Origin of the sequence: Burkholderia sp. L27(2015), assembly GCF_009765705.1 — a bacterium.
GTDB lineage: Bacteria > Pseudomonadota > Gammaproteobacteria > Burkholderiales > Burkholderiaceae > LMUX01.
In genome coordinates, this window is the sequence record NZ_LMUX01000008.1 from 84,399 (window position 1) to 141,232 (window position 56,834).

The window sequence follows — 56,834 nt, forward strand, 5'->3', positions numbered from 1 at the left end:
GCAGTCTTCGCCAACGGGCAATACGCCAGCGTCGCCCGCGGCCAATGCGTCAAGGCTGGTCTGCTCGGCCAACGGGCCCGCCAGGCGCGCACCCAGCGCGCCGCTGCCGGCCGCCAGAAGCACGCCGTCATTCGAGTTGGGCCACTGCCGGCTGTAATGCCGCCAGGCGTAAATGGCATCTTCGAAATTGCCGACGATCGCGAAGCCCATGGCACTCAAGCGCGCAGGCACCCAGTCGATCACGAAAAATGCTTGCTGCGCAAAACGCGAAAACGGCATGCTGTGCTCGGTCAATGGGTCCGACCAGGCACGCGACAAATATTCTGCAATTCGATACAGCACCGCGCCTGCCGGCCCGATCGGCACAAGAAACCAGAAGAACACGCCGAACACGTGACGATGCGATGCCACGACCGCGTGAATCAATGTGTGCCGCACGATTTCGCTAACGGGCATATCGACCGTATCGATGCCAGTCCACTGCTGAAGTATTTCGCGCGCGCGCGGAACATCGTCATTATTCAGCGCGAGATGGATATCGGTGAAGTAATGGCTGAACTGGCGAAAACCGAGCGTGAAATACACGACCGCCACGTTCCAGGCGAAGGCGAAGATGAAGTTGATCTTGTGCAGCAGGTAATAAACGATGGCGACCGCCAACGTCCACGGCAACACCACTCCCAACCAGGCCAGCACGCCATGCTTGCGCTTGCCGGCGTCGAAGCCGTGCCCGGCGCCAAGCGCATGATATTGCAGCAAAGTAGCGACTGGATTGCGCGGCGACAAAGCGCGCATTTGCTCAAGGAAGAGTGCCAGTAATACGGAGAAGAAAGTCATGCGTACGGTCAGTGGGGACAGGTTTTTTCGCTAAGATAGCACACGCCCGAGGGGATAGCCGTATCGCTTGGCTATCGTTTGGGTATGGATCGAGTATCGCTTGGACGCGCGGTGTGCAGCGCTGCCGCGCGATTACGCGACAAGGAAGCGATAAAGATTACGCAGCATGCCTGCTGTCGCGCCCCAAATAAAATGCACCCCTTCACCCTGCTCGCGCGGATAAGGCATCGCGAAAAAATGCCGCTCGCCGCCTTCCCACACGAGCGAGCGGATCTGATGATTGACCGGATCCATCAAATACTTGAGCGGCACTTCGAAAATTTCGGCCACTTCCGCTTCTGCGGGAAACACGCTGAAGGGAGGATGGACCAGCGCGACCACCGGTGAAACACGGAAACCGGTGCCCGTCAGGTATTCGGGCAAAGTCCCGAGCACTTCGACATGCCGCGAATCGAGCCCCACCTCTTCGTGCGCTTCGCGCAATGCGGCCGCTATGGCATCGGCGTCGTCGGGATCGCACCGGCCACCCGGAAAGCTGATTTGACCGGCGTGGTTGCTCAGGTGCGCGGTACGCCGGGTGAACATCACCGTCAGACCCTGTGAGCGGGTCACCAGCGGCACGAGCACGGCCGCGTGGACCAAGTCGGCCAGTTTGCTCCGCGTGTCCTTGAGCAGCTCCGGTTGCCAGTCGCGCGGCGCCCGGAAACCCTGGCGCAACCCCTCGACACTCAGGCGCTCGGGCGCCACCGGCGGCAACAAGGGCGTATCCGTGTAAATGGGCAGGCGTTCGGGGTCGAAAGGCAAGCGGCGGGGCGAGCTAATACGATCGGTCATCGGGCGAAATCAAGGGTGGGCACAAGCTTGGGCTAGCGACGAACTGGCTGGCCAGAGATTCAAGCGTACCAAAGAAAAAGGCACCCCGTAGGGTGCCTTTCTCCCAACCAGCGCTTACGCTGCGGTCGAGCGGTCCTTGAAGACCAGCTTTTCCTTGATACGCGCCGATTTGCCCGAGCGTTCGCGCAGGTAGTACAGCTTTGCGCGACGCACGTCGCCACGACGCTTCACGACGATGCTGGCAAGCAACGGCGAGTACGTCTGGAACGTACGCTCAACGCCTTCACCCGAAGAAATCTTGCGCACGATGAACGACGAGTTCAAACCACGATTGCGTTTGGCAATGACAACGCCTTCGTAAGCCTGGACCCGCTTGCGCGTGCCTTCGACTACGTTCACGTTGACGATTACCGTATCGCCGGGCGAAAACGTGGGTATCGTTTTGCCTGCGAGCACGCGCTCGATTTCTTCCTGTTCGAGTTTACCGATCAGATTCATTACCTACTCCTTAAACCATCTTGTCGAAGTTCGATACCCATGTAGGGTCCCGACAGAGGATGGGGTTATACAGGTACCGCGCCCTGAGCACTGGACTACCTGAGGCATTGCATCACCTCATTGCATTACCTGGGCGCTGCACCACTTTAATCCCGCAGCCTACTACGCTGCCGGATGCCTGACACCGACCTGTTTCTTGAGCCATGCCTCGTCGGCCGGACTCAACAAACCTTGACTACGTGCCGCCACGATCAGATCCGGACGTTTTTTCAACGTATTTTCCAGCATCTGGTGGCGGCGCCATTGTTCTATTTCAGCATGATGGCCGCCCATCAGCACTTCGGGCACGCGCATCCCTTCGTATTCTTCGGGCCGCGTGTAGTGCGGGCAATCGAGCAGCCCGTTCACAAAACTATCCTGCACGGCCGATTGCGCATCGTTGAGCACACCGGGGAGTTGGCGGATCACAGCATCCATCAACGCCATTGCCGGTAATTCACCGCCCGACAAGACAAAATCGCCCAGGCTGATTTCTTCGTCGACGCAGCGATCGAGCAAGCGTTGATCGATCGCTTCATAGCGGCCGCACAACAACACCAGACCCGGCTCCTGCGCCAGTTGCATCACTTTCGCATGCGTGAGCCGCGTACCCTGCGGCGACATCATCACGACCCGCGGCTCAGGCAAGCCCGCGTGCTGCTGCTTAGTCTTGGCCGCCTGCAGCGCCTCTTGCAGCGGACGCACCAACATCACCATGCCCGGACCGCCGCCATAAGGGCGATCGTCTATCGTACGATAGTTGTCGCTGGTGAAATCGCGAGGATTCCAGGTGCGCAACTGATACTGTTCCTGCTTCGCGGCACGGCTGGTAATACCCCAGTCCGTCAATGCACCGAACATCTCGGGAAAGAGCGTCACCACATCGAAGTGCATCGCGCCTCCCGCTTATGACTTGTCTACGTCGCCGGCAATGCTGTCGGTACTCGCTACCACCTCGGGTGGCGTTTGCCGGCTCGCGTGCTCACCTGACTTTTTACCCGACTTTTTTCTCGCCTTCTTGCGTGGCTCGCCGGTTGGCGCCTTGTCGGCAGCCTCGCCCGTATCGAGATCCCAAGCGGGGTCCCAGTCGGCGACAACCTGGCGGGCAGCCAGATCGACGAGATGGACGTACGCGTCGACAAACGGAATCATGCGCTCGCCCTTCGCCGCTTCGCCCTGCCGGTTCACCGTTGCAAACTCGACGCGCAATACCGTATGCGCGCCGTTGTCGATCAGATCTGCAATCTTGCCTAAGGGCTGCCCGGCCGGATTGACCACGTCCAGGCCTTGCAGATCGACCCAATAATATTCGCCGCTCGTGAGCGCCGGAAACGACGACCGCGGCACTCTGACACGTTGGCCGCGCATGGCTTGCGCGATATCGCGCCCGTCTATGCCTTCCAACTGCGCGACTACCGTACCGCTGTGCAGCCGCGACTGCAAAATTCGATAGGCGCGGGTTTCAGCTTGCGCCCCGTGCCCATTGACCAGCCACCAGACTTTGGCAGCCAGTAGCGCATCGCCGCCCTGACCGGGTTGCGCATGCGCAAACACTCTAACCCAGCCCTTCACGCCATACGCTTCGCCGATCGAGCCGATTTCGACCAGATCGTCGGGCGCCGCGAGCGGCACCTGCACGCTGGCCGACTCTACTGCCGCAGGCGGATTGACCGTTTTGCGACGAAATGCGCCAAACGTAGTGTCGGAGCTCGCTGTCGGACCACTCACTGCGGGGCCACTCACTGCGAGACCGCCAGTTGCCAGAGCACTTGCTGCCGAGGGAGCCTGTGCTACGGGTGCATCCGGCGAATCGAGCCGATCTTTAGACGGCATGGCTTATCTCTGCGTGGGACATTCAATCAGCCGGCATGCCCGATCGGGCCGCCGCGCTGACGCGACTCACGCTGATAACGTGGTTCGACTGGAAACAGCTTAAGCTGCTGCCGGGGTCGCTTGCGATTGCTTGACCAGACGCTCGACCGTCGGCGACAACTGCGCGCCCACGCCTTGCCAGTAGGTCAGGCGATCTTGAGCGATACGCAGGGCTTCGCCCTTTTGAGCAACCGGGTTGTAAAAGCCGATACGCTCGATGAAACGGCCGTCACGACGATTACGCGAATCGGTTGCAACGATGTTGTAGAACGGGCGCTTTTTCGCGCCGCCACGTGCCAGACGGATGATGACCATGCTTTTTCCTTACGAAACTCAATTTGACGAAACTGGGCGCAGCGAAATCGGAAGTGCCGGGGCACGGCTTTTTCTCGCAACGAACCCGGACGATCCCGACTGCAAACCAGCCGACTGCAAACCTGATCAGGCAGAAACCAAGCAAAATGCGCGAGCAAGATGCACGGTCGAACTGCGCGGGCGAACAGCAAAATTCGGTGCTAGCGCAACAGAGCACGCGATTATAGCGTGATTCCTCTACCTGAACAAATACTTACCGCCCGCTAGTCGTGCACGACCGAGCTCAAGCCACGTAAAATGATCGTCAGGCGCGATACTCCGGGTGCCGCCGGAGATCGACGCTACGTTCGGCACAACCCTTTTCTAAAGCGATTTATGTCCTCTGGTTCGGCTTCACAGCTCCCTTCAAAGGTCCCTTCCCAGCACCAGCACGGCCATTTCCGGTCGAAAACCCTGACAGCCTTGCTCGCCTGCGTGGGCGGCTCGCTGGGTCTGCACCGCTTCTACCTGTATGGCAAACGCGATATTTTCGGCTGGCTGCATCTGCTCGCGACGCTGGCGGGCCTGTGCGGCATCGCCCTGCTCATCGCCAGCCACCGCGATTCCTTGCTCGGATGGGTATTGGTGGCGCCGGGCGACATTTCGCTGATGGCGGGGTTTTTAGCTGCCCTCGTCTATGGTTTGCGGCCTGATCAGAAATGGGATGAGCAATTCAATCCGGGGTCCGCGCGCAAAAGCGATTCGGGCTGGAGCGTAGTGTTATTGGTGATCGCCTCGTTGTTTATCGGCGCGTCCGTGTTGATGGGCGGCCTCGCGCTGGGTTTCCAGACCTATTTTGAACACCAGCCCGGCATCTTCACTTCGCTATCAGAATAGATCATGCTGTGCCGGCGGCTGGGCCGTGGGGCCGGCCGGCCGATAGAATCCCGACATATCGAGTGCGCCGTGGCGCCGCCCTACCAGGCCAAACTGCCGCGCCGCGCGATCGAAACGCTGTTTGAGTAGATCGGCCCATAAGCCCTGGCCTTTCATCCGCTGCGCGAAGTTCGAGTCGTAATCCGCGCCCCCGCGCATCTCGCGTATCCGGTTCATGACCCGCTCGGCTCGGTCCGGGTAATGTACTTGCAGCCAGGCGCGAAATAGCGGCGCCACTTCCCACGGCAAACGCAACACGATGTAGCTCGCCGCCGTGGCGCCGGCTTCAGCGCACGCCTCCAGCACGCGTTCCAGATCCGGTTCGGTCACGAACGGAATCAGCGGCGCCACGCTGACGCCCACAGGAATCCCTGCCTCGACCAACGTACGGATGGTGCGCAGACGGCGCGACGGCGTGGCCGCACGTGGCTCGAGTGCGCGTGCCAACACCGGATCCAGCGTGGTAATCGTGATTGCGGCAATTGCACGACCGGCCGCGGCCAGCGGCGCCAGCAAATCGATATCGCGTTCTATCAGCGAGGATTTGGTGATTACGGCCAGCGGATGTCGATGCGCATGCAGCACCTCCAACACCTGTCGCGTAATGCGCAGGTCGCGCTCGACCGGTTGATAGGCATCGGTGACGACGCCCACTGCAATCGATTCCGGCCGATAGGAGCGATGCGCCAGCTCCCGCTGCAATACCTGCGCCGCGTTGACCTTCGCATAGATGCGACTTTCGAAATCGAGGCCGGGCGACAGCCCTAAGTAACTGTGGGTTGGCCGCGCGAAACAATAAATGCAGCCGTGCTCGCAACCGCGATACGGATTGAGCGAAACGTTGAACGGCACATCGGGCGAAGCGTTGCGGCTCAGGATGGTTTTAGCGTGCTCTTCGAACACTTCGGTACGCAGCGATGGGCGCGCCTGTTCCTCGTCGTCGCCGGCAAGGGCTACACCCCAGCCATCGTCGAACTGCTCGCGCTGGTCGACCTCGAAGCGCCCCTGCATATTGCCCGTCGCGCCGCGGCCTCTATGCAGCACGATAGGTACCGGCGCGATCTTTTCGAGATCGAAGGCTTCTGCAGGGTCAGGCAGATTCAGCGAGTCGGGATCGGGATGCCGGGTGCTGTTCATGAAGTCGAAGGAAAAAGATGCGGACGAGCAGTGATGCAAAAACACTGTTTAAATATACAGTATTTTTGCCCTTCGTGTTTGACCCGTTTTTTCATTCGGCAACGGCCAACAGTTCTTGGCCAAGCGCTAGACAACGCCGTTGACTTCCGATCGTCTGAAATTCACCTCGCCCAAGCCGCATCGATTCGAAACCTGCCAAAGTCTTCGGCGCACCGCACAATTGCATCTCAATAAAAGCCCCTGGCAGTCCGCCCGATTTCCCTCATAATCCGAACTGACGCGACGAAACAAGACAGGTCATGCTAGTCAAAAAAACCCACGCGCTGCTCCTTGAGTTCGTTATCGCAATCGCCGCTTTGTGCGCAGTGGCTACGCAGTTCGGTCTTTTCATGCACGATCGCAATCCGACAAGCCAAAGCACGCTCGGCGCCGTGATCGGCTTCTTCAGCTACTTCACGATCCTTACGAATCTGCTGGTCGCCCTCACTCTGCTCGGACGGGTATGGGGACGCCTCGCCCCCCGCCACGCTCTGTCGGAATGGTTGTTGCGCGCCGATACGGCTTCGGCTTGCGCGCTCTATATCGTGCTCGTCGGCATAGTCTACGAAGTGTTGCTGCGGCATCTCAAAACGCTCACGGGGATGGAAGCCGTGGCGAACTACGTGCTCCACGATTTCGTACCGATCATGTACGTCCTGTACTGGATAGGATGCGTACGCAAAGGCGAATTGAGCTTTGGCCATATCGCCGGATGGTTGATCTACCCAGCGCTGTATGCGAGCTGGGTACTGGCCCGCGGCGCCTACACAGGGCGGTACCCCTACCCGTTCATTAACGCCCTCGAATTCGGCTACACGCGCGTGGCGATCAACTGCGTGGTGCTGACTGCGGCTATTGTCGCGGGCGCGCTTTTGCTCGTGTCAGCCGATCGCATGCTCGCTCGCGTACGCGCGCGAGCATGATTTGCGCGGCCGCGACCAGGTGTTACATAACGAAGTTGCGTACCGAAGTTGCAAAATGAGGGTGCATGACGAGGTCACACTACGGGTCGCACTACGAATTGCACTACAGGTCGACATTCGGACTTTCGTCATGCGATTGCGTCACTCCCCCACTGCAATCATCAGCGACTCCTTGATTTCCTCCATCACCACATAACTCTTCGACTGCACCGCACCCGGCAGTTGCAGCAGGATGTCGCCTAGCAGCTTTCGATAATCCGACATTTCACGCAGCCGCGCCTTGATCAGGTAGTCGAAATCGCCCGATACCAGATGGCACTCTAGTACCTCGGGAATACGCAAAACCTCGCGTCGGAACTGGTCGAACATATTGCCGTTCTTGTGATCGAGCGTGATCTCGACAAACACCAGCAAGCTTGCGCCGAGCAAGGTCGGATTGACGCGTGCGTAGTAGCCCATGATCACGCCGTCGCGCTCCATGCGTTTGACGCGTTCGATGCACGGCGTGATGGACAAGCCCACTTGCTCGGCCAGATCGGTCATGGCGACCCGACCCTCTTGTTGCAGCAAATTCAAGATCTTGAGGTCGAGCCGGTCCAGTGCTCGAACGGGCTGGCGATGCGTGCGCATAGCTGATTCCACGATAATTTCATGTTTATCAAAAAAATACGCGAACAATTACTGCTTTGTCGTCGTTACCATAGTCAATATTACTGGTTTTATCGTAAAAAACATCTTTTTTAGGAGCATCCCATGCGGATCATCGTTCTAGGCAGTGGCGTCGTCGGCGTGTCCAGCGCCTATTACCTTGCACGCGCGGGACATGAAGTGACGGTGATCGATCGCCAACCGGGACCCGCTCTGGAAACCAGCTTCGCCAATGCCGGCCAGATTTCCCCCGGCTACGCCGCACCGTGGGCCGCGCCGGGCATTCCGCTGAAAGCGCTCAAATGGATGTTCGAAACGCATGCGCCGCTGGCAATGCGTCCCGACGGCACGTTGTTCCAATTGCAATGGGTCTGGCAAATGCTGACCAACTGCACGCATGCCGCTTATGCCGTCAACAAGGGCCGTATGGTCCGTCTGGCCGAATACAGCCGCGATTGCCTGCAGGAATTGCGCCGCGAGACCGGCATCGAATACGAAGCCCGCCAAGGTGGCACGCTGCAAGTGTTTCGCAGCCAGAAACAGCTCGACGGCGCAGCAAAAGACATCGCCGTACTCAAGGACGCGGGCGTACCGTTCGAATTACTGAGCGCGGCCGAACTGGCCCGCGCAGAACCGGCCCTGGCTCGCGCCGGTGGCAAGCTCACCGGCGGCCTGCGCCTGCCTAACGATGAAACGGGCGACTGCCAATTGTTCACCACCCGCTTGGCCGAGATGGCCACGGCGCTGGGTGTCAAGTTCCAGTACGGCACCGCGATCGACGCGTTGGAAGTCAGCGGCGGCCGCGTGTCGGGGGTGCGTAGCGGCGATAAGGTGCTCAAGGCGGACTCCTACGTCGTCGCGTTGGGATCCTATTCGACCCGGTTGCTGTCGGGCATTGTTAAGATCCCGGTTTATCCGCTCAAGGGCTATTCGATTACCGTACCTATCGTCGATGCCGAGGCTGCGCCGGTTTCCACCGTGCTCGACGAGACCTACAAAATCGCCATCACGCGTTTTGACGACAGGATTCGGGTGGGCGGCATGGCGGAAGTCGTGGGCTTCGATAAAACGCTTAGGCCGGAGCGCCGCGCCACGCTGGAAATGGTCGTCAACGATTTGTTCCCGGGCGCAGGGACGACCTCCCAAGCCACATTCTGGACCGGTTTGCGCCCGATGACGCCCGACGGCACACCTATCGTAGGACGCACCGGGCTCGATAACCTGTTCCTCAACACCGGGCACGGCACGCTGGGCTGGACCATGTCATGTGGCTCGGGACGGTTGCTGGCAGACGTGATGTCCGGACGCAAACCCGCAATCTATGCCGGTGATCTTTCGGTACAGCGCTACATGCGTGGCGAACAAGTGGCGGTGCGGCCGGCGTTTGCATAAGTCGAATTCGTGCGGTGCCGCAGAAGCAAGCGCAAAAACAGGGCGTAAAAAAAGGGCACTCACAATGAGTGCCCTTCTCCATTCAACCGCAGGCCGGCTGCGCCGCCCGCGAGCGTTACAGCAAAGCCGAATCCAGCGCCAGCATGCCTTGCGATCCGTTAGCGCTGGTGATCGATGCCTCCAGACCCCTCGCTTGTGATAGCACATGATCGGCATAGAAATGCGCCGTCGCGATCTTCGCCGTATAAAACGCGCGGTCTTCAGCCTGCTTCTCAAACGCGACCAGCAACGCGCGCGCCATTTGCCATCCACCCAATACGACCCCGGCCAGCTTCAGATAAGGCACGCTGCCGGCGAACACCGCATTCGGGTCGGATTTGAAGTTGGCCAGTACATACGCCACTACGCTTTCAAGCGCATCGTGGCCACGCGCCAGATGTTTCGCCATCGCTTCGGCGGCTGGCTCATTGCGAGCCTGCAGCAACTCGACAGTCGCAGCAACCTGCTGCAGGATTGAGCGTGCGGTGGCCCCACCGTCGCGCAGCGTCTTGCGCCCGATTAAATCGTTGGCCTGGATCGCGGTCGTGCCTTCGTAGATCGGCAGGATGCGGGCGTCGCGGTAATACTGAGCTGCGCCGGTTTCTTCGATGAAACCCATGCCGCCGTGAACCTGCACGCCGAGGCTTGCCACTTCGACCGACAGCTCGGTACTCCAGCCTTTGATGATAGGCACCAGAAACTCGTATACACCTTGCTGTTGCGCACGTACCGCCTGGTCCGTCGCACGATGCCCATGATCGGCCGCGGCGGCTCCAGCATAAGCGAGCGCGCGCGCAGCTTCGGTCAATGCGCGCATCGTGAACAGCATGCGCCTCACATCGGGGTGCTCGATAATCGCCACTGCAGCCTTGCTCGACCCGTCGACCGGACGGCTCTGCACGCGGTCGCGCGCGTAGGCGACCGCCTTCTGATAAGCGCGGTCCGCCAGCGCCACGCCCTGCATCCCGACCGCGAAGCGCGCCGCGTTCATCATGATGAACATGTACTCGAGGCCACGGTTTTCTTCGCCGATCAGATAACCGGTCGCGCCGCCCTGGTCGCCAAATTGCAGCACTGCGGTCGGGCTCGCCTTGATGCCCAGCTTATGCTCGATGGAAACGCAATGAACATCGTTGCGCTCGCCCAGCGCACCTTGCGCATCGACCAAGAATTTCGGCACGATGAACAGCGAAATGCCTTTCACGCCCTCAGGCGCATCGGGCAACCGCGCCAACACCAGGTGGACGATATTTTCTGCCATATCGTGCTCGCCGTAGGTGATGAAAATCTTGGTGCCGAAGAGTTTGTAAACGCCGTCGCCCTGCGGTTCCGCGCGAGTGCGCACCATCGCCAGATCGGAGCCGGCTTGCGGCTCGGTGAGGTTCATGGTGCCGGTCCATGCGCCGGAAATCATCTTGCTCACAAAGAGCTTGCGCTGCGCTTCCGAGCCCGCTGTCAGTATCGCTTCGATGGCGCCATCGGTTAGCAGCGGACATAGCGCAAATGACAGGTTGGACGCGTTGAGCATCTCGGTACAGGCCGTCGCGATCAGCTTGGGCAGGCCCTGGCCTTCATACTCTTGCGGATGAATGACACCCTGCCAGCCCGCTTCGCTGAACTGTCGAAACGCTTGTTTGAAACCCGGCGGTGTCGTGACGACGCCGTCGCGCCAAGTACTCGGATTTTGATCGCCCGCGCGATTCAGCGGAGCCAGCACCTCGCCATTGAACTTGGCGGCTTCCTCGAGCACGGCCTGGGCAGTCTCATAGCCGGCCTCCTCGAACCCGGGCAGCGCGGCTACCTGATCGAGCCCGGCGAGCTCTTTCATCACAAACAACATGTCCTTGACGGGTGCGGTATAGCTCATTTCTGTCTCCTACTTTTAGTTATCGTCGCTGCAAAGCGTTGCTGTGAAGCGTTGCTGTGAAGCGGTACCGTGTAGCGTCGCTGCAAAACGGGCACGCCGAAAAAAAGGCGCTCCAACTTCGCGGTGCGTGAGCCACACGAGATTGGAGCGCCTGCTGCATCGCCGGTTGAACCACTAGATAAACCTCGCGGTTGAACCGCAACGCATCGGACTAGAACATGCGACTAGCCAAGCGCTTCAACCAATTCCGGCACCAGCGTGAACAGATCCCCCACCAGCCCATAATCGGCCACGCTGAAGATCGGCGCTTCCGCATCCTTGTTGATCGCCACGATCACCTTGGAATCCTTCATCCCGGCCAAATGCTGAATCGCACCCGAGATGCCGATCGCGAGGTACAGCGACGGCGCCACGATCTTGCCGGTCTGGCCCACTTGGTAATCGTTGGGCACATAGCCCGCGTCCACCGCCGCGCGCGAGGCGCCCAGTGCCGCATTGAGCTTGTCGGCCAGCGGCTCCAGCACCTTCGTGTAGTTCTCGCCCGAACCGAGCCCACGGCCGCCCGACACGATGATCTGCGCCGCATTCAGTTCCGGACGATCCAGCTTCACGATCTCGCGGCTCACGAATTCGGAAATACCGCTATCTGGCGCCGCGTCGAGTTTTTCGATCGCAGCACTTCCACCTTCGGCGGCTGCCGCATCGAAACCCGTGGTACGTACCGTGATCACCTTGATCGGATCGCTCGATTGCACCGTGGCAATCGCATTGCCCGCGTAGATCGGCCGCTCGAATGTGTCCGGAGAATCGATTGCGACAATGTCCGAGATCTGCGCCACGTCGAGCTTGGCGGCGATGCGCGGCGCAACGTTCCTGCCTGACGGCGTCGACGCCAACAGGATGTGCGTGTAGTTCTTGGCGATCGGGAGCACAGTGGCTTCGACGTTTTCCGCCAATTGCGCAGCCAGTTGCGGCGCGTCGGCCAGCAATACCTTGCTCACGCCGGCAATCTTGGCAGCCTGCTCGGCCACTGCCTGCGCGTTGTGTCCCGCGACCAGAATGTGCAGCTCACCGCCCAGCTTCGCGGCGGCCGTCACGGCATTGAGCGTTGCGCCCTTGATCTCGGCGTTATCGTGCTCGGCTATCAGTAAAATCGTCATCGTATCTGCCTTTATCTCTATCCGAATGATCTGCCCGGCGCCTTACAGCACCTTGGCTTCGGTCTTCAGTTTCTCGACCAGCGTCTTTACGTCCGGCACCACGATACCGGCCGAGCGCTTGGGCGGCTCCGCTACCTTCAGCGTCTTCAGGCGCGGCGCGACGTCCACGCCGAGGTCCGCCGGCTTGACGATCTCGAGCGGCTTTTTCTTGGCCTTCATGATGTTGGGTAACGTGACATAACGCGGCTCGTTCAAGCGCAGGTCGGTCGTGACCACGGCCGGCAGCTTCAGCGACAGCGTCTCAGACCCACCGTCCACTTCGCGCGCGACGGTCGCGCGCCCGTCGGCTATCGTCACCTTCGAGGCGAAGGTCGCTTGCGGCAGGTTCGCCAGCGCAGCCAGCATCTGGCCCGTCTGGTTCGAATCGTCGTCGATCGCTTGTTTGCCCAGGATGATCAATTGCGGCTGTTCTTTATCGACCAGTGCTTTGAGGATCTTGGCCACGGCCAGCGGCTGGAGATCTTCGCTCGACTCGACCAGGATCGCGCGGTCCGCGCCGATTGCCAGCGCCGTGCGCAGCGTTTCCTGGCATTGCGTCACGCCGCACGACACGACGACCACTTCGGTGGCCACGCCCGCTTCCTTCAGGCGCACGGCTTCTTCAACCGCGATTTCGTCGAACGGGTTCATCGACATTTTGACGTTGGCGATATCCACTCCGCTACCGTCCGTTTTGACGCGGACCTTCACGTTGTAATCCACCACGCGTTTCACTGGCACTAAAACTTTCATCTCCACGCTCCAATTTGACGAATTTGCGACTGAGCCATTATAGCCGTGCGGCTCACCCCGCCTGCGGTTAAGCCCGCTCATTGAGCCCCATCGTGAGCCCGACGCGGCCTCACCGCAGCGGTTTTACAAACGGTACAGCGAGAGCCGGCAAGCGCATGCAGCAGACATTAACGCTACTGCCCCGCACCGACCCTTATAGAACGATCGTGCTATTTTAAGAAAAAACACTCCATTTGACCAGCACCACGGCCGATCACTCCTTCTAATTGACTCAAGCTTGGCTACCGAGCGGTATCGGCAGCCAAGCATACAACGATAAACCCGCCCTACCCACATTGCGGCATACGGGCATGCAAGCTTACCAAGCAGCGATCACTGAGCCTTTGAACTGGCTGTTGATATATTGCTTTACCTCATCCGACTGGTAAGCCTTGACCAGTTTGGCCACCCATGGCTTGTTCTGGTCGGCGGCACGCACGACCAACACATTGGCATAAGGTCCATGAGGATCTTCGATCGCGATGGCGTCACGCTGGGGCACGAGGCCGGCTTGCATGGCGAAGTTGGTGTTGATCGCGGCTGCATCGACGTCATCGAGTGAACGCGGAATCTGCGCCGCATCGAGTTCGACGAATTTCAGCTTGCGCGGATTTTCGACGACATCCAGCGCCGTCGCTTTCAAGCCCGCATCAGCGCGCAGTTTGATCAGCCCCTGCTTTTGCAGCAGCAACAATGCCCGGCCTTCATTGGTCGGATCGTTAGGCACCGCGATCGAGCCGCCGGTCTTGAGTTCGGCCAGCGACTTCAGTTTCTTCGAGTAAATCCCCATCGGGAACGTGACCGTGTAAGCCACATTGACGAGCTTGTAGCCGCGGTCTTTCACCTGGGCTTCGAGATACGGCAGATGCTGATAGCTGTTCGCGTCGAGGTCTCCGGCAGCCAGCGCGGCATTCGGTTGCACGTAGTCGCTGAATTCGACGATCTGGATGTCGAGCCCATCCTTGGCGGCCACTTTCTTGACCACTTCCATCACCTGGGCATGCGGGCCGCCGGTCACGCCGATTTTGATTTTATCGGCAGCGCTGGCCGGCGCAGTGAATGCGGCAACGGCAACGGTGGCCGTAGCCAGCGCGGCCAGCCATGAGGTGACGCGATTCAAGAGTTGACGGTGTGGAATTTGACGACGTGACATAGCGAGATTTCCTTATCCAGGTTTTATTTATGGCTTAAGCGACGCACCAGCACGTCGCCCAGCGACTGCACAATTTGCACAAACACAATCAGAATCAATACGACCGCGCCCATGACTTCGGGCAGAAAGCGTTGATAGCCATAGCGGATGCCGAGGTCGCCCAAGCCACCGCCACCGATCGCGCCCGCCATCGCCGAGTAGCCGACCAGGCTCACAAACGTAATGGTCAGGCCCGCGACGATCCCCGGCAGCGCCTCCGGCACCAGCACTTTGAATACTATCTGACGCGTCGTGGCACCCATCGCCTGCGCCGCTTCGATCAGGCCGCGATCGACTTCGCGCAATGCCGTTTCGACCAGCCGCGCGATAAAGGGCGCGGCCGCAATCGTCAGTGGCACCACGGCGGCGGCCGTGCCGATCGACGAGCCGACAATCGCTCGCGTGAACGGAATCACGGCCACCAGCAAAATGATAAACGGCGTCGAACGCACCGCATTGACGACGATGCCCATGCCACGGTTCAAGGCCAGATTCTGCAGCACGCCTTCGCGATCGGTCAGATACAGCACTACGCCCAGCGGAATCCCGAAGACCGCGCCGATCAGGCCGGAGATCCCGACCATCACCAGCGTCTCCCAGAACGACTGAACAAACATGCCGGACATTTCAGTCAACATAATTGATCTCCTCGACCACTACGCCCTGTTGCCGCAAAAACGCGATCGCCTCGGCCACCTGAGTGGGCTCACCGCCCGCCAACACGGCGAGCGAACCGAACGCTTGCCCCTGGATTTCATCGATCTGGCCGTGCAGGATATTGAAATCGAGCTCATAGCGCCGAATCGTCTCTGAAAGAATCGGTTGGTCGACACCCGAACCGCTGAAGGCCAGCCGCAGCAAATGGTCGCGTCCGTTACCGAGGCGCGACTGAACGCGCTGTTTCATGGCCGGCGGCAAATCCTGCGCGATCACATCGCCGATCAATGCGCGCGTCACCTCATGATGCGGTTGCATGAACACTTTCAGCACGGTGCCCTGCTCCACCACGCGCCCGGCGTCGAGCACCGCGACCTGGTCGCACACCTGCTTGATGACGTCCATCTGATGGGTAATCAGGACAATCGTGAGGCCCAGTTCGTGGTTGATTTTCTTCAGCAAATCCAGAATCGAACGCGTTGTTTCCGGATCGAGCGCCGAGGTGGCCTCGTCCGAGAGCAGTACCTGGGGCTTGCTGGAGAGCGCGCGTGCTATGCCCACACGCTGTTTCTGGCCACCGCTGATCTGCGCGGGGTAGCGATCTTTCTGAGCGCTCAGGCCCACCAGTTCCAGCAAGGGCAGCACCGTCGAGTTGATCTGCGTGCGACTTGCGCCCGCGAGCTCGAGCGGCAGCGCCACGTTATCGAAGACGGTGCGCGACGAGAGCAAATTGAAATGCTGGAAAATCATGCCGATTTCGCGGCGCGCCTGACGCAAGCCCTCGGCGTTCAGCGCCGTCAAGTCTCGTCCGGCGACGATGACGCGCCCCTCACTGGGGCGGGTGAGCAAATTGATGGTGCGCACCAGCGTGCTTTTGCCCGCGCCGCTGCGGCCGATGATGCCGAACACCTCGCCGGACGGAATGCTCAGGCTGACATCGCGCAAGGCGTCGGTCCAGCCGCGCGGTCCTGCAAAACGTTGCGAGATATGCTCAAGTTCGATCATGGAAAATGAAACGGCGGCACGAGCGACTCGCATAGGCGCTCGGCCACCGTCGATTTAATTCGTTAGCGGAGCGCAATTCTACCAAGCGCCGCGCGCCATTCGAAATAACCATTTGCGATTGGCTTATATCGCGCGGAAAGGGTTGCGCGACTAATCAGGGTTACGAAAGGAAGCGATGCGGCTTGACATGGGCCGGCCTGTCGTGCAGCACGGAGCATTCGCTATGGATTGCTCACCACACGTTGATCATCGCGGGTTGTCACCACTTCGGCGGCCGCTTTTCCAGAAACGCCTGCGTGCCTTCCAGCGCCGAGTCGTCCATCATATTGCAGGCCATGGTCTGGCCGGCCAATTGGTACGCGGCTTCAATGCCCATCTCGAGTTGCCGGTAAAACAGTCCTTTACCGGCTTCGATAGCGCTGCGCGGCTTGTTGCAGATACGCTGCGCCAGCGCGGCGACCTCACTGGCCAAGGCGTCCGGCGCCGCGACGCGATTGATCAAACCGCGATCGCAAGCCGTCGGCGCATCGATAAAATCGCCCGTCACCAGCATTTCAAAAGCCTGCTTGCGCGAAATATTGCGCGACAAGGGCACACTAGGCGTCGAGCAAAACAGTCCGAGATTGACGCCTGACACGGCGAACCGTGCATCCGAAGCCGCGACCGCAAGATCGCACATGGCCACCAGTTGACAACCCGCAGCGGTCGCAATGCCATGCACCTGGGCAATCACCGGTTGCGGCATGCGCTGTATTGTCAGCATTAGCTTGGAGCACTGCGTGAACAGCGCCTGGTAGTAAGCCTGCGACGGCTGCGCGCGCATTTCAGCCAGGTCATGGCCTGCGCAAAAGGCGCGGCCCGCACCGGCCAAGATCACCACCCGGGCAGGAGAAGCCGCCACGCTGTCGAGTGCGTGTTGCAGCTCGGTCAGCAGCGCTTGCGAGAGCGCATTCAACGCATTCGGCCGGTTCAGGGTAATGCGCACTGCACCCGCTATACCGGATACGTCCGTTTCGATCTGCAGCAACGCGTAGTCGTTATGCAGGCGCCGCGTTTGCGTTGCGGTTTGCGCTTTCGCGATCTGTTCCATTGCCGGGCTCCTCAAGCGTCTTTCGCCGGTATCGACGCGGCGAGTTTGCGCAGTTCGAATTTCTGTATCTTGCCGGTCGAGGTCTTCGGCAACTCGCAGAACTCGATCGCGCGCGGCACCTTGAAACCCGCCAGATGCAGTTTGCAATGGTCGATCAGATCTTGCGCCGTGACTTGCGCGCCGTCCTTCAGTTCGACGAACGCACACGGTGTCTCGCCCCAACGCTCGTCAGGTTTGGCAACGACCGCCACAGCGAGTACGGCCGGATGGCGATACATCACGTCTTCGACTTCGATGCTGGAGATATTCTCGCCACCGGAAATGATGATGTCCTTGCTGCGATCCTTGATTTTTAGATAGCCGTCCGGATAACACACCGCGAGATCGCCGGTATGAAACCAGCCGCCGGCAAACGCCTCTTGCGTCGCCGTGGGATTTTTCAGATAGCCCTTCATGGCGATGTTGCCGCGAAACATGATCTCCCCCATCGTTTCACCATCGGACGGCACCACCTCCATCGTGTCGGGATCGCGCACGCACACCGCATCCTGCAAGTGATAGCGCACGCCCTGCCGTGAATTCAGGCGGGCCCGCTCGCCGATCTCCAGTTGACTCCAATCGCCATGCGACGCGCACACGGCAGCAGGCCCGTAGGTTTCGGTCAAACCATAGACGTGGGTCAATTCGAAGCCCAGCCCCTCCATGCCTTCTATCATCGCTGCAGGCGGCGCCGCGCCGGCCACCATTGCGTGCACGCGGTGCGCAATGCCCTCTTTGAGCGGTGCGGGGGCATTGACGAGCAGATTATGGACAATCGGTGCCGCACAATAATGGCTGACCTGTTCACGCCGGATCAGGTCGAAAATCGTGGCCGCGTCGACCTTGCGCAGGCAGACGTTCACGCCCGCGCGCGCCGCCACCGTCCAGGGAAAGCACCAACCGTTGCAGTGAAACATCGGCAGCGTCCACAGATACACGGCGTGCTTGGGCATGTCCCACTCAAGCACGTTGCTGATCGCGTTGGTGTACGCGCCGCGATGGTGGTAGACCACCCCTTTGGGATTGCCGGTAGTGCCTGAGGTGTAGTTCAAACAAATCGCCTGCCACTCATCGGCGGGCCGCAGCCACGCGAACTCCGGGTCGCCCGCGGCAATGAAATCTTCGTATTCGATTTCACCGACGCGCGCTCCCGCGCCGTGATATTCCGGATCGTCGACATCGATTACCAAGATCGGCCGCTCCACCATCGCCAGTGCGGGCCGAATGACAGCCGCGAATTCGCGGTCGACCAGCACCGCTTTTGCCTCACCGTGATTGAGCATGAACGCGAGAGTCTGTGTGTCGAGCCGGGTATTGAGCGTGTTGAGCACCGCGCCCGACATCGGCACGCCAAAATGCGCCTCGACCATCGCCGGAATATTCGGCAGCATCACGGCCACCGTGTCGCCCACGCCTAGCCCGCGTTGCGCCAGGGCCGAAGCCAGTTGACGCGACCTTGCATACGTCTGCGCCCAGGTACGGTGTATTGCGCCATGAACCACCGCTGGGTAGTCCGGATAAACTGCCGCGCTGCGCTCGATAAAGCTCAGTGGCGTGAGGGCGACAAAGTTGGCCGGATTCCGGTCGAGTCCTTCCGCGTATAGATCGGTCATCGCAACTCCCGCACCGCATTAAGAGAACTTCAGATGTCGGCCAGCGCCTTGAGATGGGCCACCACGCTACGGCCCAGCGCCGAGAGGTTGTAGCCGCCTTCGAGGCAACTGACGATGCGTCCGTGCGCATACCGCTCGGCGAACTGTTTAAGTTGAGTGGTCAGCCACGCGTAATCGGCCTCGACCAGCGCCATGCCGCCCAAGTCGTCTTCGCGGTGAGCATCGAAACCCGCGGAGATAAACAGCATTTCCGGCCGGAATGCCTCCAGCTCCGGCAACCAGATTGTCTCGAACACCTCGCGCACCGCCGGCCCCGCCGTGCGCGCCGGCAGCGGCACGTTGATCATGTTGGGGGCGACATTCTGGGTGCCGCTGTGCGGGTAGAAGGGATGCTGGAAAAAGCTGCACATCAACACACGCGGATCGTTCGCAAACGCCGCTTCGGTGCCATTGCCATGATGAACGTCGAAGTCGATCACGGCGACGCGTTCAAGACCATGGACTTCCAGCGCATGTCGCGCCGCAATCGCTACGTTGTTGAACACGCAAAAACCCATCGCACGCCGCGGCTCGGCGTGATGGCCCGGTGGGCGCACCGCGCAAAATGCGTTGTCGAGTTCGCCCGCCAGCACCGCATCGGTGGCAGCAACCGCCGCTCCCGCGCCGCGCAGTGCAGCCCGCAGCGTGTAGGGATTCATCATGGTGTCGGGGTCGATTTCCGCCCGCCCCGATTGCGGACTGAGTTCGCGGATGAAATCGACATGCTCCTCGGAGTGCACGCGCAGCAGATCGGCGTCCTGCGCCAATGGCGCTTCGCGACGCACGAGCAGCGCGTCGATGCGGCTTGCGATCAGTTGATCTTCGATCGCCTGCAGGCGTGCCGGCGACTCAGGGTGCCATTCGCCCATGTCGTGCAACAGGCAATCCGAGTGGGTAAAGAAACCAGTAGCCATATGAGCCCCTTGCACCCGCCAGATCGACGCACGACGCCAGCTTGGCCTCATTGCATTCCGGCACCGGGATTGTCGAGCGTGTAGCGAAAAAGCATCGCCCGCACAGGAACAAATTACCGGCGCGGTCGATTGGCGATCGCGATCTCCGTTTATGTTTTATAGGTAATGCCTGATGCTATAAATTACCACAGCGCCGTCGGTTATACTGCCTCACACTCTTCTGACTAACCCGAATATGGTCCAAGCCATCGCGAATATGACCGTCACGCGTTTCTTTTCGGGGCACGCAACCGCCCGTATCCTCTTCAAACTCGCATTCGCCACGGTTCTTGCGCAAAGTGTCGCGGCGCTGGCCCAGGCGCCGGAAAATGCCCCTCCTACTTCGCCCACCACGGGACAACCCCAGGTGTTCGAAGAAGAGATCGTGCCGCAGCGTTATGTGGGTAATCCGGGCGTCGAGCGCTTTATCAACGACATGGTTGCGCGTTACGATTTCGATCCGGATGCACTGCGCAATCTGTTCGCCCGTGTCAGCTATTCGGCCAGCGCCGTCAAGCTGGTGACGCCCGCGGCCGTACCCGGGCAGAAGAACTGGCGCGCCTATGAGGCGCGGTTTATCGAGCCGATCCGGATCAATGCCGGCGTCAAGTTCTGGCGCGATAACCAAGCGACTTTGCAGCAGGTCTCCGCACAAACCGGGGTGCCGGCCAAAATCATTGTCGGGATTATCGGCGTGGAGACCATCTACGGCCGCTATATGGGTAACTTCAGGGTGCTCGATGTGCTGACTACCCTGGCGTTCAGCTATCCCGACACGCCCAATCGCGACGAACGGCAGGCCACGTTCCGCAAGAATCTCGAGGACTATCTGGTTTGGACCCGCAACGCGGGAATCGATCCCACTACGCTGATGGGCTCGTATACGGGCGCTATCGGCATCCCGCAATTTCTGCCCAGTAGCATCCTTCAGTATGCGGTGAGTTTCAGCGGCAGCGGGCCGGTCGATCTGCGCGGCAATCCGGCCGATGCGATCGCCAGTGTGGCGAATTATTTGAAACAGCAGGGCTGGGAGCCGGGACGTCCTGTGGAATGGCATCTGCGCGACGACCCCGGTAGCATTGGCATCGCGCAGGCTGCGGCCGACGGTCAAGTGACGCCGCATTGGCAGCTCAGCCAGTTGCTGCGGGCCGGGATGCTACTTGACGAGCCGAATACACGGGTTGCCGATGAACTTAGCACGCCCGTTACGGTGGTCGATTTGCCGAGCCCCGGACGCGCGACCGAATATCGGCTCGGACTGCAGAATTTTTATGTGCTGACCCGCTATAACCGCAGTTTCTTCTATGCGCAGGCGGTCTATGAGCTGGCGCAGCAGGTTGATGCGCGGATGCAGGTGCAGGCGATGTCCCCGGGCGGAGCGCCAAACTCGGTGAGCCCGCAACCGGGCGTGCCGAACACACTGCCGCCGCCGACCTATAAGGCCGCGCCGATGGGCTCGGGCGCAACCGGCGCGGGTTCTATGGGTTCGGGTTCTATGGGTTCGGGTTCAACGCGTTACGCGCCAAACGCGCCGATGCCGGCGTCCCAGTAAGGCACTCCTGAGTTGCCTGCCCACCGGGACAGGCAACTCAGGCACGTCATCCGTCAGGCCGGGAACACGCCGGTCGACAAGTAGCGATCGCCTCGGTCGCAGACGACAAAGACGATTGTCGCGTTTTCGACTTCACGCGCAACGCGCAGCGCAATTTCGCATGCGCCCGCCGAAGAGATTCCGCAGAAGATCCCTTCCACAGCCGCCATTTTCCGTGCCATCGATTCGGACGCCGACTGGCTTACGCTTTCGATGCGATCGACCCGGCTACGATCGAAAATTTTCGGCAGATAAGCTTCCGGCCATTTGCGGATGCCGGGGATACGCGACCCGTCCTCGGGCTGCGCACCGACGATCTGGATCTCCGGGTTCTGCTCTTTCAGATAATGCGATACCCCCATGATGGTACCCGTGGTGCCCATCGCCGAAACGAAGTGCGTCACCCGTCCCTCGGTTTCGCGCCAAATTTCCGGCCCGGTGCTTTCGTAGTGGGCCAGCGGATTATCGGCATTGGCAAACTGATCGAGGATGATGCCGCGCCCTTCGCGCTGCATTTGATCGGCCAGATCGCGCGCATATTCCATACCGCCCTTCACCGGCGTCAGGACGATTTCCGCGCCGTAGGCCGCCATGCTTTGACGCCGTTCGAGCGAGAGGTCCTCGGGCATGATCAGGATCATTTTGTAGCCGCGGATCGCAGCCGCCAATGCCAGCGCAATGCCGGTATTGCCGCTGGTCGCTTCAATCAGCGTATCGCCGGGTTTGATGCGGCCGCGCAATTCCGCCTGCTTGACCATCATGATCGCCGGACGGTCCTTGACCGAACCCGCCGGATTGTTGCCCTCGAGCTTGCCTAGAATCACATTGTTACGACGGCGGATTTCATCGTCAGGAATTCGCACCAGCTGCACGAGCGGCGTGTTGCCGATCGTGTCTTCGATAGTTTTATAGCTCATGGCTCACCAGGGAAACTACTACGTCGTGGGGCATCCGAAAGCACAGCGTTGTTGACTGTCGCGAGCGCAATTCGGTTGGATACTCCCGATTGTAATGCAGCGGCTGGGTGAGCGTCTTGATGCGGCAGACGCGGTGATAAACCCGATGGCTAAGCCGGTGGAAGACGCGGCGGCAGATCCAGCGGCATAAGTTGGCGGTTTGACCCGACCGCATGACCCCGGCGGCATGCCCCCGCGGCTCACGCCGCATGCAAAAAGCCCGCAGCGCGTGCTGCGGGAATCCGTCACCTGAAACGACGGCTGAAGGAGCCGGCCCCGTGCTCGACGACGTGAGGCAAGAGTCAATGGCTCATGGCTCATGGCCCATAGCCCATAGCCCATAGCCCATAGCCCATAGCCCATAGCCCATAGCCCATAGCCCATAGCCCATAGCCCATAGCCCATAGCCCACGCTGCCACAGACTAACCGGGTCTCACAGAATTATTCACGGAGTTATTTTTTGCCACCCACATTTTTACCGGCGGCACGCGCGTCGGACTCGGCAGGCGCAGCACTTTTGCCTTTGGCTGCTGCGTCTGAGGCCTCGCCGATTGCAAGGCCTTGCGCTTCGAGTTTGCTCAGCGATTTCGCACCCAGGCCTTTGACGCGGCTGGACAGGTCGTCCGCGTCCTTATAGGGACCGCGGTCGGTGCGTTCTTTGACGATGGCACGAGCCGTGGACGGCCCGATGCCTTTCAGATCCTGCAACTGCGCTTCAGTTGCAGTGTTGACATCGACAGCGGCCCAAGCGCCCCAGACAGGAACCAGCAGGGCCAATAGCACGACGATTTTTTTCAGCATGAGGACTCTCCATGAACAGGTTCGGATTTGTGCCTCGCACGCGCCTGGCAAGGCATGCGAGACAACTGAACGAGTCCTCAATGTAACGCGCAGGGTACGCCGCTTACAGCTGGCCGATCAGCCAATGTACGTAATGCTCGACGCCCTGCTCCACCGTCAGGAAAGGTGCGGTGTAGCCGGCCGCCCGCAAGTGCTGCGGATCGGCTTGAGTGAAACATTGATACTTGCCGCGCAGCGCATCCGGGAAGGGGATGTATTCGATCAGCCCCTGCTCGACCAACGCCTCGAGCGACAGCGGCGCTTTGCCCTCGGTCGCTCGCAAGGTATTGATCACGCTCTTGGCGATATCGTTGAAAGGCTGAGCACGGCCCGTACCTAAATTGAAAATACCTGAACGCTCGGGGTGATCCAGAAAGTCCAGTTTGACTTTCACGACGTCTTCGACCGAAATGAAATCGCGAGTCTGCTGACCGCGTTCATAGCCGTTGTATTCCGCGAACAACTTCACTCGTCCGTCGGCGCGAAACTGGTTGAAGTTGTGAAACGCGACCGACGCCATGCGCCCCTTGTGAGACTCGCGCGGCCCGTACACATTGAAGTAGCGAAAGCCCGCGATCTGGCTGGCGGTACCGGGCATGATGCGTCGCACACGCTGGTCGAACAGGAACTTGGAATAACCGTACACGTTCAGCGGCCGCTCGCACTCACGCTCTTCGCGGAAAACGTCCGAGCCGCCGTAGATGGCAGCCGACGACGCATACAGGAATGGCACGCGTTGGGCGAGACAAGCGTCGAGCAACTCGCTGGAATAACGATAATTGTTATCCATCATGTAGCGGCCATCGGTTTCCATCGTGTCCGAGCAAGCACCTTCGTGAAACACAGCGCGCACGGTGCCGAAGTCGCCGCGTGCGAAACGGGCGACAAATTCTGTTTTATCGAGGTAGTCGGCTATCTCGCAATCGACCAGATTGCGAAACTTGTCGGCGTGCGTCAGGTTATCGACGGCGATGACATCGCGTTCACCGCGATCGTTGAGCGCTTTGACAAGGTTGCTGCCGATAAAGCCGGCTGCGCCGGTAACGATGATAGTCATGAAACTTCCTTTATGCCGGAAACAACTCGTCATACGTGACGGTCGCCGTACCCAGCTTGCCGACAACGATCGCGCCGGCCCGATTCGCATACCCCACTGCGTCAACCAGCGCTACACCGCTCGCCAGCAGCGTCGCTACCGTCGCAATCACCGTGTCGCCAGCGCCCGAAACATCATACACTTCGCGTGCTTCGGCCGGCGCATGCAGCACGCCTTGATCGCTGTAGAGCGACATGCCCTCTTCCGAACGCGTCAACAACAAAGCGGAAAAATCGAGCTCGCGGCGCAACGCATGGATGCGCTTTTCGAGATCGGCTTCGGATTGCCAGCGCCCGATCACCTCACGCAGTTCGGTACGGTTCGGCGTAATCAGCGATGCGCCCCGATAACGCTCCCAATCGTCGCCCTTCGGGTCGACCAGCACGGTTTTGCCGGCGCCGCGCGCGCTTTCGATCATGCGCGTCACATGCGTCAACCCGCCTTTGGCGTAATCGGATAGCAGAATCACGTCGTAGTCGGGCAGCAAACCGTCGAAATGGGCGAGACCGGCCAACAATACTTCGTGATTGGGCGTGTTCTCGAAATCGAGGCGCAACAACTGCTGCTGCCGCGACAGCACGCGCAACTTGATCGTGGTGGGCAGGTTCGGATCACGCTGCAGATGCGCCTTGACCTGGCTTTCCTGCAGCAGCTCGACAATGCGTTGCCCTGGTTCGTCCACGCCCACGACGCATAACAGCCCCGCGTGCGCGCCGAGCGCCGCCACATTGCATGCCACATTGGCTGCGCCACCAAGCCGCTCCTCCGTGCGCTGCACATGTACGACCGGAACCGGCGCTTCGGGCGAAATACGGTTGACGTCGCCGAACCAGTAACGGTCCAGCATCACATCGCCGACGATCAACACGCGAGCCGCGGCAAGCTGCGCACGCGGCACGACCGGCACACCGGGCACACCCGGCAAAAGGCTGGCGACACTCATGCCGGAGCTCCGGCACCTTCAACGTTGGCGCGGCCAATCGCATAATATTCAACGCCCAACTCGGTCATCGCAGCCGGCTCGTAAAGGTTGCGTCCATCGAATATCAGAGGCGTGTTCAGTTTCTGTTTGAGCAATACGAAGTCGGGGCTCTTGAACGCCTTCCATTCGGTGACAATCACCAGCGCATCGGCACCATCGAGCGCTTCCATCTGCGTTTTCGCAAACCGCAAGCGAGCTTGTTGCTCGGGCCGATCCTGCAAATCCAACTCGAAGACGCGCCGCGCTTCATTCAGCGCAACCGGATCGTAGGCACTCACCGAAGCGCCGCATTCGAGCAACGCGGCGATCAGCGGCCGACTTGGCGCTTCGCGCATATCGTCAGTATTGGGCTTGAATGCGAGACCCCAAACCGCAAAGTGCCGCCCCGTCAGATCGGTGCCCAAGCGGCGCTTGATCTTGTCCACCAACACCTTCTTTTGCGCATCGTTGACGGCTTCGACCGCGTGCAAAATATGCAGATGCTGGTCGTACTCGCTCGCCGTGCGCACCAGCGCCTGGACATCTTTGGGGAAACAGGAGCCGCCGTAGCCGCAGCCGGCATACAGAAAGTCGTAGCCGATGCGCGGATCCGAGCCGATACCGCGACGTACCGCTTCGATATCGGCCCCTACGCGGTCAGCCAGATTGGCCATTTCGTTCATGAACGAAATGCGCGTCGCCAGCATCGCGTTGGCCGCGTACTTGGTGAATTCGGCCGAACGGACATCCATGTACATCGTGCGTTCGTGATTGCGGTTGAACGGTGCGTAGAGCCGTTTCATTTTTTCGCGTGCCAGTTGACCGAGTTCGTCCTCGTCGCAACCAAGCACGATCCGGTCCGGACGCATGAAATCGTCGACAGCCGCGCCTTCCTTCAGAAACTCCGGATTGGAAACCACCGAAAACACGTGGCTCGCGCCGCGCTGCTTGAGCTCGTCGGCGATTGCCGCGGTAACGCGCCCCGCCGTGCCGACCGGCACGGTCGATTTATCGACGATGACCTTGGTGCCGCTCATGTGGCGGCCGATATTGCGGGCGGCCGCCAACACGTATTGCAGGTCCGCCGAACCATCTTCATCGGGCGGCGTGCCTACGGCGATGAATTGCACCTCACCGTGGGCAACACTGGCGGCGACATCGGTAGAAAATTGAATTCGCCCAGCGGCACGGTTGCGGATAATGATTTCCTGCAAGCCCGGCTCATGGATAGGCACACCGCCGTTGTTCAGAATCTCGATCTTGTGCGGATCGACATCCAGACAAAATACGTCGTTACCGAGCTCGGCAAGGCAAGCGCCTGTGACCAGACCCACATAACCCGTGCCAATGATGGTGATTTTCATATAAATTCAGCTTGAAGAAAAACGTGATTTTAAACCGTCGCGGTGACTTTTCAGGCGACGTTCGCAATCGGCTCGACCCGCCGCGGCGCGTAGGTTTCCCAGCCGCTGCAACCCGGGCATTGCCAGTAAAACAGCCGAGCCCTGAAACCGCAGCTTTGGCAGGTATAGCGCGGTAGATTCTTGGTCCGTTGAAATACCAGGTTACGCATCAGTTCGAGCTCCGAGCGGAGCGGCTCTTCGGCATGCGCGATTTGAGCGTCGAACAACCGGATCATGCCCGCAGCGGTCGGCGACTTTTGCATCTGCGTACGCGCGAGCCTATGCGCGGCGTCGCTGCCGTGCAATGCCGACACATACTTGAACGCCACATCCAGCAGATCCGTGGAAGGATATCGATCGATATAGTCTGCGAGCATTTTAGCCCCGTCAGCCTCGCGCCCGATCGCCTGGTAACTTTGCATGATGCGCTCGGCCACCAGCGGCAGATATTGCGGGTTTTGCTGCTCGACGCGTTCCCAATACGCGAGCGCCGCCGTATGGTCGCCTGCGGCCTGCTCGACTTCGCCCAGCAGGATGGTGGCACGCACATTGCCGCTATTGGCTTTGAGCGCGCGGCCGAGTTCGGTGCGAGCCTGATCGGGCTGTTTGGCCTGTAGTGCCTCTTGTGCAAGCTCGCAATAAAACTGTGCGATTTCCTTGCCGTAGGACTGCACGCCCGCATTTTGGAGGTCGGTCGCCGAGCTAATGGCCCGGCGCCAGTCTTTCTCGATCTCGAAAATTGTCAGCAAGGCGCGTTGCGCACCCACCGCGTAAAGCCCAACGCTGATTTCCTTGAACGTTTCTTCCGCACGGTCCAGCAATCCGGCCTTGAGAAAATCCTGGCCCAATTCATAGAGCGCGTGATCGCGTTCGTTGGTGGGAAGATCGGCGCGTTTGAGTAAATTCTGATGGACCCGGATTGCGCGTTCCGTTTCACCGCGTCGGCGAAACAGATTGCCCAATGCGAAATGCAGTTCGGTCGTTTCAGGGTCGAGCTTGACCACTTCGATAAAAGCATCAATGGCTTTATCGGGCTGCTCGTTGAGCAGGAAGTTAAGGCCGCGAAAATAGGAGCGCGGGAGATTGGCGCTTTCCGACAGCAGATTCTTCAAATCGAAGCGCGCGGCCATCCAGCCTAGGCCGAAAATAACGGGGATAAGAAGCAGCCACCAGTAATCTAGATCCATGAATGCTTGAGCAGCCCGTACGCGTGCGCGAGATCCAATTCAATCGCTGGCGCACTGCCGGGCATGGCTTGGTAGAACATCGGTTAATAAGATTCAACGCAGATTCAACGCGGACTCAGCGCGGACCTCACGCGCGAACTTCGTGCGCGAGCCCTCGGGCACTCACATTAACGGCGGCTGTTGATCGGGAACCACGACCGTCGTGCGCGTCTTCTTCAATTCACGCTTCAGACGTCCGTTTTCCATCTTGTGACGAAACAACGCGGGGGCAGCAGACAGCAATCCCGCAAGCAAACCCGCCGCGAAGAACGCGAACCCAATAAGAATCAGCGGCGCAATCCACACGTGCCCCAAAAACAGATTCAGCGTCGCATCTTGGGTGTTGTTAAGCGCTAGCACCAACAACACCAGAAGCACCAGAATTCGGATCAGCCAGACGAAAAACCTCATGCTCGAGACTCCGTAGTTGCCCATGGGGACGAATGGGGAATCGTATGCGCATGACACCAAGCGCGCCTAGAAAGGCTAAAGGGGCTTTGTGCGACGCCCTTCTACAGACCCTCTATTGTAAAGGAAAGGACTGCTATTTCCCGAGACAGCCACACGAGCGGCAGAATCCACAAATAAAAAAAGCGCCCGCTGGCGCTTTTTTCTTTCAACAAGATACAGCGTGACATCCTAGGACGTCAGCCCGCTTCACGTATCGTCGCTCACGCTATCCGGTTTCAATGGCTCGCCTGCCCGCCGATCGACGCGTTCACGCAACTCCTTACCCGGCTTGAAATGCGGCACGAATTTCTCCGGCACCAGCACTTTCTCGCCCGATTTCGGGTTGCGCCCAACACGCGAAGGACGGCGGTTCAGCCCAAAGCTGCCGAAACCGCGAATCTCGATACGATGGCCTCGGGCAAGTGCCTCGGACATCGCGTCGAGCATCGTCTTCACCGCGAAATCCGCGTCCTTGAGGACAAGTTGCGGAAATCGCGTTGCCAGATGAGCGACCAATTCGGATTTGGTCATAGATCGCGCGCCAGCGAGCCGGTCTTACTGGCTCTGCCCGTCCAACTTGGCCTTCAACAGCGCGCCAAGATTGGTCGTACCGCTGGCTGCCGAGCTGTCCGATTGCAGTTTCTGCATCGCCGACTGCGTCTCTACCGCATCTTTTGCCTTGATCGACAGGTTGATACCGCGCGATTTGCGATCGATGTTGATGATCACAGCATTCACGGTTTCGCCTTCTTTCAGGACGTTGCGAGCATCTTCGACGCGGTCGTTGTTGATTTCCGACGCGCGCAGATAACCTTCCACTTCGCCCGACAGAACAATCACAGCGCCCTTCGCATCTACCGTCTTGACGGTGCCGGTCACATGCGCGCCCTTGTCGTTCATTGCAACGTAGTTGCTGAACGGATCGCCATCGAGCTGCTTGATACCGAGCGAAATACGCTCTTTCTCGACGTCGATGCCAAGCACGATGGCTTCGACTTCGTCGCCCTTCTTGTATTTGCGAACCGCTTCTTCGCCGGTTTCCGTCCACGACAAGTCGGACAGGTGAACCAGGCCGTCGATGCCGCCCGGCAGGCCGATGAACACGCCGAAATCGGTGATCGACTTGATCCCGCCCGACAGCTTATCGCCCTTCTTGTAGTTGCGGCTGAAGTCGTCCCATGGGTTCGGCTTGCACTGCTTCATGCCCAGGCTGATACGACGACGGTCTTCGTCGATTTCCAGAACCATGACTTCGACTTCGTCGCCGAGCTGAACCACTTTGCTCGGGGCAACGTTCTTGTTGGTCCAGTCCATTTCAGACACGTGCACGAGACCTTCGATGCCCGATTCGACTTCAACGAATGCGCCGTAGTCCGTGATATTGGTGATCTTGCCGAACAGGCGCGTGCCCGACGGGTAACGGCGCGAAATGCCTTCCCACGGATCGTCGCCCAGCTGCTTGATACCCAGCGAGACGCGGTTCTTTTCCTGGTCGAACTTGAGGATCTTCGCGGTAACTTCCTGGCCCACCGTGAGCACTTCGCTCGGGTGACGCACACGACGCCATGCGATGTCGGTGATGTGCAGCAAGCCGTCGATGCCGCCGAGGTCAACGAATGCGCCGTAGTCGGTGATGTTCTTGACCACGCCTTCAACGATTGCGCCTTCCTTCAGCGTTTCGAGCAACTTGGCGCGCTCTTCACCCTGAGTCGCTTCAATCACGGCACGACGCGACAGCACAACGTTGTTGCGCTTGCGGTCGAGCTTGATGACGCGGAATTCGAGGGTTTTGCCTTCGTACGGGGTGGTGTCCTTAACCGGACGCGTATCGACCAGCGAACCGGGCAAGAATGCACGGATGCCGTTGACCATGACGGTCATGCCGCCCTTAACCTTACCCGTGATCGTGCCGGTAACGAGTTCGTTGTTATCGAGCGCTTTTTCCAGCGACAGCCACGAAGCGAGACGCTTCGCTTTGTCACGCGACAAAATCGTGTCGCCATAGCCGTTTTCCAGCGCATCGATGGCAACCGACACGAAGTCGCCAGCTTGCACCTCAACTTCACCCGCGTCGTTCAGGAATTCTTCGAGCGGAATATAAGCTTCGGATTTCAGTCCCGCATTCACGACCACGAAATTGTGGTCGACACGCACGACTTCGGCGGAAATAACTTCGCCTGCGCGCATGTCTTGGCGGGACAACGACTCTTCGAAAAGAGCCGCAAAAGATTCGGTATTCGGAGTAGAGGTTTGAAGGTCGGACATAAAGATCGAAAGTTGTACGTCAGGAGCGCCTGCTAATGGCTGGAAGGCCGTAACACTCACTGTCATACGGGGTTAAGGGTTAAAAACACATTCCGCACGCACGACCAGGCGGAACACTACGGGTACGGCAACAGGTACTGACTGCTTATTTACGGCTTATGGTGTATCCCATGCCCACGGGTCAACGCTTCAAACCAGCCGATCACGGTAATGACGGCTTCATCGACTGACAGCGCCGATGTATCGAGCGTAATGGCGTCGTGCGCGGGCTTCAAGGGAGCGGTTGTGCGGCTGCTGTCGCGCGCATCGCGTTCCCGCAAATCCTTGAGCAGGTTTTCAATATTAGCAGAAAAACCTTTTCCGATCAATTGCTTATACCGCCTCTCGGCACGTGCCTCGGGGCTCGCGGTCAGAAATACCTTGAGTGTCGCGTCGGGGAAGATCACCGTGCCCATGTCCCGCCCGTCGGCCACCAGCCCGGGTTCGGCACGAAAAGCCCTTTGCCGGGCCACCAGTGCGGCTCGCACCGGGCCGTGCACCGCCAGCGCCGAAGCGCGGTTGCCGATGGCCTCGGCACGGATTTCGTGCGCAACGTCGTGGCCCTCGAGCAACACCGCATCGCCCCGGAACGCGATTTGCAGATTCCCGGCCACCTCGGCTAGCGCATCGATTTGCTCAATGGCGATGTGATGCCGCGTGCTCGCTAACGCGGTCAGTCGGTAAAGCGCACCGCTGTCCAGGTAGTGGAACCCTAATTCATCGGCGACTCGCTGGGCCACCGTGCCTTTTCCCGACGCGCTAGGACCGTCGATGGTGACGACTGGCGCGGGGGTGGTGGCTGAGTAGTGAGTGACCACGCTCATAGCGAACCCTGAGCTGAGCCGGCGATCGTCAAAAAGCGCTCGAAATAGTCTGGAAACGTCTTGGCGACGCAGCTCGGGTCGTTGATCGTGATCGACACGCCGCCCAAGCTGGCGAGCGAGAAGCACATCGCCATGCGGTGGTCGTCGTAAGTATCGATGGCGGCGCCGCCCAGCAACACGGCGGGAGGCGTGACCCGCAGATAGTCGGCGCCCTCCTCGATGTGCGCGCCGAGCTTGCGCAATTCGGTGGCCATCGCGGCGATCCGGTCGGTTTCCTTGACTCGCCAGCTGGCGATGTTGCGCAACGTCGTGGTGCCGTCGGCGAACAGGCCGGCAATCGCCAAGGTCATCGCGGCATCCGGAATCAGATTGCAATCGAGATCGAGCGCGGTCAATCGGCCGGTTTCGCGATCGACACCACGCACTTCGATCCAGTTCTCGCCCATCATCACGTTGGCGCCCATTTGGTTCAGCGCCTCGGCAAACTTCACGTCACCCTGGATGCTGCTGCGCCCCACCCCTTCGACCCGCACCGGGCCGCCGCCGATAGCGCCGGCGGCGAGAAAATATGACGCAGAAGAAGCGTCACCTTCGATCGAAAAACGGCCCGGCGTATGGTAATGGGCGCCCGCGGGCACCTGGAAACGGGCCCAGCCGTCACGTTTCACCTCGACCCCGAACCGCTCCATCAAGCGGATCGTGATTTCGACGTAAGGCTTGGAGATCAATTCGCCTTCGATCTCGATCGTCGCACCGTTCGCGGCAACCAGCGGCAGCGCCATCAAAAGCGCCGTCAAAAACTGACTGGATACGTCGCCACGTACACGTAGCGGGCGTTCGACGGCGAGTTGCGCCGGATGAATGGCCAGCGGCGGAAAGCCCGTCTGGCCTAAATAGTCGATATGGGCGCCCACTTGGCGAAGGCCGTGGACCAGATCGCCAATCGGCCGTTCATGCATGCGCGACACGCCGGACACCCTGTATTCGCCGCCGCTCATCGCCAATGCGGCCGTGAGCGGGCGCACGGCTGTGCCAGCATTACCCAGGAACAGATCGGCCGCTTTGACCGGAAACACGCCGCCCACGCCGCTGACGCGGTATTGCTCGCCGTCCTGTACCCGGTCCCGCACCCAGTTCACGCCCAACGCCTTCAACGCATCGAGCATGACGCGCGTGTCGTCCGACTCCAGAAGGTTATCGATTACCGTCGTACCGTCCGCCAGGGCGGCCAGCAAAAGCACGCGGTTGGAAATGCTTTTCGAGCCGGGCAGACGAACCACGCCAGCGGCACGATCGAACGGTCCTAAATCCAGTGTTTTCATTGAGCTATCGATCGTTATTCTGAAAATTTGTCGCCGGTGTCGGAACGTGGCTTGGTAACGCCAGCCGCGGATAAAGGCTCAGTAGAGACCGCGCTTGAACCGGATGCGAAACCTGCACCTGAATCCGCGCTTGAACTCGCTATACCGCCCGCAGCGGCGCCGGAAGCGGCCTGGCGCTCGCCCCAGGAGGAACGTGCGGCGCTGGCGCGCGCGAACAACGCGTTCATTGCGCCCTCGTCCCCTGCTGCAATCAAGCCCCGCAGTTCATCGAGCACCGTGCGGTAGCCGTCGATTTCCTCAAGCAGTGCAACGCGGTTCGCCAACGAGATATCCCGCCACATTTCAGGGCTGGCCGCGGCAATCCGGGTGAAATCGCGAAATCCGCTGCCCGCATAATTCAACCTATGCGCGGAGTCGGCACTACGCAAGATATGTTCGAGAAAACTGAACGCCAGCATATGAGGCAGATGGCTGACCGTAGCAAAAACCGCGTCATGCTCAGCCGCGCCCATCTGTGCAACGTTTGCGCCGGCAGCCGTCCACATGGCGGCAACACTCGCGATGGAGGCTGCAGCGTTCTCGGGCAACGGGCACAACACGACATTGCGCCCAACGTATAAATCGGCGAGCGCGGCGTCCACACCGCTCGCCTCGCGGCCCGCGATAGGATGAGCCGGCACGAATTGGCCGACCTTGGCCCCGAGAGCCAGACGCGCAGCGGCGACGGCGTCCGATTTGGTGCTGCCGACATCGGTCACGATGGTGTGCGGCGCCAGCCACGGCGCCAGACCCTGCAGCAGTGGCAACGTCTGTGCGACCGGGGCCGCACAAATGATGCAGTCTGCGCCCGTGGCTGCGGCCCTGAACACGTCAGGATCATTCAGCGCCAGGGCCTCGTCGATCACACCCAACTCCCGCGCTCGGGCAAGCGACGTCGCCGTGCGTCCGACCCCGACCACCGTGCCCGTCCACCCCGCGCGCCGCAAAGCCAGCGCCAGCGAGCCGCCGATCAGGCCGACCCCGAAAATGACTATTTTGTTGAAAGAGATAGTCTGCACAGTCGGGCCTTATTCAGCCCGGGGGTACGAACCCAGGATCTTGATAAAGGCGGCGGTGTGTTCGAGTTCAGCCAATGCAGCGACCAGCGGCGAATTGTCCCGGTGCCCTTCGAGGTCGATGTAAAAATAATAGTCCCACGTGCCGCTGCGGGCGGGACGCGACTCAAAGCGCGTCATCGACACGCCATGTCGGGCCAATGGCTCGAGCATGCGGAACAACGCACCCGGCTCGTTCTTGACCGACAAGATCAGCGAAGTCTGATCCCGCCCGCTGGGTGCTGTAGGCACGCCGCCAATCACCACAAAACGGGTGCGATTGTGCGGGTCGTCCTGGACCATGGGATAGGCAATCTGCAAACCATAACGAGACGCAGCATGTTCACCCGCCAACGCGGCGATCGTCGCATCGCCCGCAGCGAGCCGTGCCGCCTCCGCGTTGCTCGAAACCGCGCGGCGTTCGAGTTGCGGCGCGTGCGTCGTCAGCCAGCCCTGGCACTGCGCGAGTGCTTGCGCGTGCGCGCAGACCGTGGTGACGCCATCGAGCGTGCCGTTCAAGGTCATCAGGTTGTGTTGGATCGGCAGCGCCACCTCGCCCGAAATCGTCAGTGGCGATTGCAGCAGCAAGTCCAAGGTGCGCGAGACCGCGCCTTCGGTGGAGTTTTCTACTGGCACCACACCAAAATCTGCGGCTCCTGCATCGACCGCACGGAATACTTCGTCAATCGACGGACAAGGCACACCTTGGGTGGAATGGCCAAAATGCGCACGCATCGCAAGTTCGCTGTACGTGCCCTCCGGCCCCAGGAATGCCGCGCTGAGGTTTTTCTCGAGCGAGCGGCTGGCCGCCATGATTTCGCGCCAGATCATTGCGATATGGTCGTCGCGTAATGGTCCGCGGCTCGCGTTCTGCAGGCCGGCAATCACCTGCAGTTCGCGTTCCGGGCGAAAAACCGGCGCGTTCAGATGTTTTTTGACTTCGCCCACTTCCAGCGCCACTGCGGCGCGCTGGTTCAGCAAAGCAAGCAACTGCGCGTCCAGCGCATCAATGCGCGCGCGCAAAGGCAGCAACTTCTGGTTGAGCTCGGCATCCGCCGCAGCGGACAGCTCGGATTTAGGTTCTTGGTTCATGCAGTCGTCAAAAAAAGGATGGCGGGGCCACGTTACGCGTGGCGTTGCTCGAATTCCTTCATGTAATCGACCAGCGCTTTAACGCCTTCGATGGGCACCGCGTTATAGATCGATGCCCGCATGCCGCCGACGGACTTATGGCCCTTCAGCTGCAACAACCCGTGCGCTTGCGCGCCGGTAAGAAACTCGGTATTCCGGCTTTCGTCAGCCAGATAAAACGGTACATTCATGCGTGAGCGGAACGGCCGCGCCACGCGATTGATATAAAAATCGCTCGCGTCGATCGCGTCATACAACAAGGTCGCTTTTGCGACGTTGATGCGCTCCATTTCCGCCAAACCGCCCAATTGCTTGAGCCATTTGAATACTAGGCCAGCAATATAAATTGGAAATGTCGGTGCGGTGTTGTACAGGGAATTATTCTGGGCTACGGTGCGCCACTCGAACGCGCTGGGGCAAATCGGCAGCGCGCGATCGAGCATATCGTCACGCACGATCACGACGGTCAAGCCGGCGATCCCCGCGTTTTTCTGCGCGCCGCCATAGAGCGCGCCAAATTGCGTCACGTCCATCGGACGCGACAGCAGGTGCGAAGACACATCCGAGACCAGCGGAATCGCGCCAAAGTCCGGAATCTCGAACATCTCGACACCGCTCACGGTCTCGTTGGAACAGATGTGGACGTAGGCCGGGTCGGTGGACAATCGCCACTGATCGAACGCCGGGACATGCGTGTAGTTGCCTTCGGTCGACGCGGCGATGTTCACGCGTGTGTAGCGAGCGGCCTCTTTGGCCGACTTCTCCGACCACGAGCCCGTGACAACATAATCGGCAGTGTCGTGCTTGCCGAGCAGATTCATCGGCACCAGCGCGTTTTCGGCCAGCGCGCCGCCTTGCATGAATAAAATACGATAGTTAGCCGGAACCTGCAGCAGTTCGCGCAGATCGGCCAGCGCCGTCTCGTGAATCTCGGTGAACTCACGACCGCGATGGCTCATTTCCATCACGCTCATCCCACAGCCGCGCCAATCGAGCATTTCTTCGGCAGCCTGCTGCAATACTTCCACCGGCACGGCAGCCGGACCAGGTGAAAAATTGAACGCGCGCATGGGTTCTCCGCGTAAAGTCTTTTGAAAAAAACGAAACGCCGGCTGGTTGCGCCGGCGTTTTTTTATAATCGTGGCGAACTGCGTGCCGCCAAAGCAGCTCAGCCGCGATGCAGCTCACCGATTATTGCATCTGCTGAACTGCTGTGCTTGATACGGTACCCGCCGAACCGCGACGAGTACCCAAGCGCCAATTACTTGGCCGGCTTGACGTCAGCCACTTCCTTGTCAGCTTCTGCACGCGTCGATTGAATCGATTGCGGCATGTAACGTTGCATCAAACCGTTCACGATATCGCGGCCAACCTGGTCTTGAACCTGGATGAACTTGCGGCCGGTCGTGCTGCGATAGAACGCCGTCAGATCCTTGATTTCAGCCGTGGTGTAGTACTTGCCGTAGGCGTCGTACTGAGCCTGAATCGCGTCCTTGTGGAATTGATCCGATTGGAACACGGTACCCGCATCGTTCACCAGCTTGGGCACGGTGTTCTTCTGCAGCGCCGGCACCGAAGCTTGCTTCTGCTTGTCGGTGAGCGTCTTGTTTTCGGTCAATGCATCCGACAGGATCGCCGGCACCAATTGCTTGGCTTGCACTTGTGCGCTATTAGCAATGGCGCCCACCAGCTTGTCCGCGTCGATCGAGGTCAGCAGATCCTTGATGGCGGCTTGCTTGTCCGAATCCATCGGGCCGGCGGCAACCGGAGCCGACTGATCGGTCAGAGCTTGTGCCATAGCCAGGGTCGGTACGAACAGCGCCAGCATCATCCATTGTTTAAATCGTGTTTGCATCTTCGCTCCAAGAGAAATCAGTTCAACATCCACCGCAAATTCACGCTGTGCGGTTGCGTGCGGCGACCATTTTAAGGGATATGTTTCGTTTCGGATGCATCGCCGACGTCCAAGCTCATTTAAGTGCTCGAGCGCCGGTTACCGATGCTTACCGCCTAATCTGCTATCCGTCTGTGTTACTCGGCATCCTTCGACGCGTCGGGTGAATCAGGTGCATCGGAAGCATCCGGTGCATCGGTTGCCGCTGATGTGTCGGCCGCCGGAGTAGCCGGCGCGCCGGATTCATCATCCGCCTCACCTTCGACATCGATTTCGGCCTCAGTCTCGGCTACACGCTGCAAGCCGGACAACTTGGTGCCTTCGTCGAGGCTGATGAGTGTAACACCTTGAGTCGCTCGACCCATCTCGCGGATCTCTGAAACCCGGGTGCGAATCAGCACACCAGCCGTGGTAATCAACATGATCTCGCCTTCCGGCTCGACCAGCGTTGCCGCCACCACTTTACCGTTACGCTCTGAGGTCTGAATCGCAATCATGCCCTTGGTGCCACGCCCATGACGCGTGTACTCGGTGATCGGAGTGCGCTTGCCATAACCGTTTTCCGTCGCCGTGAGCACCGATTGCTGTTCGCTTTCGGCAACGAGCAGTGCAATCACCTGCTGCCCCTCTTCGAGCTGCATGCCACGCACGCCGCGCGCTTCACGACCCATCGGGCGGACGTCGTTTTCATCGAAACGCACCGCTTTGCCGGAATCGGAGAACAACATGACATCGTGCTTGCCATCGGTAATGGCGGCACCGATCAGGAAATCGCCTTCGTCCAGGCCCACCGCGATAATACCTTTCTTGAGCGGCCGGCTAAAGGCTTCCAGCGGGGTTTTCTTCACGGTGCCCAGCGAGGTCGCCATGAAAATGTACTTGTCCGCCGAGAACTCGCGCACCGGAAGCACCACCGTGATCTTCTCGCCGTCCTGCAGCGGGAACATGTTCACGATCGGGCGGCCACGCGAGTTGCGCGAACCCTGTGGCACTTCGTATACCTTGATCCAGTAAACCCTGCCGCGATTGGAGAAGCACAAGATGTAATCGTGGGTATTGGCCACGAACAACGTCTCGATCCAGTCGTCTTCCTTCATCGAAATCGCCTGCTTGCCGCGTCCACCACGCTTTTGGGCGCGATATTCGGAAAGCGGCTGCGATTTCACATAGCCGGCATGCGACATCGTCACGACCATATCCTGCGGCGTGATCAAGTCTTCGGTATTCAGCTCGGTAGCGTTCATTTCGACGCGCGAACGACGTGCGTCGCCGAACTCTTCCTTGATCGCGGCAAGCTCGTCGCCGATGATCACTTTGATCCGCTCCGGACGCGCGAGGATATCGAGCAAATCGGCGATCTGCGACATCACTTCGCGATACTCGGTCACGATCTTGTCTTGCTCGAGGCCGGTCAAACGCTGCAAGCGCATCTGCAGAATTTCCTGCGCCTGGGTGTCGGACAAGCGGTACAAGCCGTCGGGCTGCATGCCGAACTGCGCGTTCAAGCCATCCGGACGATAGGCCGCGTAGCCATCCGGGGTATCGCCACTGGCACGCGCCAACATGTCGCGCACGGTCTGCGAATCCCACGAATGGGTCATCAACTCCTGCTTCGCCAGCGGCGGCGTCGGAGCCGCCTTGATGATGGCGATGAATTCGTCGATATTGGCCAGCGCCACGGCCAGCCCTTCGAGCACGTGACCGCGTTCGCGCGCCTTGCGCAGCTCGAACACGGTACGCCGCGTGATCACTTCGCGACGGTGCGACAGGAAGCATTCGAGCATCTGCTTCAAGTTCAGCAGCTTCGGCTGGCCGTCGACCAGCGCGACCATGTTCATGCCGAACGTGTCCTGCAACTGCGTGTTCTTGTACAGATTGTTCAGGATCACTTCCGGCACTTCGCCGCGCTTGAGCTCAATCACGACACGCATGCCGCTCTTGTCGGACTCGTCACGGATGTCGGAAATGCCCTCGATCTTCTTCTCGTTGACCAGCTCGGCAATGCGCTCCAGCAGCGAGCGCTTGTTCACCTGGTACGGCAGCTCGTCGACGATGATCGCGTTGCGCTGGCCGCGATCGATTTCTTCGAAGTGGGTCGTGGCACGCATCACCACCCGGCCACGGCCGGTGCGATAGCCTTCGCGCACGCCGGCAATGCCGTAGATAATGCCGGCCGTCGGGAAATCGGGCGCCGGAATGATCTCGATCAACTCGTCGATCGTCGCTTCCGGGTGATTCAGTACGTACTGACACCCGTCGATGACTTCGTTGAGGTTGTGTGGCGGAATATTGGTGGCCATGCCGACCGCGATACCCGAGGACCCGTTGATCAACAGGTTGGGCAGCCGCGCAGGCATGATCAGCGGTTCGTGCTCGCTGCCGTCGTAGTTGGGCCCGAAATCGACCGTTTCCTTGTCGAGGTCGGCCAGCAACTCGTGGCCAATCTTGGCCATGCGGATTTCGGTATAACGCATTGCCGCCGCGTTATCGCCGTCCACCGAGCCGAAATTGCCCTGCCCGTCGACCAGCATGTAGCGCAATGAGAAATTCTGCGCCATGCGGACAATCGTGTCGTACACGGCGGTGTCGCCGTGCGGGTGATATTTACCGATCACGTCGCCGACGATACGCGCGGATTTCTTATAAGCGCGGTTCCAGTCGTTATTGAGCTCATGCATTGCGAACAACACACGCCGGTGAACTGGCTTGAGACCGTCGCGCACATCAGGCAGCGCGCGCCCCACGATCACGCTCATCGCGTAATCGAGATAGGAGCGGCGCATTTCCTCCTCTAGGGAGATGGGCAGTGTCTCTTTTGCGAATTGATCCATTATCCGTATCTATGAACGGGCTGGCACGATAGGCCAACCACAGGCGAGCATCTCTGCGATTTTAACACGCGGCCCACTTTCGCCCTGAGCTTACTGATGGGTAACTTTTCTCATGGCTCAAGAACGCCTTGAATTGGACATACATCCCGTGTACATTGGCGCTCGGCAAGCATTGGGAGTCCATGGCGCGCTATTGTTGCAGTAGCGCCACAGTTGACTTGTGCTCTTGATGATTGAGGGAGAAATTTATCGTCCGAATTAAGCTCTATGGCAAAATGCGCTGCAGAAGTTCGACTTCTTTCGAAGTGTAGTCAGCGCTTAATCGCCGTGGCGGCAATGTTACACTTCGAGCGACGTAAAACTTGGGTTCGTCAATAAGGTTCGCAGTAATTCTGCGGTATTCTCAATTCGAGAGGAGAAATATGAATAAACTTTCAAAGCTCGCGTTCGTTGCAGCTACCGCGGTTATGGCTGCATCCGCATCGGCTGCGCCGGTTGCTGCGTCGAAGCAAGCAACGAATGACAACTGGGTGAACGGCACGGCTGAATGGGTGTGGAAGAACGGCACGGACGAACTCTGCTGGCGCAATGGCTTCTGGACCCCGGCAACCGCGAACGCCAAGTGTGACGGCGCGCTGGTAGCCCAGGCTCCGGCAGCACCGGCACCCGCACCGGCTCCGGCTCCGATGATCAGCAGCCAAAAGATCACGTTCCAAGCTGATGCACTGTTCGATTTCGACAAAGCTGTCCTGAAGCCGGAAGGCAAAGCCAAGCTGAGCGATCTGGCCGCCAAGATCAAGAGTGTGAATCTGGAAGTCGTCGTTGCAACCGGCTACACCGACAAAATCGGTTCGGACAAGTACAACGATCGTCTGTCGCTGCGTCGCGCTCAAGCTGTGAAGGCATACTTGGTATCGCAAGGCATCGAAGCCAACCGTGTTTATACGGAAGGCAAGGGCAAGCGTAACCCGGTCGTGACGGATTGCATGCAGAAGAACCGTAAGGCTCTGATTTCCTGCTTGGCACCGAACCGCCGCGTGGAAGTTGAAGTGGTTGGCACTGCAGCCCAGTAATTCGGGTTCCAGTTGCACAAAAGCCCTGCATAAGCAGGGCTTTTTTTATGGCTTTGCCGCTATGAACAAACCGCCCCCGTCTTTCCGCCGCCTCTAGCTCTTCTCTTGCGCGCGCCCTGCTAAAAAGTCGACTGCCCTGCCATCCGGCCGGCTCCCCGATATACTCTGCCTGTACCCATTTACGATATAGCGCCATCAATGACGAACGCCGATCCGCACGAACTTCAGAAATTCAGCGAGCTTGCCCATCGCTGGTGGGACCCGCAAGCTGAATTCAAGCCGCTGCACGAGCTCAATCCGATACGGCTGAGCTGGATTGATTCGCACGCCCCCCTCGCCGGTAAGAAGGTTCTGGACGTAGGGTGTGGCGGCGGCATTTTGACCGAGTCCATGGCTAAACTGGGTGCGCACGCGAAAGGCATCGATCTGTCCAGCAAAGCGCTCGGCGTCGCCGATCTGCATAGCCTGGAAACGGGTGTTAACGTCAGTTATGAGGAAATCTCGGCTGAGGCGCTGGCGGATCGCGAGCCGGGTAGCTATGACGTGGTGACCTGCATGGAGATGCTTGAACACGTGCCGAATCCGGCTATTACCGTGGCCGCCTGCGCCAAGTTGCTCAAACCGGGAGGGACGGTATTCTTCTCGACCCTGAATCGCAACATGAAGGCCTATCTGTTTGCTGTTATCGGGGCGGAATATATCGCCAAGCTGCTGCCCAGGGGCACGCACGATTACGCGCGGTTTATCCGTCCGTCGGAATTGGCCGGGTTCGTGCGCGCGGCGGGCCTCGATGCTCATCAATTCAAAGGCGTGGTCTATAACCCGTTAAACCAGCAGTTTTCGCTGTCGGACGATACCAGTATCAATTACATGCTGGTGTGCACCCGCCCTGCCTGATCGACACTCTATCTACTAAGAAAAGAAGCGCCTGTGACTTTTACTGAATCTCGGCTGCCCGATACCTTGCGGGCGGTCCTCTTCGACCTGGACGGCACTCTCGCCGACACCGCTCCCGACCTTGCTGCTGCGGCTAATAAGATGCGCGTTGCGCGTGGCCTTGCGCCCTTGCCGGTCGAAACGCTGCGTCCGCTCGCCTCTGCGGGAGCTCGCGGCTTGCTGGGCGCGGCCTTCGATATTGCGCCCAATGACGCCGGATACGAAGCGATGCGGGTGGAATTCATCAGCAATTACGAAGCGGACATCTGCGCTGAGAGTCGTCTGTTCGACGGTATCCAGCCCCTGCTCGCAGACTTGACCGAGCGCCGGATACCTTGGGGCATCGTCACGAACAAGGCTACGCGGTTGACCGAACCGCTGGTGGCATTGCTTGGGGTGGCCAAGGACGCGGGATGCGTCGTGTGCGGCGACACAACCGCGTACTCGAAGCCTCACCCCGCGCCTTTGCTGCATGCCGCGCAGGCTATCGGTGTCGAGCCGGCGGCTATCGTTTATGTGGGCGACGATCTGCGGGACATCCAGGCCGGGCACGCGGCCGGCATGCTGACCATTGCCGCGGCCTACGGCTATTGCGGCAACGCCGTTCCCCCCGAGGAATGGGGCGCGGATCAGCTCGCGGACAGTACGGTGGGCTTGGCGGCGTTGCTGCGGCATATTCCGGCCAAAAGCACGGGTGCCTGACAAAGCCTCAATTGTTGCCAATTCAAAAACAGCCTAGTGCGCATTGTGTCCTATTTAGGTGGGGAATCGTGCACTAGGATAGGTGTGTGAGCCGTTCAGTGCGACCAGCCAACTCGCGCGCTCACCCAACCAGAGGTCATCATGAAAAATTCTTACAAAATCCTTTCGGTCGCCGTTGTCTTGCTTGTTGCGCCCACCCTTTCCTTCGCTCAATCGAGCAATGCCGATCAGCATCCGGTGACACGCGCACAGGTGAAAGAGCAAGCCGCCCAATTATTCGCTGCAGGTTACAACCCGAACGAGTGGCTGAGCTACCCAGACAACTTTCTGGCCGCGCAACGTCGCGTCGACGCTCAGCAAGCGGCGCAAACGGCACAGTGACCGCGTAGTCGTTGCGCGATGATCGTGACCGGGCCCCGTCGCCCTGAGGTCGGATTAATAACCGAGCGTGCGATCTACCACGTTGGTCAGCGGCTCACCGCGCAGCAACCGCGCAAAATTGCCGAACCAGACGTCCAGCACCCGCTGGTTGTAATCGGGCACATCGCATGACAGATGTGGCGTGACGATTAACCCCGGCGCGTCCCAATAAGGGGCATCGCGCGGCAACGGCTCAGGATCGAACACATCGAGCACGGCGCCGCCGCATGCGCCTGAGCCCAAGCTCGCGAGTAACGCCTCGTAGTCCACCAGCACCGCACGCGCCATATTGACGATGCAAGCCCCCGGGCGCATCAACGCCAGACGCTGTGCGCTCAGCAGATTGTGAGTAGCGGGCGTGAGCGGCGCTGTGACGACCACGAAGTCCGCTTGCGGCAACCAGTCGTCCAGTTGCGCGACTGGCACCAACAGATCGGCCATAGCGGCTCCCGAAACGTCCGCGAGGCCACTGCGATTCAAAGCCACCACGCGCAGCCCCAGCGCTCGCCCCGCGCCGGCCGCCGCGCGCCCCAGATCGCCAAAGCCGATCACGAGCAGCGTCTTGCCGCGAATCGATGAAGTCAGACAGCTTTCCCAGCGCTGCTCGCGCTGCGCGCGCATCACCTGGGGCATCTTCGCGTTAAGCATCAGCAAGGCCATCTGCACGTACTCCGCGGCCTTGTCGCTATGAATGCCGCTACTGTTGGTCAACAGCAGATCGCGGCGCAACGCGGCCAGCGGCTGGAGCTGGTCGACCCCGGCGCCCGTGGTATGGATCCAGCGCAAGCGCGCCGCTGTGTTGACCGCCGCATGGGGAAACTGCGACGCCAGCAGAAAATCGATGTCGTCGATCGGTTGCGCGAACCGCTCGCCGTCCCAACCGAACGACACGTCCAGCGCAGCGGCCAATTCGGCGTGCCGCGCTGCGGCTCGCTGCCACGCAGGCTCATCGAGATGGAACGCAGCGGCCTGCCGCCGCCGGCTCTCCAGATGCAAACGATAACGACGCAAGCCTGGGCTCATCGGATCTCGCCTCAGATCGGCAATGCGACAAGCGCGTCGTACCGGCACGAATCGGTAACGACGGTGCGCTCGCGCAATAGCGCTGCCTCCCCCTCCATCGTCACGACATCGATGTAACGCCCGACGCTGAACACCACCATCTCGCCCTCGTACCCGGTGCGCACCACGAAGTAATTCGTCTCGCAGAGAATCGCATCGCCTTCGATACCGACGATTTCGGTTGGTCCCAGCACGTGCCGGTACACATGAGGTTCAAAGACGTTGACCGAGCGAATCGAGTTGACCCGGTCAAGCAGCATCTCGTAACTATTGCAAAACCAGATTCCGAAGTCGCGGCCGGCGTCGAAGTCGGTGCGGGTCAGGATCCGGTACACGCACTGCTGTGCGAAGCACTCGGGCCAACGGTCCAGGTCGTTGTTGTCGATGGCGCTGCAATAGCGCGCCATCAACCGGGCAATGCCGGTGCGAGTGAGCTCATCGACTTCCAGGCTGGCAAAACGGCTGACACTAGACACCCATCAACTCCCGGTAAAATTTCCAGAACCCGCGCACCGAGGTTTCGGTCGCGCGCGTTGCCATCGAGCCGGTGGTCTTGCCGCCCATCTCGATGATCGCCACATCGTCGGGGTCGCCGCGTATGCCCTTCTCGACGAAGGCGCCAATCGTGCCGTCTTCCATCGATACGTAACCGGCGGGGCCCACCAGATTGCTTTGCTTGCGCCGGATCAAGGTTTGCTCCGGCGTATCTTCTTCGAACCCGAGCACCGTCCAGATCAGCTCGCACTTGTCGATCCCAAGCGGCACCACCTGCCGCGTACCGAGCGAATTCATGATCTGATGCAGCACGAAGCCGGGGAAGATGCTCTGGATCGCGTTGGTGATCTGGTCGGGATACTCCATCCATTGATCGATCAGCGACGGGTCCTTCAAGCCAAAGTCGTCGCGCATCGCGCGGATGATGCCCGAGTCGTAAGCCTGGTCGCCGACGTCGGTGTAGCGCTTGGTAAATGTGATGTGATGCCGCCCATCGTCGTCCTGCAACGTGCCGCCCTCGGCGGACAGGCGGTTGATCTTGAAGGTCGAGAAAAATGCATGCAACAGGCTCGGATGGTAATTATCGCGGCTGTTTTCGACGTACAGCTTCCAGTTGTTGTGCATCACCTGGCTATAACGGCCTAGTATCTTGATCTTCCCGTACAGCGTGCGCTCGATGTGCCGGACCATGATAGGTCCCAGGTAATCGAGCAGGGGCGGCGCCTTGTCCGAAAACGACCCGAACACCAGACCCTTGATGGTATCCACACGCAGCTTGATCAGGCGGAACTGCGACTTATCGAAATCCTCGGGCATCCCGCCCTTGCCCTGTACACCGTGCTCGAAAGCAACACTGGTCAGTTCTCCTTCGAAGTTGTAGACCCAGTTATGGTAAGGGCAGACAAAATTAGCGCGCTTGCGGTGACCCTGCGCTTCGTAGCACAGCACAGACCCCTTGTGCACGCATTTGTTCACCAGCGCATGGATGCCGCCGCCCTCTTCGCGCACGACGATAACCGAGGTATGGCCGACCTTGGTCGTTATGTAATCACCGGGGTTCGGAATCTCGACCTCAAGACACAGGAAGCTCCAGGTCGGTCCGCGAAATACAGCGTTCTGTTCCTGCGCATAAGCGTCGGCATCGGAATAAATCCGCAACGGGATCCGCGTAATGCCTACGCTTGGCCATTCGATCCTGGGGGTACGCGCCGATGCGCATCGGGCCGATTCGTCCGGCATCGAAGCACCCGGTTCGGTTGGATGTTGCATGATCATGAGACTCCACGAAAGCCCATACATTGACAAACTTCGGCAGCGATCATTTCAACCCCTTCGAGTCGAGATACGGTGCCTGGTCGAACAAGTCGGCGGGCAGTTGGCCCTTGAGCGTGCCGGCCGCCTTGAATACTTCGAAAGTGCGCTTCAGCGTCGCGATGTCGGAGGGCTCGAACGTCACCGTGTTCATGCTGCTCCAGTGGTCGCCGTATACGCTTGCGCCCTGCTCGCTCATGTTGCCGGCCTTCCTCAATATCTGGACCACAGCATCCTTGTTTTGCGCGCCGAACTGCAAGGCCTGCCGCATTGCCACGATGACCTTCACCGCGTCGGCCGGATTCTGCGTCAGCCATTCCTTGCGCATTACCGCCACACCGATATAGGGCGGCGTCGACGACTGGGTCATTTTTTTCCACTCGTCGGACAGCGTAGCCAGTACCCGCAACTTCGTGTTTGCATCAGGCACCTGCGCCACGGTGGTCGGACGCAGTACCGCCGCGTCGACATTTTTTTGCAGCAGGAATTGCGCGAGGCGCGGCTCATCGCCGGAAACCAGCTGATAGTCGCCAAGCTTGATTCCATAGTTGGCCGCCAGCACCGCGGTACCCACACCCGTTGTGGCGCTGCCGATCGGCGACATGCCGATCTTCTTCCCCTTCAACTGGTCGAGCGAGTGCACCGGTGAATCGGCGGGCACGACGACTTCTGCGTCGACGATCTGCGTCGCCGCGACCATTCTCACCGGCACTTGCTGCTGGCTAAGACTGAACGCGCCGGCAAGGCTGGTACCGAACGCAAGGTCGACGGCGTTCGCCGCAAGCGCCGTGGTCGGGCCGTTCACGTCGGGGAAGTGAACAAACTGCACCTGCAAGCCTTGCTTCTCGAAGAACTGCTGCGCTTCGAGCACCGCGCCAAAACCGAGACTGATCCCGCTGGTCCAATAACCCACTCGCAGTGTCGTCGCATATACCGAGGTGGTAGCGCACACGACCAGTCCTAGTGAGAGCAAAGCCTTACGCACGACGCCGAATGGTTTCATGGTTTCTCTATGAACTTAGGTAAAAAGAACGTCTGTCATTTTCAAAAATATAAAGCAATACTAAATAAATAAAATAAACTTCGAAACTGGCTCAGGAACCACCCGTGATCCGGGCGCTTCCTGAGCACGCGTTACCGCGTCATGCGATCACGCGTTGCTACGCTCGCGACGTCCTGGCGGTGCTGCAAGCGGAAACAGTTCGTAATCTTGCTTGATGCTGCGAAAAACCCGCTCCAAGGTCATATCGCGAAACTTCTCAACATGCCGACGCGCAATTCGTGCGGCTGTCTTGCCATCGTCCGCGGCCAGCGCTTCGACCAGCAGGCGGTGATCGTCGTCGATCTCAGGATTGTCGTCCTGGCCCGTGAAGCCCAGCGCCACGATCCGTGTCATTTCATCGAACAGCCCCGAGAGACTTTTCACCAGCCGCTCGTTGCCGGACGCCATCGCAATCGTCAGGTGAAACTCCCGATTCGCATCGAGAAAGAATCCGACGCGATTGCCTTTGTTACGCGATGCCGTATTGGCACGCCCCGCACGATCGATACGCATCAACGCATGGGCATCGACCTTGCCCGCAGCAAGCCGGGCCGCTTCCGGCTCCAGCATCAACCGCAAGGCGAATACTTCTTCAACATCCTTCAAGGTGACCGGCACCACCACATAGCCGTGCCTCGGCACCGAGCGCACCAGACCGTCTTGGGTCAACCGCACCAGAGCCAGCCTGCATGTCGACTTGCCGACCTTGAACTGCTCCATCAGCGCCGCCTCGGTCAGCATGCTGCCCGGTTTCATCGAGCACGACAGGATCGCTTGCCGCATCGCCAGATAAGTCGACTCGCCGAGCAATACACCCTCGCCGCCCGCCTTTGCAGGAGAAATCGCTTGAGTTTCCATTCCCTCCCCTATTTTGCTTATTCACATCTTATTAGGCCCACAAAAATCTGTAGGCAGCTCACAGTGTGTGCTGTGATTCTATGGGATGCTCACAAGGAAGTAAACAATTTCTCAAGCCAGCCGGTGCGCTCAGCCCCGCGGCAGTGCTACAGAAGCGACATCAGTTGTAGTGAAGCCACGGCAGCGCTGCCGCGGCACCGTCTCAGGCAACGCTGCTTTTTAGCCCTCCCCAACGATGCACTGCATGAGCATCGATACCGAACAAGTCGAGCACGCGGCCCAAGGTGTGATCGACCATTTCCTCGAGACTCGCCGGCATCGCATAAAATGCCGGCACCGGCGGATAGACGATCGCGCCCGCCTCGGTCACGGCGCCCAGGCTGCGGATATGGCCCGCGTGCAGCGGCGTCTCGCGCACCATCAGCACCAGACGCCGGCGCTCCTTGAGCATCACGTCGGCCGCACGAGAAAGCAGCGAGCCCGTGCAGCCGGTCGCGATTTCGGAGAGCGTCTTGATCGAACATGGCGCCACGATCATGCCGTCGACCCGAAACGAACCGCTTGAAATTGCCGCGCCGATATCGGCATTCGGATAGCAAACGTCGGCAAGCGCCTGCACGTCGGTAGGCCGCAACTGCATTTCATGGGCTAGCGTCACCTGGGCCGAACGGCTCATCACCAGGTGCGACTCGATGTCCAGTTCGGCGAGCATCTTCAATAGCCGCACGCCATAGATCGCGCCCGATGCGCCGCTGATGCCAACCACAATGCGACGCCGCGCGCTCATGGTGCGGTACCCGCCAGCATTTTCTTGGCCGCCTCATAAGGTCCCGGTGCGAACACATCCGCCGGCAACACGCCCTTGATCGTGCCGTCCTGCGCAAAGATCTGCTGTTCGCGCTTGAGCGTGGCGATGTCGATCGGCTCCAGCGATACGCTATTCAACTCGCTCCAGTGCGCAGCGTAAATCTTCGCGTCGGCGGCCGGCAGGTTCGCGGACTTCTGCAGGATCGCTGCGACCTGGTCTGGATGGGCGCTTCCCCACGCAATGGCATTGCGCACGGCCACGATGAATTTAGCCACCGTCTGCGGATCGTGTTCGATGAGCTCGTTGCGCACCGCACCCACACCGAGGTACGGCATCGCATCGGATTTGGTCAGCTTATGCCACTCGTCGATCATCGTCCCCAAGCGCTTGGTCTTGAGTTCCGTCAGTTGCGCCACCGTCACCGAACGCAACGCCGCCGCATCGATCTGCTTTTGCAGCAGGAACTGCGCGAGGCGCGCTTCGTTGCCCGGCACCAAAGCGTAGTCACCCGTCTTGAAGCCATAGTTCGCCGACAACACGGCCGCCGTCATCAACGCGACCGAACTGCCGGCCGGCGACATGCCGACCTTCTTGCCGCGCAACTCGGCCAGCGAGTTGATCGGCGAATCGGCGTCGGCCACGAAAGTCACGTCGGCCGGCGCGGTCGCGGCGAAAATCTTAATCGGCACGCCGCTCGCCGCGATGCTGAATGCGCTGGCGGCCGGTACGCTGAAGCTGATGTCGATCACGTTGGCAGCGAGCCCGCTTGCCGGCGCATTGACCTCAGCGAAATGCACGAAGCGTACGTCGTCGATTCCGACCTTTTTCAGAAAATCACCGGTCTCCAGCACCGCCCCCAGGCCCAGGCTGACACCGCTCGTCCAATAACCGATGCGCAAGGTCTCGGCCGACGCGGCGCCGGCCAGCACCGTCATCGTACAAGCCAATACGGCGTGCTTTAAACATCTGTGCAGTTGCATAGTTCGATCCCTGTCAATACGGTAGGTCACATTTGCCGCCGCGACGCGTGCGCCGCGGGCCCAAGCCGCGAGCGATCCGTTCGGCTAGCGGCGCGTGGGCGGCACGGCGTCGAAACGCGAGCCGCGCACGCACAATTTGCCTTCCGGCGTTTTCCACAATTGGTCTCGCTCGTGCAGCGCCCCGAGCGCGCGGGCGATCGTCTGGAAATCGTATTGCGACAGTTGCTCGGCAAGCGCCGTGTAATAAAGCGGTGCGTCAACGATCAAGGCGAGAATTTTCTCCGCCACCTCTTCGAGCTGTTCGGGCTGCGACACCTGCACGGGATCGGCCTTGCCGGCCACGTAGTCGCCGATTTTCGCGGTGTCCGCATACGCGTACGAAATCCGCTCATAGCGTTCATGCGGGATGCCTTCGGAAATCGTCGCATCGACACCGACCTTGGCGCCAATCGGGACCACGCCGGGTGGCATGACCGGCAAGCTCGGGTCGAGCGGCTTGGCGCGCGCGCCCGGGATAATGATCAGGTCGCGATCGCCCTGGACCCGCGTCGCGATCGCCCATTCGACCTGCTCGCCGTTGAACACATCGATATCGTCGTCGACCACCACGACATGCTTGAGGTCCATCACCGAGAGCGCCGCGAGCAGCGCGTTCTTGCCCTCGCCGGCTTGCTTCTTGATCGAGATCACGGCGTGCCAGAAAGCGCGGCCGCCCAGCGTCACGTTGATATCCTTGACCTGTACGCCGGCCGTGCGCAGGGCGCGCCGAATCGCTTGGTAGCGCGTGGGCGCGGCGAGCCAAGTGTTTTCCCATGGCATGTGCAGCGAGTAGTACATCGCGTCGCGGCGGTGCATGATGGCCTTGATCCGCACGTTCGGATTCCAGTGCAAACCGCCCATCAGCGCGGTGAACTCGCCAAACCGGCCCTCGGGCTGCGTCCAGCCGGTCGGCAGGATTTCTGCTTCGATCACGATTTCCGAGTCGGCGATGTAAGGCAAGTCTATCGTCTCGCACTGCGCCAGATCGACCGCCACACCCCGGATGCCGCCGGTGATCGCCATCTCGTCGACCCCGATTGGGGCCCGGTAGCCGGCGCCCATGATCTCCATCGGATGGTTGCCGATCGAAATCGAAATCGGGCATGGGCGCCCCTGTTCATAGGCACGCTGCGCGAACATGCGCATATTGTTGGGCGTCACGATATCGATGCCGGTCAAGCCCTTTTCCTTGACCATGAAACGATAAATGCCGCTGTTGAGGCCGTATTCAGGATCGCGAGCAATCACGATGCCGGCGGTGATCATCGGTCCGCCGTCGAAGATCGACGACATCGGGATCGGCAGCTTGAACAGATCGACGTCGTCGCCTTTGTAGATCACTTCCTTGGTCGCGGAAGTCTCGACGTACCGCGGCGGAATCGGATTGTCGATGCCATGCTGCAACATCTTCTCGATGTCGGAGTAGTTCTCGCATCCCATCGCGAGCATCGCACGCTCTTGCGTGCGGATGATGCCCGAGAGCAAAGGCATCTGATAGCCGATCACGTTATGAAACAGCAATGCCTTATCGCTTTGATCGACCAGCGTGCCGACGTGGCGAATGTCGACCGGTTGCCTGATGTCGACCAACTCGTTTGCGGCGCGCAAGCGATCGAGGAAACTGCGAAAATTTTCGTTCATGTCCGATGCCTCACTTTGGAATGGTGTGGAGAAAGCCGCTCAGCGATTGCTCTGCGAACTCAATGTTGCGAGTGCAGTCGCTTTGAGCAGGGTGCGATCTATTTTGTTGGTCGACGCCAGCGGTAACGCATCGACGAACCAGACCCGTCGCGGGTGTTGGTAGGCGGGTGCGTGCTCCAGCGCGTGGCGCTTGACCTCGTCCTCGCACAGCGCCGAGCCTGCGCGCCGCACCACGAATGCCACCGGCTTGGTGCCCTTGATATCGTCGTCCACCGGCACCACGCAGCTCTGCACGATGTCCGGATGGGTCTCGAGCATCTGCTCGACTTCGCCTGGGAAAATGTTCTCGCCGCCCGACACGAACATATCGTCGGCGCGGCCCACGAATGCGTAAAAGCCGTGCTCGTCACGCCGGAATACGTCGCCCGTCACGTAATAGCCGTCGGGCGTAATCGGCATGGCGATGTCGTCGCGCTGGTGATAGCCGAGCATCACCGCCGGGCTACGCATCGCCAGTACACCTACCCCAGGTCCTTCCGCCGGCGCGTCGAGCAAACGCACCGCGACCTCCGGGTGCGGGTAGCCGACCGAGAGCAGCGGGGGTTCCAGCCCATCCGGATGCGGGCCGAATACCACCGGGCCGCCTTCGGTGGTGCCGTACACATTGCTTAGCTTCGCGTTAGGCAAAGCCATATTGATTTGTGCGAGCAGGCTCTCGCTGACCGGAGCCGACCCCATCCGAATAAAACGGACCGACGATAGATCGGTGCGCGCCATCGCCTCCTTTTCCCGCAGCATCATCGCGGTCATCGGCGGCACCGAGGTCAACCAGGTGATCCGGTGGCGTTCGATCGCCGCGATATACGTTTTGGCGTTGAATTGCGGCAGCAGTACGACCGTGCCCTTGCCCAGCAACGACATCAACACCAGCGCTAGCGCGTTCATGTGATAAAGCGGCGCGGCCACCAGGAAGCGATGCTGCTCGGGCGGCTGTGCACGCGCGCGGGTGCGCGCAACCCATAGATGGCTCCGATGCGACAGCTTGACGCCTTTGGGCTTGCCCGTTGAGCCCGAGGTATAGAGAAACAGTGCAGGGTCGTTCGGATCTACCGCGACGGTCTCGAACGGTCCCGGCATGACAAACGAAGCGAAGCTGCCTGCGCCCTCGCCGTCGAACATGACGACCGGCAGATCGTCGGGGCAATCCGCCCGGCGTGCGGCATCGCAAAACAGCAGCCGCGCGCCGCTGTCGCGAATCACGAAGGACGACAGCGCGCGCGGGAACTTGAAATTGACGGGCACGGCGACCATGCCCGCTCGCATGATGCCGAGCAGCGCCGCGACATATTCCGCGCTGTTGGCCGCGAGTATCGCCACCCGCTCGCCGGCCTGCAGGCCGCGCGCGACAAGGCTGCGTGCGACACCGTTGGCGAGCTCATCGAGTTGGCGATAGGTCAGGCTGGCTTCATGGGGCGGATTGCGGCCCATCTCATGGCCCCCCGCGCGGGCCTTCTCGCCTGCGTCATTGAGCTCACCAAGCGCGATCAACGCGATCTTGTCCGGATCGACACTTGCATCGACCAGGTCGCCAAGGTTCTCAAGCGTGGACATGTTCAACAACTCCGGTAAATTCGATCAATGTATTGAAGCGGCGCAGCAGGACCGCGAACGACGGATCGCGCGTGCCGTCCGATGTGTCCAGTCCATCAGCCAACATCTGCACCAGGCAGTCTTCATCCGCAGCGGCCAGCGCGTGGGCGCGGTCGAGCGCCGCGGCAAGATCGTCGACCGCCACGACAAACGCACCGAAATAGCTGTCGCGCCCGCCCGAGTTGCACATCAGTTCGCCATAGCGCGCCTGATAGGCTCGTGCGTCGACGAACTTCAGGTCGAAACCTTCGAGCCCGATGCACACGCTGTTGCTGCGCGCTATGTCGCTCTCTGCCTCGGCATGGGTTTGCGCTCCGGTGCTCGCCCCGCCATGAACGTCGGCGCCTGTGTGACCGGCGATCCTGGCGTAGTGCCTTGCATCGCCGGCCGGGTCGCCGCTGACGACAACCAGTTCAGTCAGCGCGTGTGCGCCGTTTGCGTGCGGCGGCACTGCCGGACCGAAGACCCATTGCGGTGTCAGGTGCTCACAGAAGTACACCCGCACACCGGGCAATTCGCCCGGCGTGAGACGCGTCGTGCGAAAGCGCGCAATCTGTTCGCCGCCGTCGATTTCGACCGGTCGCGAAAACAACTGCGGCGCGCCGCAATCGACATCGGTGCCGATCAAGCGCTCATAGGTCGCCTGCGCATCGTCGGACTTGAACACCAGGCCGTCGATGCCGAGGCGGCTTTCGAGTATCTCGCGCCGCAATGTCGTCGCCCCGACCGGCAGGCCCACCAGCTCGAGATAGTGATCGCCAAGCATCATCAGGTGATTCACTGAACCGAGTGAGTGATAGCCCAGCGGCGTCAACGTAAAACCGAGCGCGGCGAAACAAGCGGCGGCCGCGTCCATCTCGAACATCGCGTTGACTACCAGGTGGTCGAGCATCGGCGCATTGCGTTGCATCATGCTTTCGGTGCCGGTGCCGGCGCCGGCGCCGGCGCAGTCGAATACACACCGCGCCCGCTTGCCAGCAGGTTGCCGGCGTCGTCGAAGATCTGCGCCTCGGCAACCGAGATCGCGCTACCGAATTTGATCACCTTGCCGCGCGCGACCAGATCGCCCGGCATCGCGGCGCGATGGTAGTCGACCCGCAAGTCGATGGTCGGCACGCCGCGGCCGGTCTTGGAGACCAACGCCCAATCGGCAGTGAGGTCGACCAGTGCGGCGAGAATGCCGCCATGCGTGTAGCGGCGCTGCGGATTGACGACCCACTCTTCGCGCCATGTCGCGCCAATTTCGATCGTACCGTCGCCGACCTCGATAACGCGCAAGCCGAGCCACTGATGGTACGGGCCGCGCATGAGCATCTCTTCGACCTGTTCCTTGGTCAATTTCTGGATTTCCGATATCTGTGTCATCTGTGGCTCCGGGTTCAAGGCGTCACGACGATCTTGCCGAGGACTTCGCGGTCGCGGATCATCCGCAAACCTTCGGCAGCTTCTTCGAGCGGCAGCACCTTATCGACCGATACGGTGATCTGCTTGGTGCGGATGAGCTCCATCAACGACGCCAGATTGTCGTCATAGAAACTGTTCGAACCGATCACGCGCAGCTCGAAACTCCAGATGTAGCGCAGGTCTTCCTTCGGATCGTGGCCCGCGGTCGCGCCGCAAACCAGCAGGCTGCCGCCGCGCTTGATACATTTGAGCGAAGGCGCCCACGTGTCGCCGCCGGTAAAATTCACCACTACGTCGACACCACCCTCATAGCTGCGGCGCTGCGGCTTGCCGTATTTCTCGATGGCCCACTTCGAAAAATCGACTTCCTTATAGTTGATCACGTGATCGGCGCCGAGCGCCTTGAGCCGCTCGGCTTTTTCAGCGCCGCCCGCCGCCGCGATGACTTCCGCGCCCAGCATTTTCGCGAGCACCACACAACCGGTGCCCACACCGCCGCTCGCGCCGAGAATGATCACGCGGTCTCCTCGCTTGATCGTGTTGTGCGTGACCAGCATCCGATGCGCAGTGCCATACGCCACAGGCAAGGAAGCGGCTTCGACGAAGGAAACTTCATCGGGCATCGCGATCAACTGGTCGGCTGAAACCAGGCAATACTCGGCCATCCCGCCGTTGAGCATTTCGCCCATCAAACCTTTGCTCTTGTTCAACGGATTGACCAGCACGCGTGCGCCTGTCTTCCATCCTTCGACACCCTCACCGACTTCGGAAATTTCACCGGCCATATCGAGGCCGATCACGATAGGCAGCGGCACCTTGATGCCAGGCATGCCCTTGACCGTAAACACGTCGTGATAGTTGAACGACGACGCACGCACACGGATCACGACGTGACCCGGCACCGCTTTCGGTACAGGAAGTTCGCCAACCTGCAGATTCTCGATATCGCCATGTTGCGGGAGAATCAATGCTTTCATCATACTGCCCATAAGTAGTCCTCAATGTAAATAGCCAAGCAATTTCTATACACCGGGTTTGCGGTCCAGAATCCTTAAGAGCTGGATGCAACCGGGTATTCGGTGCGGGGATGCGATGCTTCGTTCCGGCTTCATCCCCGCGTCGTCTTTGCGTCGTCTGCGCGTTATCTGCACATTAATCCGCGTTAGTCCGCATTCGTTTTTAATGCCCCGCTGTTCAAAGGCGTCTTTTCCAGCGGAACAGATGATTCTCGATCGGTTTCAGGATGCCGTATTCCAGCGACACCATCAGCACCACCAAGGTCAGCGTCCATGCGAAGACCTGGTCGGTTTGTACCAGATCCGCCGCTTGCCGCAAGCGATAGCCGACACCATTGGACGAACCTATCGTCTCCGCCACCAGCGAGACGCGCCAGCCGAACCCAAAAGCGAGGCGTGCACCGGAGAAGAAATAAGGCAGCACGGTCGGCAGATAAATCTTGCTCATGATCTTGAAGCGCGACATCTGGAAACTACGCGCCAGCTCGACGTACTCTGCGCTGACGCTTTGCGAGCCTTGCCACACGTTGGTCAGGATCAACGGCATGGCTTCCATGAACACAACGAAAATTGTCGTTGCGTTCGAAATGCCGAAAACAATCAGCGCGAATATGGCCCAGATCGCCGCCGATACCGTATTGACCACGGACAGCACCGGTTCGCAGAATTGACCGAGCCGCCGATTCGCTCCGAGCAGGATGCCCAGCGGCGTGCCAATTACCGCCGCGAGCGCGAACCCCGCGACAACGCGATACAAGGTAATGCCCAGGTCGGCGCCGAACGTTCCGCCCTCGATCAGGTCGCGCAGCGCCTGCAGCGTGCGCTCCGGACCCGGCAGGATGAACGCCGGCACACGTAGCGAGCCGATCCACCACAACAGGACAAATGCAACCAGCAGCGACAGGCGTTGACCGGCGAGGCTGGCCAACGCGGTAAAGCGGCTTGGAGCGCTCTCGTAGACAGGGGTCGCGGTCGGTAGGGTAGCCATGGGATCGTCCTTCGATTCTTTAGATAAGGCTGCGCAAACGGCGCACAGTTTCGGCCACATCGGCGGCAAGCGGATCGCGCGGCCGGGGCAGATCGATCATCATCGCGTCTCGCACGCGGCCCGGCCGCGGCAACAGCACCACCACCTTGTCTGCGAGCACTACCGCCTCTTCGACATCGTGCGTGACGAACACCACCGTCATGCGCAGTTGCTCGCGGATCTTGAGCAATTCGTCATGCATCTGCGAGCGCATCTGCGGATCGAGCTTGGAAAACGGTTCATCCATCAGCAAGATGTAGGGCTTGACGATCAAGCTGCGCGCCAGCGCCACGCGGCTGCGCATACCGCCCGAGAGCTGGTAGGGATAGGCGTTCTCGAATCCTTCCAGCCCGGTCATCTTTAACGCGGCACGGGCGCGCTCGTTGCGTTCGGCGGAGCTCAGGCTATGCGCCTCCAGCCCGAACGCGGCGTTCGACAAAATGTTGCGCCATGGCAGCAGGCGATCTTCCTGGAACATATAGCTGATGACGCGCGTGTCGCGTGAGGGATCG

At 60.0% G+C, this 56,834-nt stretch carries 56 protein-coding genes (1 of these 56 only partly in view); 9 read left to right on the forward strand and 47 right to left on the reverse strand.

What is annotated here, in order from left to right; translation table 11 throughout:
• The 6 genes from GSQ77_RS03390 to rpsP form a co-directional block, all read right to left on the reverse strand.
• Positions 1-837: CobD/CbiB family protein (locus GSQ77_RS03390; RefSeq protein ID WP_158899065.1), on the reverse strand; the 837-nt coding region annotated here is incomplete at its 3' end.
• A 132-nt stretch (positions 838-969) separates the two neighbouring features.
• Positions 970-1,671: a CoA pyrophosphatase gene (locus GSQ77_RS03395; RefSeq protein WP_158899067.1), complete on the reverse strand. Its 702-nt coding sequence runs from the start codon at positions 1,669-1,671 to the stop codon at positions 970-972.
• A 114-nt stretch (positions 1,672-1,785) separates the two neighbouring features.
• Complete coding sequence (rplS, locus tag GSQ77_RS03400) at positions 1,786-2,169, reverse strand: 50S ribosomal protein L19 (protein WP_158899069.1); 384 nt, start codon at positions 2,167-2,169, stop codon at positions 1,786-1,788.
• 162 nt (positions 2,170-2,331) lie between these two features.
• A complete protein-coding gene (trmD, locus tag GSQ77_RS03405; RefSeq protein WP_158899071.1) occupies positions 2,332-3,102 on the reverse strand; it encodes a tRNA (guanosine(37)-N1)-methyltransferase TrmD in 771 nt (256 codons plus the stop codon).
• Positions 3,103-3,114: 12 nt separating this feature from the next.
• Positions 3,115-4,041, reverse strand: a complete 927-nt coding sequence (gene rimM, locus GSQ77_RS03410) for a ribosome maturation factor RimM (RefSeq protein WP_158899073.1) — start codon at positions 4,039-4,041, stop codon at positions 3,115-3,117.
• A gap of 99 nt (positions 4,042-4,140) precedes the next feature.
• Positions 4,141-4,395: a 30S ribosomal protein S16 gene (gene rpsP, locus GSQ77_RS03415; RefSeq protein ID WP_158899075.1), complete on the reverse strand. Its 255-nt coding sequence runs from the start codon at positions 4,393-4,395 to the stop codon at positions 4,141-4,143.
• Between rpsP and GSQ77_RS03420 the strand changes: the two genes are divergently transcribed.
• Positions 4,394-4,627 carry a hypothetical protein gene (locus GSQ77_RS03420; protein ID WP_158899077.1) on the forward strand — a complete coding sequence of 78 codons (234 nt, stop codon included), beginning with the start codon at positions 4,394-4,396 and terminating at the stop codon, positions 4,625-4,627. The two genes, rpsP and GSQ77_RS03420, sit on opposite strands and share 2 nt — an antisense overlap.
• A gap of 143 nt (positions 4,628-4,770) precedes the next feature.
• On the forward strand, positions 4,771-5,271 hold the full coding sequence (locus tag GSQ77_RS03425) for a TM2 domain-containing protein (RefSeq protein ID WP_158899538.1): 501 nt from the start codon (positions 4,771-4,773) through the stop codon (positions 5,269-5,271).
• On the opposite strand, the gene GSQ77_RS03430 is transcribed toward GSQ77_RS03425, so the two are convergent.
• The gene (locus GSQ77_RS03430; protein WP_158899079.1) at positions 5,263-6,447 is read right to left on the reverse strand and encodes a PA0069 family radical SAM protein; all 1,185 of its coding nucleotides are present in this window, start codon (positions 6,445-6,447) and stop codon (positions 5,263-5,265) included. The genes GSQ77_RS03425 and GSQ77_RS03430 overlap by 9 nt on opposite strands.
• Positions 6,448-6,746: 299 nt before the next feature.
• Here GSQ77_RS03430 and GSQ77_RS03435 point away from each other — a divergent pair, with 299 nt between their 5' ends.
• Positions 6,747-7,409 (forward strand): Pr6Pr family membrane protein, encoded by a 663-nt coding sequence (locus GSQ77_RS03435; protein ID WP_158899081.1) that lies wholly within the window; start codon positions 6,747-6,749, stop codon positions 7,407-7,409.
• 141 nt (positions 7,410-7,550) lie between these two features.
• Here GSQ77_RS03435 and GSQ77_RS03440 read toward each other — a convergent pair whose 3' ends face one another.
• Positions 7,551-8,039, reverse strand: coding sequence for an Lrp/AsnC ligand binding domain-containing protein (locus GSQ77_RS03440; protein WP_158899540.1), 489 nt, complete (start codon positions 8,037-8,039; stop codon positions 7,551-7,553).
• Positions 8,040-8,162: 123 nt separating this feature from the next.
• Here GSQ77_RS03440 and GSQ77_RS03445 point away from each other — a divergent pair, with 123 nt between their 5' ends.
• Positions 8,163-9,449, forward strand: coding sequence for a D-amino acid dehydrogenase (locus GSQ77_RS03445; RefSeq protein ID WP_158899083.1), 1,287 nt, complete (start codon positions 8,163-8,165; stop codon positions 9,447-9,449).
• 115 nt (positions 9,450-9,564) lie between these two features.
• On the opposite strand, the gene GSQ77_RS03450 is transcribed toward GSQ77_RS03445, so the two are convergent.
• The 9 genes from GSQ77_RS03450 to GSQ77_RS03490 form a co-directional block, all read right to left on the reverse strand.
• Positions 9,565-11,355 (reverse strand): acyl-CoA dehydrogenase, encoded by a 1,791-nt coding sequence (locus GSQ77_RS03450; protein WP_158899085.1) that lies wholly within the window; start codon positions 11,353-11,355, stop codon positions 9,565-9,567.
• A 224-nt stretch (positions 11,356-11,579) separates the two neighbouring features.
• Positions 11,580-12,515 (reverse strand): electron transfer flavoprotein subunit alpha/FixB family protein, encoded by a 936-nt coding sequence (locus GSQ77_RS03455; RefSeq protein ID WP_158899087.1) that lies wholly within the window; start codon positions 12,513-12,515, stop codon positions 11,580-11,582.
• Positions 12,516-12,557: 42 nt separating this feature from the next.
• Entirely contained in the window at positions 12,558-13,307 is a 750-nt protein-coding gene (locus GSQ77_RS03460) for an electron transfer flavoprotein subunit beta/FixA family protein (RefSeq protein WP_158899089.1), read from the reverse strand.
• A gap of 358 nt (positions 13,308-13,665) precedes the next feature.
• Positions 13,666-14,499, reverse strand: a complete 834-nt coding sequence (locus tag GSQ77_RS03465) for a MetQ/NlpA family ABC transporter substrate-binding protein (protein ID WP_158899091.1) — start codon at positions 14,497-14,499, stop codon at positions 13,666-13,668.
• A 23-nt stretch (positions 14,500-14,522) separates the two neighbouring features.
• Entirely contained in the window at positions 14,523-15,176 is a 654-nt protein-coding gene (locus GSQ77_RS03470; RefSeq protein ID WP_158899093.1) for a methionine ABC transporter permease, read from the reverse strand.
• Entirely contained in the window at positions 15,166-16,200 is a 1,035-nt protein-coding gene (locus tag GSQ77_RS03475; protein ID WP_158899542.1) for a methionine ABC transporter ATP-binding protein, read from the reverse strand. The genes GSQ77_RS03470 and GSQ77_RS03475 overlap by 11 nt, the downstream gene beginning before the upstream one ends.
• Before the next feature lie 259 nt (positions 16,201-16,459).
• Positions 16,460-17,290: an enoyl-CoA hydratase gene (locus GSQ77_RS03480; RefSeq protein ID WP_158899095.1), complete on the reverse strand. Its 831-nt coding sequence runs from the start codon at positions 17,288-17,290 to the stop codon at positions 16,460-16,462.
• Between the two features lie 11 nt (positions 17,291-17,301).
• Complete coding sequence (locus GSQ77_RS03485) at positions 17,302-18,942, reverse strand: acyl-CoA synthetase (RefSeq protein WP_158899097.1); 1,641 nt, start codon at positions 18,940-18,942, stop codon at positions 17,302-17,304.
• A 29-nt stretch (positions 18,943-18,971) separates the two neighbouring features.
• Positions 18,972-19,895, reverse strand: a complete 924-nt coding sequence (locus tag GSQ77_RS03490) for a histone deacetylase family protein (protein WP_158899099.1) — start codon at positions 19,893-19,895, stop codon at positions 18,972-18,974.
• Positions 19,896-20,130: 235 nt separating this feature from the next.
• Here GSQ77_RS03490 and mltB point away from each other — a divergent pair, with 235 nt between their 5' ends.
• The gene (gene mltB, locus GSQ77_RS03495) at positions 20,131-21,486 is read left to right on the forward strand and encodes a lytic murein transglycosylase B (RefSeq protein WP_158899101.1); all 1,356 of its coding nucleotides are present in this window, start codon (positions 20,131-20,133) and stop codon (positions 21,484-21,486) included.
• Between the two features lie 53 nt (positions 21,487-21,539).
• Here mltB and cysM read toward each other — a convergent pair whose 3' ends face one another.
• The 16 genes from cysM to gyrA form a co-directional block, all read right to left on the reverse strand.
• The gene (cysM, locus tag GSQ77_RS03500; protein WP_158899103.1) at positions 21,540-22,442 is read right to left on the reverse strand and encodes a cysteine synthase CysM; all 903 of its coding nucleotides are present in this window, start codon (positions 22,440-22,442) and stop codon (positions 21,540-21,542) included.
• Positions 22,443-22,935: 493 nt separating this feature from the next.
• Positions 22,936-23,283 carry a helix-hairpin-helix domain-containing protein gene (locus GSQ77_RS03505; protein ID WP_158899105.1) on the reverse strand — a complete coding sequence of 116 codons (348 nt, stop codon included), beginning with the start codon at positions 23,281-23,283 and terminating at the stop codon, positions 22,936-22,938.
• 103 nt (positions 23,284-23,386) lie between these two features.
• Positions 23,387-24,379 carry an ADP-glyceromanno-heptose 6-epimerase gene (rfaD, locus tag GSQ77_RS03510; RefSeq protein WP_158899107.1) on the reverse strand — a complete coding sequence of 331 codons (993 nt, stop codon included), beginning with the start codon at positions 24,377-24,379 and terminating at the stop codon, positions 23,387-23,389.
• Positions 24,380-24,389: 10 nt separating this feature from the next.
• Positions 24,390-25,361 (reverse strand): D-glycero-beta-D-manno-heptose-7-phosphate kinase, encoded by a 972-nt coding sequence (rfaE1, locus tag GSQ77_RS03515; protein WP_158899109.1) that lies wholly within the window; start codon positions 25,359-25,361, stop codon positions 24,390-24,392.
• Positions 25,358-26,743, reverse strand: a complete 1,386-nt coding sequence (locus GSQ77_RS03520) for a UDP-glucose/GDP-mannose dehydrogenase family protein (protein WP_158899111.1) — start codon at positions 26,741-26,743, stop codon at positions 25,358-25,360. Before GSQ77_RS03520 ends, rfaE1 begins: the two co-directional genes overlap by 4 nt.
• A gap of 50 nt (positions 26,744-26,793) precedes the next feature.
• The gene (gene lapB, locus GSQ77_RS03525) at positions 26,794-27,969 is read right to left on the reverse strand and encodes a lipopolysaccharide assembly protein LapB (protein ID WP_158899113.1); all 1,176 of its coding nucleotides are present in this window, start codon (positions 27,967-27,969) and stop codon (positions 26,794-26,796) included.
• A gap of 162 nt (positions 27,970-28,131) precedes the next feature.
• Positions 28,132-28,419 (reverse strand): lipopolysaccharide assembly LapA domain-containing protein, encoded by a 288-nt coding sequence (locus GSQ77_RS03530; RefSeq protein WP_158899115.1) that lies wholly within the window; start codon positions 28,417-28,419, stop codon positions 28,132-28,134.
• A 246-nt stretch (positions 28,420-28,665) separates the two neighbouring features.
• Complete coding sequence (locus GSQ77_RS03535; protein WP_158899117.1) at positions 28,666-28,989, reverse strand: integration host factor subunit beta; 324 nt, start codon at positions 28,987-28,989, stop codon at positions 28,666-28,668.
• 24 nt (positions 28,990-29,013) lie between these two features.
• Complete coding sequence (rpsA, locus tag GSQ77_RS03540; RefSeq protein WP_174246385.1) at positions 29,014-30,789, reverse strand: 30S ribosomal protein S1; 1,776 nt, start codon at positions 30,787-30,789, stop codon at positions 29,014-29,016.
• A gap of 83 nt (positions 30,790-30,872) precedes the next feature.
• The gene (cmk, locus tag GSQ77_RS03545; RefSeq protein WP_158899121.1) at positions 30,873-31,586 is read right to left on the reverse strand and encodes a (d)CMP kinase; all 714 of its coding nucleotides are present in this window, start codon (positions 31,584-31,586) and stop codon (positions 30,873-30,875) included.
• Positions 31,583-32,908: a 3-phosphoshikimate 1-carboxyvinyltransferase gene (aroA, locus tag GSQ77_RS03550; RefSeq protein ID WP_158899123.1), complete on the reverse strand. Its 1,326-nt coding sequence runs from the start codon at positions 32,906-32,908 to the stop codon at positions 31,583-31,585. Before aroA ends, cmk begins: the two co-directional genes overlap by 4 nt.
• Positions 32,909-32,922: 14 nt before the next feature.
• Positions 32,923-33,966, reverse strand: coding sequence for a prephenate dehydrogenase/arogenate dehydrogenase family protein (locus GSQ77_RS03555; protein ID WP_158899125.1), 1,044 nt, complete (start codon positions 33,964-33,966; stop codon positions 32,923-32,925).
• A gap of 9 nt (positions 33,967-33,975) precedes the next feature.
• Positions 33,976-35,094 (reverse strand): prephenate dehydratase, encoded by a 1,119-nt coding sequence (gene pheA, locus GSQ77_RS03560; RefSeq protein WP_158899127.1) that lies wholly within the window; start codon positions 35,092-35,094, stop codon positions 33,976-33,978.
• 32 nt (positions 35,095-35,126) lie between these two features.
• Positions 35,127-36,203, reverse strand: coding sequence for a 3-phosphoserine/phosphohydroxythreonine transaminase (serC, locus tag GSQ77_RS03565; RefSeq protein ID WP_158899129.1), 1,077 nt, complete (start codon positions 36,201-36,203; stop codon positions 35,127-35,129).
• 191 nt (positions 36,204-36,394) lie between these two features.
• Entirely contained in the window at positions 36,395-36,988 is a 594-nt protein-coding gene (locus GSQ77_RS03570) for a DUF2059 domain-containing protein (RefSeq protein ID WP_158899131.1), read from the reverse strand.
• Positions 36,989-37,164: 176 nt separating this feature from the next.
• Positions 37,165-39,858, reverse strand: coding sequence for a DNA gyrase subunit A (gene gyrA, locus GSQ77_RS03575; protein WP_158899133.1), 2,694 nt, complete (start codon positions 39,856-39,858; stop codon positions 37,165-37,167).
• Positions 39,859-40,280: 422 nt separating this feature from the next.
• On the opposite strand from gyrA, the gene ompA reads away from it, so the two are divergent.
• From ompA to GSQ77_RS03595, 4 genes are all read left to right on the forward strand, one after another.
• Entirely contained in the window at positions 40,281-40,931 is a 651-nt protein-coding gene (gene ompA / locus GSQ77_RS03580; RefSeq protein WP_158899135.1) for an outer membrane protein OmpA, read from the forward strand.
• 198 nt (positions 40,932-41,129) lie between these two features.
• Complete coding sequence (ubiG, locus tag GSQ77_RS03585; protein ID WP_158899137.1) at positions 41,130-41,828, forward strand: bifunctional 2-polyprenyl-6-hydroxyphenol methylase/3-demethylubiquinol 3-O-methyltransferase UbiG; 699 nt, start codon at positions 41,130-41,132, stop codon at positions 41,826-41,828.
• Between the two features lie 33 nt (positions 41,829-41,861).
• Complete coding sequence (locus GSQ77_RS03590) at positions 41,862-42,569, forward strand: HAD family hydrolase (protein WP_158899139.1); 708 nt, start codon at positions 41,862-41,864, stop codon at positions 42,567-42,569.
• A 141-nt stretch (positions 42,570-42,710) separates the two neighbouring features.
• On the forward strand, positions 42,711-42,950 hold the full coding sequence (locus tag GSQ77_RS03595) for a DUF4148 domain-containing protein (protein ID WP_158899141.1): 240 nt from the start codon (positions 42,711-42,713) through the stop codon (positions 42,948-42,950).
• 54 nt (positions 42,951-43,004) lie between these two features.
• Here the strand turns inward: GSQ77_RS03595 and GSQ77_RS03600 are convergent, their stop codons facing one another.
• The 14 genes from GSQ77_RS03600 to GSQ77_RS03665 all read right to left on the reverse strand — a co-directional run.
• Complete coding sequence (locus GSQ77_RS03600) at positions 43,005-44,012, reverse strand: D-2-hydroxyacid dehydrogenase (RefSeq protein WP_158899143.1); 1,008 nt, start codon at positions 44,010-44,012, stop codon at positions 43,005-43,007.
• Positions 44,013-44,023: 11 nt separating this feature from the next.
• Positions 44,024-44,527, reverse strand: a complete 504-nt coding sequence (locus GSQ77_RS03605) for an aromatic-ring-hydroxylating dioxygenase subunit beta (RefSeq protein ID WP_158899145.1) — start codon at positions 44,525-44,527, stop codon at positions 44,024-44,026.
• Positions 44,520-45,785 (reverse strand): aromatic ring-hydroxylating dioxygenase subunit alpha, encoded by a 1,266-nt coding sequence (locus GSQ77_RS03610; RefSeq protein ID WP_158899544.1) that lies wholly within the window; start codon positions 45,783-45,785, stop codon positions 44,520-44,522. The genes GSQ77_RS03605 and GSQ77_RS03610 overlap by 8 nt, the downstream gene beginning before the upstream one ends.
• A gap of 79 nt (positions 45,786-45,864) precedes the next feature.
• Entirely contained in the window at positions 45,865-46,860 is a 996-nt protein-coding gene (locus tag GSQ77_RS03615) for an ABC transporter substrate-binding protein (protein WP_158899147.1), read from the reverse strand.
• 147 nt (positions 46,861-47,007) lie between these two features.
• Complete coding sequence (locus tag GSQ77_RS03620) at positions 47,008-47,757, reverse strand: GntR family transcriptional regulator (RefSeq protein WP_158899148.1); 750 nt, start codon at positions 47,755-47,757, stop codon at positions 47,008-47,010.
• Between the two features lie 202 nt (positions 47,758-47,959).
• Entirely contained in the window at positions 47,960-48,544 is a 585-nt protein-coding gene (locus GSQ77_RS03625) for a UbiX family flavin prenyltransferase (protein WP_158899150.1), read from the reverse strand.
• Positions 48,541-49,545: an ABC transporter substrate-binding protein gene (locus GSQ77_RS03630; RefSeq protein ID WP_158899152.1), complete on the reverse strand. Its 1,005-nt coding sequence runs from the start codon at positions 49,543-49,545 to the stop codon at positions 48,541-48,543. Before GSQ77_RS03630 ends, GSQ77_RS03625 begins: the two co-directional genes overlap by 4 nt.
• Before the next feature lie 84 nt (positions 49,546-49,629).
• Positions 49,630-51,225 (reverse strand): UbiD family decarboxylase, encoded by a 1,596-nt coding sequence (locus tag GSQ77_RS03635; protein ID WP_158899154.1) that lies wholly within the window; start codon positions 51,223-51,225, stop codon positions 49,630-49,632.
• Positions 51,226-51,264: 39 nt separating this feature from the next.
• Positions 51,265-52,836, reverse strand: a complete 1,572-nt coding sequence (locus GSQ77_RS03640; RefSeq protein ID WP_158899156.1) for a class I adenylate-forming enzyme family protein — start codon at positions 52,834-52,836, stop codon at positions 51,265-51,267.
• Positions 52,823-53,788, reverse strand: a complete 966-nt coding sequence (locus tag GSQ77_RS03645) for a VOC family protein (RefSeq protein ID WP_158899158.1) — start codon at positions 53,786-53,788, stop codon at positions 52,823-52,825. The genes GSQ77_RS03640 and GSQ77_RS03645 overlap by 14 nt, the downstream gene beginning before the upstream one ends.
• Complete coding sequence (locus GSQ77_RS03650; RefSeq protein ID WP_158899160.1) at positions 53,785-54,240, reverse strand: PaaI family thioesterase; 456 nt, start codon at positions 54,238-54,240, stop codon at positions 53,785-53,787. Before GSQ77_RS03650 ends, GSQ77_RS03645 begins: the two co-directional genes overlap by 4 nt.
• Positions 54,241-54,254: 14 nt before the next feature.
• Positions 54,255-55,268 (reverse strand): zinc-binding dehydrogenase, encoded by a 1,014-nt coding sequence (locus GSQ77_RS03655; RefSeq protein ID WP_158899162.1) that lies wholly within the window; start codon positions 55,266-55,268, stop codon positions 54,255-54,257.
• 205 nt (positions 55,269-55,473) lie between these two features.
• Positions 55,474-56,283 (reverse strand): ABC transporter permease, encoded by an 810-nt coding sequence (locus GSQ77_RS03660; protein ID WP_158899164.1) that lies wholly within the window; start codon positions 56,281-56,283, stop codon positions 55,474-55,476.
• A 19-nt stretch (positions 56,284-56,302) separates the two neighbouring features.
• Positions 56,303-56,834, reverse strand: the 3' portion of a protein-coding gene (locus GSQ77_RS03665; protein ID WP_158899166.1) for an ABC transporter ATP-binding protein. Its footprint extends 242 nt past the window's final position; 532 of the gene's 774 nt are visible here — the last part of the coding sequence; the start codon falls outside the window, past its right edge; the stop codon is at positions 56,303-56,305.

Bases quoted from the DNA above. Each gene is read 5' to 3' on its own strand.
- GSQ77_RS03395 (WP_158899067.1), bottom strand. From the start codon at position 1,671: ATGACCGATCGTATTAGCTCGCCCCGCCGCTTGCCTTTCGACCCCGAA.
- rplS (WP_158899069.1), bottom strand. From the start codon at position 2,169: ATGAATCTGATCGGTAAACTCGAACAGGAAGAAATCGAGCGCGTGCTC.
- trmD (WP_158899071.1), bottom strand. From the start codon at position 3,102: ATGCACTTCGATGTGGTGACGCTCTTTCCCGAGATGTTCGGTGCATTG.
- rimM (WP_158899073.1), bottom strand. From the start codon at position 4,041: ATGCCGTCTAAAGATCGGCTCGATTCGCCGGATGCACCCGTAGCACAG.
- GSQ77_RS03420 (WP_158899077.1), top strand. From the start codon at position 4,394: ATGCTTTTTCCTTACGAAACTCAATTTGACGAAACTGGGCGCAGCGAA.
- rpsP (WP_158899075.1), bottom strand. From the start codon at position 4,395: ATGGTCATCATCCGTCTGGCACGTGGCGGCGCGAAAAAGCGCCCGTTC.
- GSQ77_RS03425 (WP_158899538.1), top strand. From the start codon at position 4,771: ATGTCCTCTGGTTCGGCTTCACAGCTCCCTTCAAAGGTCCCTTCCCAG.
- GSQ77_RS03430 (WP_158899079.1), bottom strand. From the start codon at position 6,447: ATGAACAGCACCCGGCATCCCGATCCCGACTCGCTGAATCTGCCTGAC.
- GSQ77_RS03435 (WP_158899081.1), top strand. From the start codon at position 6,747: ATGCTAGTCAAAAAAACCCACGCGCTGCTCCTTGAGTTCGTTATCGCA.
- GSQ77_RS03440 (WP_158899540.1), bottom strand. From the start codon at position 8,039: ATGCGCACGCATCGCCAGCCCGTTCGAGCACTGGACCGGCTCGACCTC.
- GSQ77_RS03445 (WP_158899083.1), top strand. From the start codon at position 8,163: ATGCGGATCATCGTTCTAGGCAGTGGCGTCGTCGGCGTGTCCAGCGCC.
- GSQ77_RS03450 (WP_158899085.1), bottom strand. From the start codon at position 11,355: ATGAGCTATACCGCACCCGTCAAGGACATGTTGTTTGTGATGAAAGAG.
- GSQ77_RS03455 (WP_158899087.1), bottom strand. From the start codon at position 12,515: ATGACGATTTTACTGATAGCCGAGCACGATAACGCCGAGATCAAGGGC.
- GSQ77_RS03460 (WP_158899089.1), bottom strand. From the start codon at position 13,307: ATGAAAGTTTTAGTGCCAGTGAAACGCGTGGTGGATTACAACGTGAAG.
- GSQ77_RS03465 (WP_158899091.1), bottom strand. From the start codon at position 14,499: ATGTCACGTCGTCAAATTCCACACCGTCAACTCTTGAATCGCGTCACC.
- GSQ77_RS03470 (WP_158899093.1), bottom strand. From the start codon at position 15,176: ATGTTGACTGAAATGTCCGGCATGTTTGTTCAGTCGTTCTGGGAGACG.
- GSQ77_RS03475 (WP_158899542.1), bottom strand. From the start codon at position 16,200: ATGATCGAACTTGAGCATATCTCGCAACGTTTTGCAGGACCGCGCGGC.
- GSQ77_RS03480 (WP_158899095.1), bottom strand. From the start codon at position 17,290: ATGGAACAGATCGCGAAAGCGCAAACCGCAACGCAAACGCGGCGCCTG.
- GSQ77_RS03485 (WP_158899097.1), bottom strand. From the start codon at position 18,942: ATGACCGATCTATACGCGGAAGGACTCGACCGGAATCCGGCCAACTTT.
- GSQ77_RS03490 (WP_158899099.1), bottom strand. From the start codon at position 19,895: ATGGCTACTGGTTTCTTTACCCACTCGGATTGCCTGTTGCACGACATG.
- mltB (WP_158899101.1), top strand. From the start codon at position 20,131: ATGGTCCAAGCCATCGCGAATATGACCGTCACGCGTTTCTTTTCGGGG.
- cysM (WP_158899103.1), bottom strand. From the start codon at position 22,442: ATGAGCTATAAAACTATCGAAGACACGATCGGCAACACGCCGCTCGTG.
- GSQ77_RS03505 (WP_158899105.1), bottom strand. From the start codon at position 23,283: ATGCTGAAAAAAATCGTCGTGCTATTGGCCCTGCTGGTTCCTGTCTGG.
- rfaD (WP_158899107.1), bottom strand. From the start codon at position 24,379: ATGACTATCATCGTTACCGGCGCAGCCGGCTTTATCGGCAGCAACCTT.
- rfaE1 (WP_158899109.1), bottom strand. From the start codon at position 25,361: ATGAGTGTCGCCAGCCTTTTGCCGGGTGTGCCCGGTGTGCCGGTCGTG.
- GSQ77_RS03520 (WP_158899111.1), bottom strand. From the start codon at position 26,743: ATGAAAATCACCATCATTGGCACGGGTTATGTGGGTCTGGTCACAGGC.
- lapB (WP_158899113.1), bottom strand. From the start codon at position 27,969: ATGGATCTAGATTACTGGTGGCTGCTTCTTATCCCCGTTATTTTCGGC.
- GSQ77_RS03530 (WP_158899115.1), bottom strand. From the start codon at position 28,419: ATGAGGTTTTTCGTCTGGCTGATCCGAATTCTGGTGCTTCTGGTGTTG.
- GSQ77_RS03535 (WP_158899117.1), bottom strand. From the start codon at position 28,989: ATGACCAAATCCGAATTGGTCGCTCATCTGGCAACGCGATTTCCGCAA.
- rpsA (WP_174246385.1), bottom strand. From the start codon at position 30,789: ATGACAGTGAGTGTTACGGCCTTCCAGCCATTAGCAGGCGCTCCTGAC.
- cmk (WP_158899121.1), bottom strand. From the start codon at position 31,586: ATGAGCGTGGTCACTCACTACTCAGCCACCACCCCCGCGCCAGTCGTC.
- aroA (WP_158899123.1), bottom strand. From the start codon at position 32,908: ATGAAAACACTGGATTTAGGACCGTTCGATCGTGCCGCTGGCGTGGTT.
- pheA (WP_158899127.1), bottom strand. From the start codon at position 35,094: ATGAACCAAGAACCTAAATCCGAGCTGTCCGCTGCGGCGGATGCCGAG.
- serC (WP_158899129.1), bottom strand. From the start codon at position 36,203: ATGCGCGCGTTCAATTTTTCACCTGGTCCGGCTGCCGTGCCGGTGGAA.
- GSQ77_RS03570 (WP_158899131.1), bottom strand. From the start codon at position 36,988: ATGCAAACACGATTTAAACAATGGATGATGCTGGCGCTGTTCGTACCG.
- gyrA (WP_158899133.1), bottom strand. From the start codon at position 39,858: ATGGATCAATTCGCAAAAGAGACACTGCCCATCTCCCTAGAGGAGGAA.
- ompA (WP_158899135.1), top strand. From the start codon at position 40,281: ATGAATAAACTTTCAAAGCTCGCGTTCGTTGCAGCTACCGCGGTTATG.
- ubiG (WP_158899137.1), top strand. From the start codon at position 41,130: ATGACGAACGCCGATCCGCACGAACTTCAGAAATTCAGCGAGCTTGCC.
- GSQ77_RS03595 (WP_158899141.1), top strand. From the start codon at position 42,711: ATGAAAAATTCTTACAAAATCCTTTCGGTCGCCGTTGTCTTGCTTGTT.
- GSQ77_RS03600 (WP_158899143.1), bottom strand. From the start codon at position 44,012: ATGAGCCCAGGCTTGCGTCGTTATCGTTTGCATCTGGAGAGCCGGCGG.
- GSQ77_RS03610 (WP_158899544.1), bottom strand. From the start codon at position 45,785: ATGCCGGACGAATCGGCCCGATGCGCATCGGCGCGTACCCCCAGGATC.
- GSQ77_RS03615 (WP_158899147.1), bottom strand. From the start codon at position 46,860: ATGAAACCATTCGGCGTCGTGCGTAAGGCTTTGCTCTCACTAGGACTG.
- GSQ77_RS03620 (WP_158899148.1), bottom strand. From the start codon at position 47,757: ATGGAAACTCAAGCGATTTCTCCTGCAAAGGCGGGCGGCGAGGGTGTA.
- GSQ77_RS03625 (WP_158899150.1), bottom strand. From the start codon at position 48,544: ATGAGCGCGCGGCGTCGCATTGTGGTTGGCATCAGCGGCGCATCGGGC.
- GSQ77_RS03630 (WP_158899152.1), bottom strand. From the start codon at position 49,545: ATGCAACTGCACAGATGTTTAAAGCACGCCGTATTGGCTTGTACGATG.
- GSQ77_RS03635 (WP_158899154.1), bottom strand. From the start codon at position 51,225: ATGAACGAAAATTTTCGCAGTTTCCTCGATCGCTTGCGCGCCGCAAAC.
- GSQ77_RS03640 (WP_158899156.1), bottom strand. From the start codon at position 52,836: ATGTCCACGCTTGAGAACCTTGGCGACCTGGTCGATGCAAGTGTCGAT.
- GSQ77_RS03645 (WP_158899158.1), bottom strand. From the start codon at position 53,788: ATGATGCAACGCAATGCGCCGATGCTCGACCACCTGGTAGTCAACGCG.
- GSQ77_RS03650 (WP_158899160.1), bottom strand. From the start codon at position 54,240: ATGACACAGATATCGGAAATCCAGAAATTGACCAAGGAACAGGTCGAA.
- GSQ77_RS03655 (WP_158899162.1), bottom strand. From the start codon at position 55,268: ATGGGCAGTATGATGAAAGCATTGATTCTCCCGCAACATGGCGATATC.
- GSQ77_RS03660 (WP_158899164.1), bottom strand. From the start codon at position 56,283: ATGGCTACCCTACCGACCGCGACCCCTGTCTACGAGAGCGCTCCAAGC.